Origin of the sequence: Streptomyces sp. NPDC001351, from assembly GCF_042896045.1 — a bacterium.
GTDB lineage: Bacteria > Actinomycetota > Actinomycetes > Streptomycetales > Streptomycetaceae > Streptomyces.
On record NZ_JBIAWS010000018.1, the window covers coordinates 115344 to 171538 of the forward strand.

Below are 56195 nucleotides of genomic sequence, written 5' to 3' on the forward strand. Positions count from 1 at the left end.
ACAACCGCTACGCCGTGCACGCCGTGGGGCGCTTCCTCCGGTTCTACCCGGAGCCCTGGGGGCCGGGCGATGCCCGCCTCACGCAGCTGGTCCTCATCGGCTCCGGCATCGACGCGCCCGCCCTCGGCAAGCAACTCGAGGCATGCAACAGCGACGCCCCGCACACCGCCGACGAGCACGGTATGTGGGGCGTCCTGCGCTACGTACAGGATCCGGAGGAGGATCTCGTGGAGCCGCCGGCCTAGACCGGGCCCGCCACCACCGCCACCGTCTTCGCCAGGGACACGCCCGAGCCGTCGCGGCGCGGGTCGAGCTCCGGGAGGTCGGCCGGGGTGCCGTTCTTCTGCGCCGCCTTGGCCGGGACCGTGCCCGCCCAGGCCAGGGACAGGCAGTCCTCGCCCTTCAGGAACCGCTGGCAGCGCACCCCGCCGGTGGCGCGGCCCTTGCGCGGGTACTGGTCGAACGGGGTCAGCTTGGCCGTCGTCTGGACCGAGTCGTCGAGCGTGCCGCGCGAGCCCGCGACCGTGAACACGACAGCATCCGCCGCCGGGTCCACCGCCGTGAAGGAGATGACCTTCGCGCCCTCGGTGAGCTTGATGCCCGCCATACCGCCTGCCGGACGGCCCTGAGGGCGGACCTGCGAGGCCTGGTAGCGCAGCAGCTGCGCGTCGTCCGTGATGAAGACCAGGTCCTCCTCACCGGTGCGCAGCTCGACCGCGCCGACGATCCGGTCGCCGTCCTTGAGCGTGATGACCTCCAACTCCTCCTTGTTGGACGGGTAGTCGGGGACCACTCGCTTGACGACGCCCTGTTCGGTGCCGAGGGCGAGGCCGGGGGAGGACTCGTCCAGCGTGGTCAGGCAGACCACCGTCTCGTCGTCCTCCAGGGAGAGGAACTCCGACAGGGGCGCACCGCCGGAGAGGTTCGGCGCCGACGCCGTCTCCGGCAGCTGGGGAAGGTCGACGACGTTGATCCGCAGGAGGCGGCCGGAGGAGGTCACCGCGCCGATCTCGCCGCGTGCCGTCGCCGGGACCGCCGACACGATCACGTCGTGCTTGGTGCGCCGGGCGTCGGCGTCCTCCGGGAAGGGCTCGCCGTTCGAGGTGCGGGCCAACAGGCCCGTGGAGGACAGCAGCACCCGGCACGGGTCGTCCGCGACCTGCAGCGGTACGGCGGCCGCCGGGGCGCCCGAGGCCTCCAGCAGGACCGTACGCCGCTCGGTGCCGAACTTCTTGGCCACCGCGGCCAGTTCGGAGGAGACCAGCTTGCGCAGCTCCGCGTCCGACTCCAGGATCCGGGTCAGCTCCGCGATCTCCGCGTTCAGCTTCTCCTTCTCCGACTCCAGCTCGATGCGGTCGTACTTGGTGAGGCGGCGCAGCGGCGTGTCGAGGATGTACTGGGTCTGGATCTCCGAGAGCGAGAAGCGCTCCATCAGGCGTTCCTTCGCCTGCGCGCTGTTCTCGCTGGAGCGGATCAGCCGGATGACCTCGTCGATGTCGACGAGGGCCGTCAGCAGGCCCTCCACCAGGTGCAGCCGGTCGCGGCGCTTGGTGCGGCGGAACTCGCTGCGGCGGCGCACGACCTCGAAGCGGTGGTCGAGGTAGACCTCCAGGAGCTCCTTGAGGCCCAGGGTGAGCGGCTGGCCGTCCACCAGCGCCACGTTGTTGATGCCGAAGGACTCCTCCATCGGCGTCAGCTTGTACAGCTGCTCCAGGACGGCCTCCGGCACGAAGCCGTTCTTGATCTCGATGACCAGGCGCAGGCCGTGCTCGCGGTCGGTGAGGTCCTTGACATCGGCGATGCCCTGGATCTTCTTCGAACCGACCAGGTCCTTGATCTTGGCGATCACCTTCTCCGGGCCGACCGTGAAGGGCAGTTCGGTGACGACCAGGCCCTTGCGGCGGGCGGTGACGGTCTCGATCTCGACCGTGGCACGGATCTTGAAGGTGCCCCGGCCCGTCTCGTACGCGTCCCGGATGCCGGCGAGGCCGACGATGCGGCCGCCGGTGGGCAGGTCCGGGCCGGGGACGTGCTTCATCAGGGTGTCGAGATCCGCACCCGGGTAGCGGATCAGGTGCCGGGCGGCCGCGATGACCTCGGCGAGGTTGTGCGGCGGCATGTTCGTCGCCATGCCGACCGCGATGCCCGACGAGCCGTTCACCAGCAGGTTCGGGAAGGCCGCGGGCAGGGCGACCGGCTCCTGCTCCTGGCCGTCGTAGTTGGGCGCGAAGTCGACCGTGTCCTCGTCGATCGACTCCGTCATCAGGCTCGTCGCCTGGGCCTGGCGGCACTCGGTGTACCGCATGGCGGCCGGCGGGTCGTCGTTGCCCAGCGAGCCGAAGTTGCCGTGGCCGTCGACGAGCGGCACGCGCATGGAGAAGGGCTGGGCCATGCGCACCAGGGCGTCGTAGATCGACGCGTCGCCGTGCGGGTGCAGCTTGCCCATGACCTCGCCGACCACGCGCGCGCACTTCACATAGCCGCGGTCGGGGCGCAGGCCCATCTCGTTCATCTGGTAGACGATGCGGCGGTGGACCGGCTTGAGGCCGTCGCGGGCGTCGGGCAGGGCTCGGGAGTAGATGACCGAGTACGCGTACTCGAGGAAGGAGCCCTGCATCTCGTCGACGACGTCGATGTCGAGGATGCGCTCCTCGAACGAGTCGTCGGGCGGCGGGGTCTTCGTGCTGCGGCGGGCCATCGCTGCCGGCTCCTCTTTTCTGGCTGCTCGCGCTGAAGCGTGAACGGGTTCTGACGCGACCATTGTGGACCGCGGCACTGACAACGCGGACGAGGACCTGGCGTCGAAGTAGGTTCCCGGCGTGGCGGAAGGCTACGCGATCCGCTGTGGGCGTATGTCGTCCGGGAACTTCGCCGACGATCTGCACGCTTGCATACAGTGGCAGGACCGGCAGGAAAACCGCGGTTCGAACCACCGCATCCGCGAGGCGAAGGGACGTACATGCCCATGGGTCACACGGCCACAGACCAGGCAGGCACCGGGGGCCTGACAGCGACCGAGCACCGCCTGGCCAACGGCCTGCGCGTGGTGCTCTCAGAGGATCACCTGACCCCGGTCGCGGCGGTGTGCCTCTGGTACGACGTCGGCTCGCGCCACGAAGTCAAGGGACGTACCGGCCTGGCTCACCTTTTCGAGCACCTGATGTTCCAGGGCTCCGGGCAGGTCAAGGGCAACGGGCACTTCGAGCTGGTGCAGGGCGCCGGAGGCTCGCTGAACGGCACCACCAGCTTCGAGCGCACCAACTACTTCGAGACCATGCCCGCCCACCAGTTGGAGCTCGCCCTCTGGCTGGAGGCCGACCGGATGGGCTCCCTGCTCGCCGCCCTCGACGACGAGTCCATGGAGAACCAGCGGGACGTCGTCAAGAACGAGCGCAGGCAGCGCTACGACAACGTGCCGTACGGCACGGCGTTCGAGAGGCTGACCGCCCTCGCCTACCCGGAGGGCCACCCGTACCACCACACGCCGATCGGCTCGATGGCCGACCTGGACGCGGCGACCCTGGAGGACGCGCGCGCGTTCTTCCGCACGTACTACGCGCCGAACAACGCCGTCCTCTCGGTGGTCGGCGACATCGACCCGGAGCAGACGCTCGCCTGGATCGAGAAGTACTTCGGGTCCATCGCCTCGCACGACGGGAAGCCGGAGCCCCGCGACGGCTCGCTGCCCGAGATCATCGGCGAGCAGCTGCGCGAGGTCATCGAGGAGGAGGTCCCGGCGCGCGCCCTGATGGCGGCCTACCGGCTGCCCGAGGACGGCACGCGCGCGGCGGACGCCGCCGACCTGGCGCTCACCGTCCTCGGCGGCGGCGAGTCCTCCCGCCTCTACAACCGGCTGGTACGCCGCGACCGTACGGCCGTCGCGGCCGGGTTCGGTCTGCTGCGGCTGGCCGGAGCGCCCTCCCTGGGCTGGCTGGACGTGAAGACCTCCGGTGACGTCGAGGTGCCGGTGATCGAGGCCGCCATCGACGAGGAGCTCGCCCGGTTCGCCGCGGAGGGCCCCACGGCCGAGGAAATGGAGCGCGCCCAGGCCCAGTTGGAGCGCGAGTGGCTGGACCGGCTCGGCACGGTCGCGGGCCGCGCCGACGAACTGTGCCGGTTCGCCGTCCTGTTCGGCGACCCGCAGCTCGCCCTCACCGCCGTACAGCGCGTCCTGGAGGTGACGGCCGAGGAGGTCCAGGAGGTCGCCAAGGCCCGCCTGCGCCCGGACAACCGCGCGGTGCTCGTCTACGAGCCGCTCTCGCCCGAGTCCGCGGAGCACACCCAGGACGAGGACTTCCCCGAAGACCCCGAGTCCGAAGCCACGGTGCAAGCCACCGACCAGAACGAGGAGGCGGCCAAGTGACCGAGCTCGCCACGATGCAGTTCCACCCGCAGCCCCGGGCGGGCGAGGCCAAGCCGTGGGCGTTCCCGTCCCCCGAGCGTGGCGCGCTCGACAACGGCCTGACCGTCCTGCGCTGCCACCGTCCCGGCCAGCAGGTCGTCGCCGTGGAGGTGCTCCTGGACGCGCCCCTGGAGGCCGAGCCGGCCGGTTTCGAGGGCGTTGCCACGATCATGGCGCGAGCCTTCTCCGAGGGCACCGACAAGCACTCCGCCGAGGAGTTCGCCGCCGAGCTGGAGCGCTGCGGCGCCACCCTCGACTCGCACGCCGACCACCCGGGCGTACGTCTGAGCCTCGAGGTCCCGGCCTCCCGTCTCACCAAGGCGCTCGGTCTGCTCGCCGACGCCCTCAGGGCGCCCGCGTTCGCCGACAGCGAGGTCGAGCGGCTGGTCCGCAACCGCCTGGACGAGATCCCGCACGAGCTGGCCAACCCCTCGCGGCGTGCCGCCAAGGAGCTCTCCAAGGAGCTCTTCCCGGCGACCTCGCGCATGTCGCGCCCGCGCCAGGGCACCGAGGAGACGGTCGAGAAGATCGACGCGGCGGCCGTACGCGCCTTCTACGACCGCCATGTCCGGCCCGCCACGGCCACCGCCGTCGTCGTCGGCGACCTCACCGGCATCGACCTGGACGCGCTGCTCGGCGACACCCTGGGCGCGTGGACCGGCTCCAAGGCCGAACCCCGCCCCGTGCCGCCGGTGACCGCCGACGACACCGGGCGCGTGATCATCGTCGACCGTCCCGGCGCCGTCCAGACGCAGCTGCTCATCGGCCGCGTCGGCGCCGACCGGCACGACCGCGTGTGGCCCGCCCAGGTGCTCGGCACGTACTGCCTCGGCGGCACCCTCACCTCGCGCCTGGACCGCGTCCTGCGCGAGGAGAAGGGCTACACCTACGGTGTGCGCGCGTTCGGTCAGGTCCTCAGGTCCGCCCCGGACGGCTCCGGCGCCGCGATGCTCGCCATCAGCGGCTCCGTCGACACCCCGAACACCGGCCCGGCGCTCGACGACCTCTGGAAGGTGCTGCGCACGCTCGCCGAGGGCGGTCTCACCGACGCCGAGCGCGACGTCGCCGTACAGAACCTGGTCGGTGTGGCGCCGCTGAAGTACGAGACCGCGGCGGCCGTGGCGAGCACCCTGGCCGACCAGGTCGAGCAGCACCTGCCCGACGACTACCAGGCGACGCTGTACCAGCAGCTCGCCGCGACCGGAACCGTGGAGGCCACCGCGGCGGTCGTGAACGCCTTCCCGGTGGACCGTCTGGTGACGGTTCTCGTCGGGGACGCGGCGCAGATCAAGGAGCCTGTCGAGGCCCTCGGGATCGGTGAAGTCGCGGTGGTGTCGGCCGAGTAGCGGCACGCGCGCGTGGCGTGGCCCTGGTGACGGATGCGTCACCAGGGCCCTCTTATGTCCGAATTGGCGGAGAATCGAAGGAGAGTTGCCTGTCTGCCCTGTGGGATGCGCTACAAACGCCTTGATCCGTTTGGGGATTGAAAGTGCTGCCGCTTAGCGTCTTCCGGGCTGTCCGTCAGGCACCGCGCCGCATCCGCGGCACCGGACAGCCATCGCCGAGTCCCCGTACGGCGCGAGCCAGGGGAGCCGGGGACCCACCGCAGTCCCTGGGGTGAATCGGACGCCCGCGCGTGCAGCGAGGGAGTCCGTAGGAGACCTTCCTGCTCCGAACCCGTCAGCTAACCCGGTAGGCGAGAGGGAAGGAAAGGACCAGCCACCACATGGCGTTCACGCGCGCCACCGGGAAGCACCGTCGCCCCGCACGGATGCACCGCACCAGCACCCGCGCCGCCGGGGTCGCGGCCCTCGCCGCCACCGGCGTCATCGGTACCCTGGCAGCCCCCGCGCTCGCCGCCGACACCTCCGTCGAGCAGACCGGGCTCACCCCCGTCATCACCATCGGCGACACGATCGCCGACAAGATCGACGCCCAGGCCGACGCCCAGAAGCAGGCCGCCGAGGAGGCCGCGCTCAAGAAGGCGGCCCAGGAGGCGGCACGCGAGAAGGCCGCCGCCCAGGCCAAGCAGGAGCGCGAGGCCAAGGAGCGCGCCGCCCGCGAGGCCGAGCGCAAGCGCCTCAACACGTTCGTGGCGCCGATATCGAACTCGTACGTCTCCACCGGCTACCGGGCCAGCAGCTCCCTGTGGTCCTCCGGCAGCCACACCGGCATCGACTTCCACGCCGCGAGCGGTACGCCCGTCCACGCGGTCGGCGCCGGCACCGTCGTCCAGACCGGCTGGGGCGGCGCCTACGGCAACCAGATCGTGATCAAGATGCAGGACGGCACGTACACCCAGTACGGCCATCTGTCGTCCATCGGCGTCTCGGTGGGCCAGACGGTCACCCCGGGCCAGCAGATAGGCCTCTCCGGCGCGACCGGCAACACCACCGGACCGCACCTGCACTTCGAGGCCCGTACGACCCCCGAGTACGGCTCGGACATCGACCCCGTCGCCTATCTGCGCTCGCACGGCGTGAACGTCTGACGACGGATCGCAGGATCTGCTGAAGCCCCGGCTCCCGAGCCGGGGCTTTCGGTGTTTCTGCCGCCCCGCTGTCCAAAAAATATCCATGGATTCCGGCCCGCCGTCGGAAATTCCGGCTCCGTGCAATAGAGTCACCGATACACGTCAATCATCGACGTTTCACGGGGATTAAGTCGGAGGTCGGTCATGCGTATTCCGGCGCACTCGGTGTGCACGGCGATCCGGGACGACATCGTCGCCGGTGTCTACGAGCGCGGCAGCCGCCTCACCGAGGAACTCCTCGCGCGCCGCTACGGCGTCTCGCGCGTCCCCGTGCGCGAGGCCCTGCGCACCCTGGAGGCCGAGGGCTTCGTGGTGACCCGGCGGCACGCGGGCGCGTGCGTCGCGGAACCGACCGAGCAGGAGGCCGCCGACCTGCTGGAGATGCGCATGCTGCTGGAACCGCTCGGCGCCTCCCGGGCCGCCCAGCGGCGCACCGACGCCCATCTCAAGGTCCTGCGCGGCCTGGTCAGACTGGGCCAGGAGCGGGCCAGGAGGGGCAACAGCGAGGATCTGCGCTCCCTGGGGGGCTGGTTCCACGAGACGCTCGCCCAGGCCTCCGGAAGCCCCGCGCTGACCTCGATGCTGACCCAGCTGCGCCACAAGATCGCCTGGATGTACGCCGTGGAGGCACCGGCCAACCCCGTGGAGTCCTGGGCGGAGCACGGCGCGATCGTCGACGCCGTGGCCCGCGGCGACAGCGAGCGCGCGCGGGCGGTCACCGCGCTGCACACCGAGCGCTCGAGCGCCGTGCACCGGCTGCGCTTCGGCGGCCCGGAGCGGGTGAACGGTGTGAGGAACTCGCAACATGCCGTAAACATGTCGGGCCTGCGGCATTAACACGGGCGCCGTATACAAAGAAGGAACAATTCGAGGGGCATTGTTTCTGCTGCCCGTGATCGGAAATTGCAGCGCCCCTGCGCGGGAAATGCGAAGGGCTCGCCCGGCAATTCGGACGAGCCCTTCTGTGGTGCCGTGATCAGACGGTCTCGGGAAGCTCCTCGAGCCCCTCGGAGACCAGCTTCGCCAGCCGGTCGAGGGCGACGTCCGCACCCTCGGCCTCGGAGGCGAGCACGATCTCCTCGCCGCCCTGGGCGCCCAGGCCGAGAACGGCCAGCATGGAGGCCGCGTTGACGGGGTTGCCGTCGGCCTTGGCGATCGTCACCGGGATACCTGCGGCCGTGGCGGCCCGGACGAAGATGGAAGCGGGGCGGGCGTGGAGGCCCTCGGCCCAGCCGACGTTGACGCGGCGCTCAGCCATGTGATGCTGCCCTTCAGTGTCTCAGGGTTGTCTAGACCAGTTTCCCACACGTGAAACGTCTCCGGAGCGGTCCTGTGTCCCGTCCGGGGTGGGCGGTCGGGCCGCGGCCTCGGCCCGACTTCCGTCCTTGTTCTCTTCTCAACGGACTGCCGTGTTCTCCACAGACTGCCTCGCGCCGTTGTCGGACGCGAGCCGTACTCTGGGGCCCATGCAGACCTCGCCGGACCGGCACGAGTACCCAGCCCACTGGGAGGCCGACGTGGTGCTGCGCGACGGCGGCACCGCGCGCATCCGCCCCATCACCGTTGATGACGCCGAGCGCCTGGTCAGCTTCTACGAGCAGGTTTCGGACGAGTCGAAGTACTACCGCTTCTTCGCGCCCTACCCTCGTCTGTCCGCCAAGGACGTCCACCGCTTCACGCACCACGACTTTGTGGACCGGGTGGGACTCGCGGCCACGGTCGGCGGCGAGTTCATCGCCACCGTACGCTATGACCGCATCGGCGCCGACGGCATGCCCGCGTCGGCTCCGGCCGACGAGGCCGAGGTCGCCTTCCTCGTGCAGGACGCCCACCAGGGGCGCGGCGTCGCCTCCGCCCTCCTCGAACACATCGCCGCGGTCGCCCGGGAGCGCGGCATCCGCCGCTTCGCCGCCGAGGTGCTGCCCGCCAACAACAAGATGATCAAGGTGTTCACGGACGCCGGGTACACCCAGAAGCGCAGCTTCGAGGACGGTGTCGTACGCCTGGAGTTCGACCTCGAACCCACCGACCGCTCCCTCGCCGTCCAGCGCGCGCGTGAGCAGCGCGCCGAGGCGCGCTCGGTGCGGCGGCTGCTCGTGCCCGGCTCCGTCGCCGTGGTCGGCGCCGGCCGCAGCCCCTCAGGCGTGGGCCGCAGCATCCTCGACAACATCCGCGACGCCGGCTTCACCGGGGCGCTGTACGCCGTGAACAAGGCGCTCCCCCAAGACGTCAAGGAGCTCGACGGCGTCCCCGCCCACCGCTCCGTCCGCGACATCGACGGCCCCGTCGACCTCGCGGTCGTCGCCGTGCCGGCCGAGCACGTCCCCGAGGCGGTCACCGAGTGCGGCGAGCACGGCGTGCAGGGACTCGTCGTCGTCTCCGCCGGGTACGCCGAGAGCGGGCCCGAGGGGCGCGAGCGCCAGCGCGAACTCGTACGGCACGCGCGCACGTACGGCATGCGGATCATCGGGCCGAACGCCTTCGGGATCATCAACACGTCCTCCGAGGTACGGCTGAACGCCTCACTCGCCCCGGAGATGCCCCGCCCCGGCCGGATCGGTCTGTTCGCCCAGTCCGGCGCCATCGGCATCGCGCTGCTGTCCCGGCTGCAGCGACGAGGAGGCGGCGTCACGGGAGTCACGGGCGTGTCCACCTTCGTGTCGTCCGGCAACCGCGCGGACGTGTCCGGCAACGACGTCATCCAGTACTGGTACGACGACCCCGACACCGATGTCGTCCTCATGTACCTGGAGTCCATCGGCAACCCGCGCAAGTTCACCCGCCTCGCCCGTCGCACGGCCGCCGCGAAGCCCCTGGTCGTGGTCCAGGGCGCCGGATCCGCCCCGCAGGGACATGCCGTACGGGCCACCCGGCTGCCGCATGCGACGGTGTCCGCGCTGCTCAGGCAGGCCGGCCTGATCCGCGTGGACACGATCACCGAGCTGGTCGACGCGGGCCTGCTGCTCGCACGGCAGCCCCTGCCGGCGGGCCCACGGGTGGCGATCCTGGGGAACTCCGAGTCCCTGGGGCTGCTGACGTACGACGCCTGTCTCTCCGAGGGGCTCCGGCCCCTCAGGCCGCTGGACCTGACCACGGGGGCCTCGGCGGAGGACTTCCACCAGGCGCTGCTGCGGGCTCTCGGGGACGACGCGTGCGATGCGGTGGTGGTGACCGCGATCCCGGCGATCGGCGAGGGGTCGCCCGGTGATGCCGAGCTGGCGGAGGCGCTGCGATCGGCCGCCGAGTCCGTTCCGGGCAAGCCCGTACTCGTGGTCCACGTGGAACTCGGCGGCCTCGCGGAGGCCCTGTCGGCCGCGACCAGCACCGCACCGCAGCCGGACACCGCGGCGACCGCCACCCGCCGGCTGCGCCCCTCGCAGCAACTGCCCCCTCCGGCACGCGCACCGGAGCCCGCGGCCCCCGCCACCTGCTCCCGCCTCATCCCCGCCTACCCCGCCGCCGAGCGCGCCGTCCGTGCCCTCGGCGAAGCCGTGAGGTACGCGCAATGGCGCCGCGACAGCGCCGACCCCGGCAAGGTGCCCGAGTACGAGGACATCGACGAGAAGGGAGCCGCCCGGCTCATCGACAGGATGCTCGCGCGCGGGCAGGGGCTCACGCTCGGCACCGAGGACACCTGCGAGCTGCTCGGGCGGTACGGCATCCCCGTGCGCAGGGCGGTGCCCGCCTTCACCCCGGACGACGCCGTCCGGGCCGCCGAGACCCTCGGCTACCCCGTCGCCCTCAAGGCCACCGCCCCGCACCTGCGCCACCGCGCCGACCTGGGCGGCGTACGCCTGGATCTCGCGGACGAGGACCAACTGCGGCGCGCGTACGCCGAGTTGACCGAGCTGTTCGGGAAGCCGGAGGAGCTCAGGCCGGTGGTGCAGGGGATGGCACCACGCGGTGTGGACACGGTGGTACGGGCCGTCATCGACCCGGCGGCCGGGGCCGTCCTGTCCTTCGGGCTCGCCGGAGCCGCCTCCCAGCTGCTCGGCGACATGGCGCACCGGCTGGTCCCGGTCACCGACCGGGAGGCGGCCTCCCTGGTCCGGTCGATCCGGACGGCGCCGCTCCTGTTCGGCTGGCGTGGCTCGACGCCGGTCGACACCCCTGCGCTGGAAGAACTGCTGCTCAGGGTGTCCAGACTGGTCGACGACCACCCCGAGGTCGTCGCGGTGACCCTGGAACCGGTCGTCGTCGCACCCCGCGGTCTGACCGTCCTCGGCGCCTCCGTCCGCCTCGCGCCGCCACCCGCCCGCGACGACCTCGGGCCCCGCACCCTTCCCGTCTACTGAGACGTGCGCCGAGACAGTGCTGACCGGTGCCTCGCAGTCAGTGCACCCCCGTAGGATGGACGTCATGGCCAAGACCAGTACGACGACCCAGGGGCTGCGCGCGGCGATCGAGCGCAGCGGCTACTACCCGGCCCTCGTGGCCGAGGCGGTGGAGGCCGCCGTGGGCGGCGAGCCCATCCGGTCGTTCCTGGTCCACCAGGAGACCACGTTCGACGCGAACGAGGTGCGGCGGCACGTCACGGTGCTCGTCCTCACCGGCAACCGCTTCATCGTCAGCCACACCGACGAGCAGGCCGCGGACACCACCTCCCCGACGCCGTACGCCACGACCTCGACGGAGTCCGTGAAACTCGGCCGGATCTCCTCGGTCGTGGTCAGCCGCGTGGTCGCCAACCCGGAGCAGTACCAGCCGGGCACCCTGCCCCGCGAGGTCGTCCTCACCATCGGCTGGGGCGCCGTCTCGCGCATCGACCTCGAGCCGGCCGCCTGCGGCGACCCCAACTGCGAGGCCGACCACGGGTACACGGGCAACTCGACGGCGGACGACCTCAGCCTGCGCGTCAGCGAGGCCGGTGACGGACCGGAGACCGTCCGTCAGGCGCTCGCCTTCGCCCAGTCGCTCTCCGAGGCCACCGCGGACACCACCCGCTGATGTCGCAGTCCGCTCCCTGGGACACCCACCCGGAACCCCTCGCCGTCGACTCCGCGCCACCGCCCGAGTACGGCAGAGGCTCCCTAGCCGACCTGCTGCCCACACTGGCCGCCGGCATGGCCGTACCGGGCATGACCGCCGCGATCACCGAGCTGACCCCCGCCGACCGCAACTGCGTGTTCCTGATCGACGGGCTCGGCTGGGAGCAGCTGAAGGCGCACCCGGACGAGGCGCCCTTCATGACCTCGCTCCTCGGCACCTCGCGCGGCGGCACCGGCCGCCCCCTGACCGCCGGCTACCCGGCGACCACCGCGACCTCACTCGCCTCCGTCGGCACCGGTCTGCCGCCCGGTGCGCACGGCCTGCCCGGCTACACCGTGCGCAACCCGGAGACCGGCGAGCTGATGAACCAGCTGCGCTGGCGGCCCTGGACGTCGCCGCGCGCCTGGCAGCCGTATCCCACCGTCTTCCAGCTGGCCGAACAGGCCGGGGTGCACGCGGCCCAGGTGACCTCGCCGACCTTCGAGAACACCCCGCTGACCAAGGTCGCCCTGAGCGGCGGAACGTTCCACGGCCGGCTGTCCGGCGAGGACCGCATGGACCTCGCGGCCGGGCAACTGGCCGCCGGCGACCGCTCCTTGGTCTACACGTACTACGCCGAACTGGACGGCGCCGGCCACCGCTACGGCGTCGAGTCCGACACCTGGCGTGGCCAGCTCATGCATGTCGACCGACTCGTCCAGCGCCTCGCCGAGCAACTCCCGCCGCGCACCGCGCTGTACGTCACCGCCGACCACGGCATGGTCGACATCCCCTTCGACGAGCAGCACCGCATCGACTTCGACGAGGACTGGGAACTGCGCGCCGGCGTCGCCCTGCTCGGCGGTGAGGGCCGCGCCCGGCACGTGTACGCGGTCCCGGGCGCCGAGAACGACGTACTCACCGTCTGGCGCGAGGTGCTCGGCGAGCAGTTCTGGGTGGCCTCGCGGGACGAGGCGATCGCGGCGGGCTGGTTCGGACCGCACATCGACGAGCGTGTGTACGCCCGCATCGGCGACGTGGTCGCGGCCGCCCGCGACGACGTACTGATCATCGCCTCCGAGCGCGAGCCCAAGGAGTCGGCGATGGTCGGCAACCACGGCTCGATGACCCCTGCCGAACAGCTGGTCCCCCTCCTCGAAGTACGCTCCTGAGGCCCGCCCTCCGTTCCTCTCCACTCCTCATCCACCGAAAGGTGCTCAACTCGCCATGCCCGAGCTGGTGTTCTTCTCCGGAACCATGGACTGCGGGAAGTCGACTTTGGCGCTACAGATCGAACACAATCGATCGGCGCGTGGTCTGCAGGGGCTGATCTTCACGCGTGACGACCGTGCCGGTGAGGGCAAGCTGTCGTCGCGTCTGGGCCTGGTGACCGACGCGGTGGAGGCCGGTCCGGGGCTGGATCTGTACGGATATGTGGTGGAGCAGTTGTCTCGGGGTGGCCGGGTCGACTACGTGATCGTGGACGAGGCCCAGTTCCTGCTGTCCGGGCAGATCGACCAACTGGCCCGGATCGTGGACGACTTGGAGCTGGATGTCTTCGCGTTCGGCATCACCACCGACTTTCGGACGAGACTCTTCCCTGGTTCCCAGCGTTTGATCGAACTTGCCGATCGCCTGGAGACTTTGCAGGTCGAGGCGATGTGCTGGTGCGGTGCCCGGGCCACGCACAATGCGCGCACCGTGGGTGGGGAGATGGTCGTCGAGGGGGAGCAGGTCGTCGTGGGCGACGTGGCCCAGTCGGCGGCGGAGGTCGGGTACGAGGTGCTCTGCCGACGTCATCACCGCAGGCGGATGACGAGCGCCACGGCACGGGCAGCGGCGCTGTCGCCGGACGTGCTGCCGGTCACGGCCACGTGACCTCTGGCCGGCGCGGCGGCTTGATCTTCGGGCTGTGCCGGCCATGGGGGACGGGGAGGCGCCCGGGAGTGGGCTCGGCAGGTGGCCTTGGCTGCAGGTTCGAGTCCTGAGGAGGAGCCACGCAACATGGCTGGTCGTGCGCGTGGCGCTGACCTGGGCATTTGTTCACGGTGATGGTTGAGGGGCGGTCTCGGCCGGTACCGCTCGCGTCGGGGACGGCCCCGGCGGCCTCCGATCCCCTGAGCGTGGTGGTCTCGCCACCTGGCGCCCGTCGCGCGTCAAAGTCCCCTTCACGGCGGACGAGGAGGAGGGCCGCGGAGCCTGGGTGCCGCCCTTGGTGGGTGCTCTGCGGTGCCATGATCCCCGGTCCGACAAGCCCGGGCCGTCGACTTGATCGCGCGTTTGCCAGACAGTTACCCCTTCTGGGCGGCATACCTGATGGGCTGTCGTGGATGTGACACACGGGGGTCGGGATGGCAATTGAGCTGCCGGAGGAAGTGGTGTCGTTCCTCCAGTTCATCGGGGTGAACTGGCCGAACGTCAACGAGGACAAGGTCCGTGAATTCGCCGCGCATGTACGGGAGTTCGCGCAGAACGTGGACAACACGCACCAGGAATCCACCGCGACGATCAAACGTCTTGGCGCGGTGTACCAAGGGGCGTCGTACGAGGCACTGCTCGCGAAGTGGGCACAGCTGTCCAACAGCCACATGAACGAGCTGATCGAGGCAGAACGACTGGGTCAGGGCCACGACGCCCGAGTGGCAGGGGTCGAAGCATCTCATGGACGAGAACAACCAACCGATCTACTACACCGAGGAGATATACGAGCATCCCAACGGCGAGGACCTCATCGTGTTCCAGGACCATCACTTCGGTCACCAGGAACCCGGAACCCCTGGCCACCAACCCGCGCACGTCCATGTACGACCGATGGACGACACCCGTAATGGGCAAGTCCCCGGAGCCGAAGAGCACTACTACTATGACCGTTCCACTCATCCCAGCCGACCCTGAGCCGCTTCGCCGGCTGTACGGTGACTTCCCCAGCCTGGACGAATTCCGCCTGCGTTCCATCAACCTCAACGCGCGCGGACCCGCGCTCACACTCCGCGTCGACCTTCCGAGCTACCCCGAACATCCACCCGCGGAATGGGCGGCGAGCGGGTGCGATGTGGTGCAGTGTCACCTTGACTTTGCAGCGGTCGAGCACCTCGCCCTGCAGGAGTGGAATCCGTCCGCGACAGTGCAGCTCACCGCAGTGACGACGGAAGAACCGCGGAGAGTGGATGTGTCCGTCCAAGGTCCTGGGGTCACACTCGGCTTTCGCAGCCACGAGTCCGTGATCATCCGTCACATCAGCGGTTTCCGCAGGGCACCCGATGGTTCGGACGAGGTCCCCCACCACTTCCTCAGCAAGCTCGACGCACGCCGCTTCTCGACGATCCCCCGCACCTACGAAAAGACCTTCTATGCGCGCTGACAGCTGGGTTCAACTGCTCATGGAGCCCGCACTCATCGCGAGCCTCTACGATTCCCCGCCAGAGCTGAGCGCATGCGCCCTCTTCTACGTCCATCTCGACGAGCGCGCAGATTCCGTGACACTGGGATTCGATACCTCGCACCTCCCGTCCAACCCTCTCGCGGAATGGCAGGAGAAACCCTTCAATGCCTTTGAGTTTCATTTGCAGTTCGAATCCGTTTCAGAACTTCGCGTCGCAGGATGGGCTGCCCCAGCACAGAAGGACATTCTGATGTCTGCACGCGAGGCCGGAGGCGTGAAGTTTTCGGCGACCGCGCCGGGATCACTGCTCCAATTCGCGGCGGACCGGGTCCGAGTCGTGCGGACGCGTACCTATCTCGCCTCGGCGGCACCTTGATGCGCAGGCCAGGACATCGGTGACGCCGGACCGCACGGCATCGTTGACGCCCTGTCGGCAGCTTTGCGCAGGCTGCGCTGCAGCACCCTCTCGCTGCGCGGCCTGGCTGGTGCAGCGCCCGAGCCACGCACAACGGAGGCCGTCGGCTACGAGGTGCGCGGGCTCTCGATCAGTGAGAAGCGGGCGCCCTCGGGGTCGGCAACCGTGGCCACGCGCCCGTGGGCGCTGTCCCTGGGGGACTTGAGGACGTGGCCGCCCAGGTCCACGAGGCGGACGACGGCTTCGTCCGTGTCGGCGACTTCGAAGTACGTGATCCAGTGCGGGCCCCGGTCGCGCGGCAGGGCGGTGCCCACGCCGTGGATGCCGGCGACCGGGCGGCCCTCGATGTGCAGACTCACGTAGTCGAAGTCGGCGGAGACGACCGGCTCCTCCTCGTAGCCGAAGACCGTCTCGTAGAACTTGGCCACGCTCACCGACTCGAAGGTCAGCAGCTCGTTCCAGGCCGGGGTGCCGGGCACGCCCGTGAGTGCCGTGCCGAGGTGCCCGGCCGCCTGCCAGATGCCGAAGACGGCACCGGCGGGGTCCGAACCGATCGCGAGACGGCCGGCCTCGGCGGCGTCCAGGGGCCCCACCCCGATCGTGCCGCCGCACAGCCGTACCGTCTCGGCGGTCAGGTCCACGTCGTCCGAGGCGAGGTAGGGCGTCCAGGCGATCGGCAGATGGCGGTCCGGCGGCAGCTGGCCGATGCCGGCCACCTCGTAGCCGTCGAGCAGGGCCCGCGCGTACGGGCCGAGCTGCTGGGGGCCCGGCTGGAACTCCCAGCCGAACAGCGCACCGTAGAAGTCCTGGGTCGCGGCCAGACCGTGCACCATCAGACTCACCCAGCAGGGCGTGCCGGGCGCGTGCCGGGCGTACGTCTCGCCGTTCGGGCCGGCCGACCCCCGTGCCTGAGTCATCGTCACTCTCTCCTCGGCCCCTCGCAGTCGCCGTGTCGCTTCCGCACTCCGGATCTCCGTGCAGATGCTCGCACCACAGATGCGACCGCGCGCTCCGGGCGCGCCGCATGCCAGGAGGATGCCCGGTGTGCGGTTTGTCGTCCGTATCTGTGCGATTGCCGACGGATGTCCATCAGCTGTACAGCATGTGCCCGAACCCGTACACCTCGTGATCGGGCCTGTCCGGCCGAGCAGAGTAGCCGGACGTGGGCGATGCGGCCACCCCGTGCGCGAGGATGGAGGCCATGAACGCCATCATCTCCGCTTCTGAACTCGCGAGCGAGCTCGCGGGGCCGCGCCCGCCCGTACTGCTCGATGTCCGCTGGCAGCTCAGTGTGGCCAAGGCGGCCGGCGAGCCGCCCTTCGACGGCCGGGCCGAGTACGCGGCCGGGCACCTCCCCGGTGCCGTCTACATCGACCTGGACTCGGAGCTCGCCTCCGCGCCCGGCGAACGCGGCCGCCACCCGCTGCCGGACCTGGAGGTCTTCGGCGCCGCGATGCGACGGGTGGGCGTCTCGGCCGGGACGCCGGTGATCGTGTACGACGGCGGACAGGGCTGGGCCGCGGCCCGTGCCTGGTGGCTGCTGCGCTGGACGGGTCACCCGGACGTGCGGGTCCTCGACGGCGGGTTGCCGTCGTGGGAGGGGCCGCTTGAGACGTCGGCGCCCGCGCCGGCGGAGGGCGACTTCGAGCCGGCTGCGGGCGGGGCGGGGTTGCTGGACGCCGACGGCGCGGCGGCGCTCGCTCGGGCCGGGGTGCTGTTCGACGCGCGGGCGGGGGAGCGGTACCGCGGGGAGGTGGAGCCGATCGACCGGGTCGGCGGGCACATTCCCGGGGCGGTGTCGGCGCCCACGAACGAGAACGTGGGAGCGGACGGCCGGTTCCTGCCCGCGGAGGAACTCGCCGATCGGTTCAAGGCACTTGGCGCGGCCGACGGTTCGCCGGTCGGCGTGTACTGCGGCTCGGGGGTCTCCGGGGCGCACGAGGTGCTGGCGCTGGCGGTTGCGGGGATCGACGCGGCGCTGTACGTGGGCTCGTGGTCGGAGTGGTCGTCGGATCCGTCCCGGCCGGTTGCTGTGGGCGCTGACCCTCAGTAGACCTGCGCTGCTGTTGGGGCGGTCTCACTCGCCGGCACTGGCCGGGCACCGCCTGCGCCCACCGGTGCCGCCCTGAGCGGTACTCATGCCCGCAGGTTACGCAGATCGGGAGCTGCACCGGGCGGCTACGACTGCCCCGCAGGCTGCGCAGGGCCGGATGCTTTCTTGCGCGGCACGCATGCCCGCAGGCCAGGCGGGTGGGGGCGGGTGCCCGAATAACACGTCTGCCTGGAGACTGCGCGGGCGGCGGCTCGGGTGCCGCCCTTCGTCGGGTGGGAGCCGGGCCATGCGGTACGACTGCTCGCAGGCCGTGCGTGGGTGAGGGCCGCGCCTTGTCGGCGCGGCCCTCACCCACGTACGGCTGACCGTGCGGCCGTACGGTCGGCTACTCCTGCTTCTTGCGGCGTGTGCCGAAGACGATCTCGTCCCAGCTGGGGACTGCCGCGCGGCGGCCCGGGCGGACGCCGTCGGCCTCGGCCTGGCGGTCCGTGGCGCCGACGAGGCGGTCGCGGTGGCTGGTGACCGAGCGGGGCATGAGGACGTCCGCATAGGCGGAACCGGCCGAGGCCGCGGGCGCCGGGGGTTCCTCTTCCTCGGGTTCGGCAGCGGCGGCGGGCTCCTCCGGCGGTGGCGGAGGAGGAGACGCTTCTGCGGGGCGCTCCGGGACCACCAGGTCGCCGCGGAAGCTCGGTACCGCTTCCAGCAGGCTGGTCAGCGAGTCCCGTTCACCCGCGCTCTCCTCGGCGGGCTCGGACGCCTGCGCAGGCAGGCTCGGCCGTTCGAGGGCACGGTCCAGCGGACGGTCGCGCGGCAGCCGTGCGATGCGCGGCACGAACGGAAAGCTGGGCTCCGGCGCGGCGAGGTCCTCGGACTCGCCGATCAGCGAGCGCGCCTCCTCGTCCACGGCCTGCACGAGCCGCCGGGGCGGGTCGTACGTCCAGCTCGCCGAGTGCGGTTCGCCCGCGACCCGGTAGACCAGCAGGACCTCCCAGGTGCCGTCGTCGCGGCGCCACGAGTCCCACTGCACGGTGTCCTTCTCGGCGCCACGGTGCAGCAGACGCTCCTGGACGGCCTCGCCGAGCTGGGGTCCGGCGTTCTCACCGGGCCGGCGGACGGGTGTCTTGCGGGCCCGCTCGGCCATGAACGCGCGCTCCGCCAGCACGGGGCCCTCGAAGCGCCGTACGCGGTCGACGGGGATACCGGCGAGCTGGGCGACTTCTTCCGCGGAGGCACCGGCGCGTATACGCGCCTGGATGTCACGGGGGCGGAGATGGCTCTCCACCTCGATCTCGATCTGGCCGAGGCGGGGCCGGTCGCCGCGGACGGCCGCGCGCAGCCGTTCGTCGATCGGAAGCGTGTACTCCGTTGCGTCGGCAGCCTTCAGCACCAGCCGTGTGCCGTCATTCGAGACGGCCACGACACGCAGTTCGGGCATGGGGACCTCCCGGGTGGTGCCTGCCGACGTCACGTGCGTCGCTGCTTCCGCTAGTCGAGTGTGGCCTGCCCGGGTGCAGCCTGCCACAACCTTGCCGAGTTGCCCGGCGTGTCGGGCCAGGGCCCTGGATCGCCGTTATGGCACGGTTACCTATTCGCAACGCTAAGTGACCAACTCCGTCACCCTGTGCAACTAGCCCCCTCCCGGCGGTCCTTGAAGGTCACGGACGCCCTGGCGGGAGACCGGACCCAGGGCTCGCAACAGTACTCCATTCGGGCCACGTGCGTGGATTGGCGCGCCGCCCAACTTCTGGCAACGAACCGGACCCGGCCGCCCGTTGCGGGGGTTTTGAGATCTTGAACGTGGCGTACTTCACGGAATCGGCAGAAACGGAACCAATGGCTACGGCCCCAACACCCGCCGCAGGTAGTCGTTCTGGAAGCGCCGGTCAGGATCGAGCCGGTCCCGCAGCGCGGTGAACTCGCCGAAGCGCGGATAGACCCCGGAGAAGTACTCGGCGTCCCGTGTGTGCACCTTGCCCCAGTGCGGCCGGCCCTCGTGCGCGGTGAAGATGCGCTCGGCGGCGGTGAAGTACGCCTGATAGGGCGTTCCCCGGAACATATGGACGGCGATGTATGCGCTGTCGCGGCCCGAGGCGGTGGACAGCGTGATGTCGTCGGCGGGTGCCGTACGCACCTCGACGGGGAAGCTGACCCGCAGACCGGAGCGGTCCATCGTGGTCTTCAGTTCGCGCAGCGTCTCGGCGAGGGCCTCGCGCGGGACGGCGTACTCCATCTCCACGAAGCGCACCCGGCGCGGTGAGGTGAAGACCTTGTACGGAATGTCGGTGTAAGTGCGCGCGGAGAGGGCCTTGCTGGAGATCCGGGCGATCGTCGGGACGGTCGCGGGCGCCGCCCGGCCGACCCACTGGGCGACCTGGAAGACGCCGTTGGAGAGGAACTCGTCCTCGAACCAGCCCGCAAGCCGGCTCACCGGTTTCTCCGGGCCCGCGCTGCGGTTGTTGCGCTTGGTGTTGGTGGAGCCGGTGTGCGGGAACCAGTAGAACTCGAAGTGCTCGTTCTCGGCCCACAGTTGGTCGAACTCGGCGAGCACCCTGTCGAAGGGCATCGGTTCCTCGCGTGCGGTGAGCAGGAAGATCGGCTCCACGGCGAAGGTGATCGCGGTGACGATGCCGAGGGCACCGAGGCCGATCCGGGCGGCCGCGAAGACCTCCGGGTTCTCCTTCTCGGTGCAGGTGAGCACCGATCCGTCCGCCGTGACCAGCTCAAGTCCCTTGATCTGGGCGGCTATCGAGGCCGACTCGCGACCTGTGCCGTGGGTGCCCGTGCTGGTGGCGCCGGAGACCGTCTGCTCCATGATGTCGCCCATGTTGGTCAGCGACAGACCCTCGCGGGCCAGAGCCATGTTGAGTCTCTTGAGCGGGGTGCCGGCCTCCACCGTGACCGTCATGGCGTCCCGATCAATCTTGCGGATGCCGGTCAACAGTTGAGGGCGGATCAAGACACCGTCGGTGGCGGCGATGGACGTGAAGGAGTGCCCGGTGCCGACGGCCTTCACCGTCAGCCCGTCCTGAGCGGCCTGCCGTACGGCCGCCGACAGTTCCTCCACGGAGGCCGGCTCGACCTCCCGCGCGGGCCGGGCCGTGACGTTGCCGCCCCAGTTACGCCACGTGCCGTTCTTCCCGCTCGCTGTGCTGCTCAACGGTGCCTCCCCGACGCGGAGCCGGCCTGCTGAGCCGGCGGTACCCCAGGAAACCGACCGTGACCGCGACGGCCCCGGACACCGCCGGAACCCCGTACCCGGCACGTGCGCCGGCCGCGTCGATGACCCAGCCGGCGGCCGAGGAGCCGAGCGCGACGCCGACCGCGAGGCCGGTGCTCACCCAGGTCATGCCCTCGGTCAACTGTGCGCGTGGTACGTGCTCTTCGATGAGGGACATGGTCGTGATCATCGTGGGAGCGATGGACAGACCCGCAACGAACAGCGCCACGGCCAGAAACGGCAAGTTTCCGACCAGTAGGAGGGGGATCATACTCACGGCCATCGCGCATATGCCCAGCAGCCAGCGGCGTGCGGGCGCCCCCTTGAGGTGCAGCAGTCCGAAGACGACGCCCGCCACGCAGGAACCCGCCGCGTACAGCGCGAGCACGACGCTCGCGGCGGCCTTGTGCCCCCGCTCATCGGCGAAGGCCACGGTGACCACGTCGACGGAACCGAAGATCGTCCCGGTCGCCACGAAGGTGGCCACCAGCACTTGCAGGCCACGCGCGCGCAGTGCCGTACCGCCGCCGTGCTTCTCCCGGGGATGCGGCTCGGGCTCGGTGGCACGCTGTGCGGTCAGCCAGAAGACGCCGGTCGCCAGAAAACAGGCGGCGAGCAGCGGCCCCGCCTCCGGGAACCAGGCCGTGGACAGCCCGATGGAGATGATCGGCCCGAAGATGAAGCACACCTCGTCCACCACCGACTCGAAGGAGTACGCGGTGTGCAGCTGCGGAGTGCCCCGGTACAGGGCGGCCCAGCGAGCGCGGATCATCGCGCCGAGGCTCGGCACGGAGCCGATGCCGGCGGCGCACACGAACAGCACCCAGTCCGGCCACCGGAAGTGCGCGGCGAGCAGCAGACCGGCCGCCGAGGCGAGCGCGACGAGCGTCGCGGGCCGCAGCACCCGGCGCTGCCCGTACTGGTCCACCAGCCGTGAGATCTGCGGCCCGATCGCCGCGGCCGCGAGCGCGATGGTCGCCGACAGGCCGCCCGCGAGCCCGTAGCGCCCGGTGAGCTGGGAGATCATCGTGACCACGCCGATGCCCATCATCGACAGCGGCATCCGGCCGAGGAGGCCCGCGGCGGAGAAGCCCCTGGTGCCGGGGGCGGCGAACAGGGCGCGGTAGGGGCTGGGCACGGGGTCTCCGATGGCTACGGCTCAGAAAGGTGCTGACGACGGAAAGGTGCTGGCTGCGGCTCAGTAAGGTGCGAATACAGCTGATACAGCTTACGAGTGGGATCACCCTAATGCACCCGGCAATTCGGCGGGTGAACGCGTCCGGAATGCGGCCCGCCCCCGCTGGTCACCCCGTCGTTTCCCGGCTGTCAGTGCCGGGTGGCAGGATCGACCCATGTCAGACGCGCTCGATGCCACCCCCTACGACGCCCTGCTCCTGCTCTCGTTCGGCGGCCCGGAGGGCCCGGACGACGTGGTCCCGTTCCTGGAGAACGTGACGCGCGGGCGGGGCATCCCCAAGGAACGCCTGAAGGAAGTCGGGCAGCACTACTTCCTGTTCGGCGGGGTCAGCCCCATCAACGACCAGAACCGCGCCCTGCTGGACGCCCTCCGCAAGGACTTCGCGGACCACGGCCTGGACCTGCCGATCCACTGGGGCAACCGCAACTGGGCGCCCTACCTGACGGACACCCTGCGCGAGATGGTCGCCGCCGGCCACCGCCGCATCCTGGTCCTCGCCACCAGCGCCTACGCCTCGTACTCGGGCTGCCGCCAGTACCGGGAGAACCTCGCCGACTCGCTCGCCGAACTGGAGGCCGAGGGCCTGGAGCTGCCGAAGATCGACAAGCTCCGGCACTACTTCAACCACGAGGGCTTCGTGGAGCCCATGATCGAGGGTGTGCTGCAGTCCCTGGCAGACCTCCCCGAGGACGTTCGGGACGGAGCGCACCTCGCGTTCTCGACGCATTCCATCCCCACCGCGTCCGCGGACACCTCCGGCCCCGTAGAGGACCACGGCGAGGGCGGCGCGTACGTCGAGCAGCACCTGGAGGTGGCTCAGCTGATCGCCGACGCGGTCCGCGAGCGCACCGGCGTCGACCACCCCTGGCAGCTCGTCTACCAGTCGCGCTCCGGCGCCCCGCACATCCCGTGGCTCGAGCCCGACATCTGCGACCACCTGGAGGAGCGGCACGCGGCCGGCGCCCCGGCGGTCGTCATCGCCCCCATCGGTTTCGTCTCCGACCACATGGAGGTCCTCTACGACCTCGACACGGAGGCCAAGGCGAAGGCCGAGGAGCTGGGCCTGCCGATGCGCCGCTCGGCCACCGTCGGCGCCGACCCGCGCTTCGCCGCCGCGATCCGCGACCTCGTACTGGAGCGGGCGTCCGTGGAGCGCGGCGAGGAGGTCACGCCCTGCGCCCTGGGCGCCCTCGGCGCGAGCCACAACGTCTGCCCGGTCGGCTGCTGCCCGGCCCGTGCGCCCCGTCCGGCCGCCGCGGGCGTCGACAGCCCCTACGTGTGAGGAGCCCCGTGACCGACCCCCTGCATCAGGAACTGCTCGCACTGGCCCAGGAGGCCGCCCGCCGCGCCGGGGAGCTGCTGCGGGACGGCCGCCCGGCCGACCTCGCGGTCGCCGCGACCAAGTCGAGCCCGATCGACGTGGTCACCGAGATGGACATCGCGGCGGAGAAGCTGATCACGGACCTGATCTCCGTCCGACGCCCGGACGACGGCTTCCTCGGTGAGGAGGGCGCCTCCACCGAGGGCACCAGCGGGATCCGCTGGGTGATCGACCCGCTCGACGGCACGGTCAACTACCTGTACGGGCTGCCCACCTGGGCCGTCTCCATCGCGGCCGAGCAGGACGGCGAGACCGTCGTCGGGGTCGTCGCCGCCCCGATGCGCGGGGAGACGTACCACGCGGTCCGCGGCGGCGGAGCGCGCGCCACGGGCGCCTGGGAGGGCGAGCGCGAGCTGGCCTGCCGCCCCGCGCCGCCCCTCGACCAGGCGCTGGTCTCCACGGGCTTCAACTACGTCACCGAGGTCCGCACCCACCAGGCCGAGGTCGCGCAGAAGCTGATCCCCCTGCTGCGCGACATCCGGCGCAGCGGCTCTGCCGCCGTCGACCTGTGCGATCTCGCGGCCGGCCGGCTCGACGGCTACTACGAGCGCGGGCTGCACCCGTGGGACCTCGCGGCCGGCGACCTCATCGCCCGGGAAGCGGGCGCGCTGACCGGTGGGCGCCCCGGAGAGCGCCCCGCACACGCCCTGACGGTCGCCGCCACCCCAGGCGTCTTCGAGCCCCTCCAGCGCCTGCTGGAGGACTTCGGCGCCTGGCACGACTGACTGCGGCACAGGCCCTCCGACGCCCACTGCACCGCCGGACACCGGCCGGGAGTGAGCCGGAGGGGGCGCGCCGGTGTCGAGACGGTGAACGCGCGGAGGCGCGAAGCGCTGAGCACGATCGCCGTCTCGACACCGGCTGGGGCGCCCCCGCAGGCGAACGACCCAGACAAACAGACCCCCGGCGCTGGATTCGCCGGGGGCCCGCTGTCGTACGTACGCGCTGATCAGACGCAGACGCTAGGCGCCGACCTCCACACCGTGCTCGGCGGCGAGGCGGCGCAGGTCGTCGAGCTCGCCCTGCTCCACCTCGACGAGGAAGTCGTCGCCCTCGTCGCGAGCCCGCGTCAGGTCGGACTCGGTCGTCCTTATGCGCTGCAGAAGTCCTGCGGTGAATGCGTCCATGCTGCGCCCCCTCGTCCTGGGTCGTGGGTCGATGGCACGGGGGTGTGCCGTTCGGAAGGGGCGATCACGTCTCCATCAGGTGCCCGGCACACGGACGCCGGGGGTGGCGACGGTGCCGGACACCCACGCCCACTCTGCGGAAAGCGGATTGCGCCGTGCCGCATGGTGCTGCGGCACTAGCAGAGCGTGATCGCGGGGTATGAACCGTCCTCCCCCCGCTCCCTTCCACGGAAACCTCAACCCGGCGAGAAAATCTCGCATTCCCGGGTCCCACACCTGTCCTTCATCCCGACCTCATCCTGACCTCACGCTCCGCCCACCCGCCTTACCGCCGACTTATGACCGAAAAGGGCAGGATGGAAGCACACAGTCATGAAGACCCCTGCCCGCGTGTGCCCTTGCAGGTGCTACGCGGGTGGACACAGGAAGGACAAGCGACGTGCGCGTACTCGTCGTCGAGGACGAGCAGCTGCTCGCCGATGCGGTGGCCACCGGACTGCGCCGGGAGGCCATGGCCGTCGACGTCGTGTACGACGGTGCGGCCGCCCTGGAGCGCATCGGCGTCAACGACTACGACGTGGTCGTCCTCGACCGCGACCTCCCGCTCGTCCACGGCGACGACGTCTGCCGCAAGATCGTGGAACTGGGCATGCCCACGCGCGTGCTGATGCTCACGGCCTCCGGCGACGTCAGCGACCGCGTCGAGGGCCTGGAGATCGGCGCCGACGACTACCTCCCCAAGCCCTTCGCGTTCAGCGAGCTCATCGCACGCGTGCGTGCCCTCGGCCGGCGCACCAGTGTGCCGCTGCCGCCGGTCCTGGAGCGTGCGGGCATCAAGCTCGACCCGAACCGCCGCGAGGTCTTCCGCGACGGCAAGGAGGTGCAGCTCGCGCCCAAGGAGTTCGCCGTCCTGGAGGTGCTGATGCGCTCCGAGGGCGCCGTCGTCTCCGCCGAGCAGCTCCTGGAGAAGGCCTGGGACGAGAACACCGACCCGTTCACGAACGTCGTGCGCGTGACCGTCATGACCTTGCGCCGCAAGCTGGGCGAGCCGCCCGTGATCGTCACCGTGCCCGGCTCCGGCTACCGGATCTGATGCGCGATGGCCGCAACACCCGCTCTCCCCACGGCACCCCCCAAGCCCACCTGGGACCCCAGGAAGCCCGAGCCGCCGTTCCCCTGGCTGCGCCCGACCATCCGGATACGCCTCACGCTGCTGTACGGCGGCATGTTCCTGATCGCCGGCATCCTGCTGCTGTCGATCATCTACCTGCTGGCGGCACAGGCCCTCCATGAGGGCAGTGGCCAGGCGTTCTCGGTGTCCGGCAACTTCGACATCACCAGCACCACCTGCCCCGCCGTGAACTCGGCACCGCTGAGCGAGGTCAGCTCGATCCTCAAGCAGTGCGACGCCATCCAGCGCCAGCACGCCCTCGACGATCTGCTCAGCCGCTCCCTGCTCGCGCTTCTCGGCCTCGCGATCATCGCCTTCGCCTTCGGTTACGCCATGGCAGGCCGGGTGCTCTCCCCGCTCGGCCGGATTCTCCGCACGGCGCGCGCGGTGGCCGGCTCGGACCTGTCCCGCCGGATCGAGCTGGACGGCCCGGACGACGAGATCAAGGAACTGGCCGACACCTTCGACGACATGCTGGAGCGTCTGCAGCGTGCCTTCACCGCCCAGCAGCGCTTCGTCGGCAACGCCTCGCACGAGCTGCGCACACCCCTCGCGATCAACCGCACGCTCCTCGAGGTGCACCTCTCCGACCCGAACGCGCCGGCGGAGCTGCACCAGCTAGGCAAGACGCTGCTGGCCACCAACGAGCGCAGCGAGCAGCTCGTCGAGGGCCTGCTGCTGCTCGCCCGCAGCGACAACCAGATCGTCGAGCGCAAGCCGGTGGACCTCGCCGAGGTCGCCGAGCAGGCCGTCGACCAGGTGCGCTCGGAGGCGGACGCCAAGGGCGTGGTGATCCGCGGCGAGCAGAAGCCCGCGGTCGTGCAGGGCAACGGCGTGCTCCTGGAGCGGATCGCGCTGAACCTGGTGCAGAACGCCGTGCGGTACAACGTGCCGGAGGACGGCTGGGTCGAGGTCACCACCGAGGTCCAGCACGGCCAGGCGGTCCTGGTCGTGTCGAACACCGGTCCCGTGGTACCTGCGTACGAGATCGACAATCTCTTCGAGCCCTTCCGGCGGCTGCGCACGGAGCGCACGGGCAGCGACAAGGGCGTCGGCCTCGGTCTTTCCATCGTCCGGTCGGTGGCCCGGGCTCACGGCGGGCACATCTCGGCCCAGCCGCGTGAAGGGGGTGGCCTCGTGATGCGCGTCGCGCTGCCGATCTGAGATCATGTCGCCGACACACGGGGATGTTCGCTTTGCGCGGAATTTTCTGGCCGCCGAACGGAGCATCCCATGTGTGATCGATCACAAGGGCGATTTTCCAGCCATCTACTCTCCGTGATCATGAGGACTGCCGTAAAGCCGGGAAAATCCGGGTTTTCGGGTGTCCTGATCACGGGAAGTACAGGGTGAGGCGCCTTTGAAGAGCGGTAGGGGGACCGTGTACGGTCCCGTTCGCCATCCAAGCCGATCACTCTTGAGGAGTCCGGTTGGGTGTCGATTGAGTAACAGACCTTGATGTGAGGCAAAATCTCCGCCTCGGGTCGGGCACAAGTCCGGCCTCTCACGCGTTACGTGCGCTGGAGACACCGCAGACACCCAGAGGGGGAGAGCGACATGGCAACGGATTACGACACCCCACGCAAGACCGACGACGACGTCGACTCGGACAGCCTTGAAGAGCTCAAGGCCAGGCGTAACGACAAGTCGACCTCCGCAGTGGACGTCGACGAGTTCGAGGCCGCCGAAGGCCTGGAGCTGCCCGGCGCGGACCTCTCGAACGAGGAGCTGGCCGTCCGGGTGCTGCCCAAGCAGCAGGACGAGTTCACCTGCATGAGCTGCTTCCTGGTGCACCACCGCAGCCAGCTGGCCCGGGAGAAGAACGGTCAGCCGATCTGCCGCGACTGCGACTGAGGCCGGGTCGGCCGTGACCGGCTCGACCCCTCCTTGGAAGCGCCGCTCCCCTTGGCCGGGAGCGGACGAAGGGCCGCCCGGCGGCCCTCATGGCGCGCGTGACGACGAGCGGGGCCCATCCGGTGCGACACCGGGTACGACAGGGCCCACAGGATCGGCCTCGCTCGAACCGGCGGCCGGCCGGGGTGACCTCCCGGCCCCGCCACAGAAACGTGTGCCCGTCGCCAGACGGGCCGCGGTGATCCGTGACAAGGCCAGGGAAGGTGTCCGCAAGGGCGGCAGCGCCGCCAGGGCGGGCCTGGCGTATGTCGCGGACCGGATCATCGAGATCGCCCCGCGGGTCCCCGTACGGGACCTCGCGGCGCTCCGCAGGCAGTTCCCGGGCCTTGGGCCCGAGCAGCTCGCGGACAAGCTGGTGGCGGGTGCGGCGGCCGCCACCTCGACGGTCGGCGCGGGGATCGGAGCGGCGGCGATGCTGCCCGTACCGCCCGCGATGCCGACGGAACTGGCCGCCGAGATCACCGGGGTCGCCGCGATCGAGCTGAAACTGATCGCCGAACTCCACGAGGTCTACGGTGTACGCCCGCCCGGCAGCCTCAAGCAGCGCAGCACCGCGTATCTCAACTCCTGGTCGGGAGAGCGCGGGATCGTCGTGACCAAGCCGTCGACCGTGAGTTCCGCGCTGAACGGCCCCATGAAGCGCGAACTGCGCCAGCAGATCATGAAACGCATGGTCCGCGACCTGCCGAACCTCATGCCCTTCATGGTGGGAGCCGCCGTGGGGGCGGTCATGAACCGCCGGGACACCAGGAAGCTCGCGGCGCGGATCCGGGGGGACCTGAGAAAGATCCAGGTGCCCTGGGACGCGCTCCCCGAACTCCCGCCCCTGGAGGCCCCGGAGCGGCCGCTGGAGCTGGGGGACGGCTCAGCGGGCTGAGCGGGGTTACGCCACGGCCTCCCTGGCCGTCCTCAGCGCCTGGGCCAGGCGCTCCGGCTCCCGCGTCGACAGATACAGATACGGCGTCGGGTCCTCCGGGTCGGTGACCTCCACGCGCAGGGCCGTGGGGATGTAGGCGCGCAGCAGGAGGAAGGCGCGGGTGTCGGCCTTGTAGGTGCGCCAGGCGCGCGCCTCCTCCGGGTCCAGCACCTCCGCCTCGCCCAGCGCCGTCACCGGGATCTTCGCCTCGCCCGCGATCAGCGACCCGGCCACCACCCGGATGCGGACCGAGCCGTACGCGCTCGCCGCGACCGCCATCGCCGCCGTGCCGCCGACCAGGCCGCCGAGCAGCGGCAGGGTGCCGAAGGGCAGCAGGATCAGGGCGAAGGAGACGCCCACCAGGAAAGAGATCAGCCACCACGAGCGGGGGGCGGTGAGGCGTTCTTCGTAAGGGGTGGCGGAGGGCTGCATGCAGCCAAGCTTGGCATGGTGTCCGGATTCGGTGGACGCGCGGGTAAGGTCTGCGGCTGTGAGTGGTACTTCCCCAGCTCTTCAGCCTCCCGCCGACGCGGTGAAACCGGTGCGGCACCCTGATGCTCCCGCGCCCGGTGAGCTGCTCGGTGCCCACTACGAACAGTGTTTCGGATGCGGCGGCGGGCAGCCTCACGGACTGCACCTGGAGGCACGGGCCGGCGAAGGCGTCACGATCACCGCGGAGTTCACCGTCCAGCCCGCTCACCAGGGGGCGCCCGGACTGGCCCACGGCGGGGTGCTGGCCACCGCCCTGGACGAGACCCTCGGCTCGCTGAACTGGCTGCTCAGGACGATCGCCGTGACCGGACGGCTGGAGACGGACTTCGTGCGGCCCGTACCGGTCGGGACGGTGCTGTATCTGGAGGCCGAGGTCACGGCGGTGGCGGGCCGCAAGATCTACTCCTCCGCCACCGGACGCATCGGCGGCCCGGACGGGCCCGTGGCCGTGCGCGCCGACGCGCTGTTCATCGAGGTGAAGGTCGACCACTTCATCGACAACGGCCGCCCGGAGGAGATCCGGGCCGCCATGGACGACCCGGACCAGAGGCGGCGCGCCCGCGCCTTCGAGGTGAACCCGTGAGCCGTGACCCCGTGAACGTACTGATCCGGCGCGTCGACGCCGACGTACCGCTTCCGTCGTACGCACATCCCGGTGACGCGGGCGCCGATCTGCGGACCACCGAGGCGTGTGAACTGAAGCCGGGCGAGCGGGCCGTGCTGCCCACGGGGGTGTCGATCGCGCTCCCGGACGGGTACGCGGCCTTCGTGCACCCGCGGTCCGGGCTCGCCGCCCGCTGCGGTGTCGCCCTGGTGAATGCCCCGGGGACGGTTGATGCCGGGTACCGTGGGGAGATCAAGGTGATCGTGGTGAATCTCGACCCGCGCGAGGCCGTGCGGTTCGAGCGCTTCGACCGGATTGCCCAACTGGTCGTCCAGCAGGTCGAGAGGGTCTGCTTCCAGGAGGTCGCGGAGCTTCCCGGCTCGGCGCGGGCCGAAGGGGGCTTCGGGTCCACCGGAGGTCATGCGGCGGTGGCCGGGACGAGCAGCACAATCGGTCAGGCCGCCGATGGCGGCACTACGGGTGGGAATCGATACGCTTCGGTCGTATCCGACCGGGAAGGACAGTGACGTGTTCGGACGTCGCAACAAGAAGGGTGCCGCCGAGGACGCGGCCGGCGAGGCCGAGCAGGTCGTCGACTTTGTCGACACTGAGGCGGACGACGAAGAGGGCGAGCGCGAGCGTGTGAGGCTCGAGCCCGAGCCGCGGCCGGACGGGCCCTGGGACGACTCCGAGGTGCGCGACCCCGCAGAGGGCCGCGTGGACCTGGGCGGTCTGTTCGTGCCCGGCGTCGACGGCATGGAGCTGCGGGTCGAGGTCGCGGGCGACGCGATCGTCGCGGCGACCGTCGTGCTGCGCGACAGCGCCATCCAGCTGCAGGCCTTCGCCGCTCCCAAGCGCGAGGGCATCTGGGCCGAGGTGCGCGAGGAGATCGGCTCCGGCATCACCCAGCAGGGTGGCATCGTCGACGAGGTCGAGGGCCCGCTCGGCTGGGAGCTGCGCGCCCAGGTGCCGGTGCAGCTGCCGGACGGCACGGGCGGCTTCCAGGTCGTGCGGTTCGTCGGTGTGGACGGTCCGCGCTGGTTCCTGCGCGGTGTGATCTCCGGCCAGGGCGCGGTGCAGCCGCAGGCGGCCGGTCTGCTCGAGCAGATCTTCCGGGACACGGTCGTGGTCCGCGGCGAGGGCCCGATGGCGCCCCGCGACCCGATCGTCCTGAAGCTGCCGAACGACGCACAGATGGTCCCCGAGGGTGTCCAGCAGGAGGAGGGCTCGCGCTTCTCCGGCGGCATGGGGCAGCTGCAGCGCGGACCGGAGATCACCGAGGTCCGTTAGGCGTTCCGCCGGGCACGACGTCAAAGAGCCGCACCCTTCGGGGCGCGGCTCTTTCGCGTGCGTGACCCCTTGACGGGGCATTGGTCTGTACCTACGGTCTCCGCTCAAAGCGCCTGTTCATAAAGGCGTCTCGCGTTCACATACGAGAATGGATGCCCCTCATGCGTCGCACCGCACCCCTCGCAGCCGCCTCCGTGATTGTCGTGTGCATGATCGCCTGGCCTGCCGCTCGCCCTGCCGATGCCGCCCCCACCACCTTCGTGCACCCCGGAGTCACGGTCTCCAAGGCGCAGTTGGACTTCGCGCGCACCAAGGTCAACGCCGGCGCCCAGCCCTGGAAGGGCGCCTTCGACCAGATGACGGCGAGCAAGTACGCCGACCTGAACCGCACGCCGAAGCCCCGCGCGACCGTCGAATGCGGCTCCTACTCCAACCCCGACCACGGCTGCACGGACGAGCGCCAGGACGCGATCGCCGCGTACACCGACGCACTCGCCTGGTACATCACCCGCGACGACCGGTACGCGAAGAAGTCGATCGAGCTGATGGACGCCTGGTCCGCCGTGATCAAGGAGCACACCAACAGCAACGCGCCCCTGCAGACCGGCTGGGCGGGCTCCTCCTGGCCGAAGGCCGCCGAGATCATCAAGTACATGTACACCGGCGGCTGGGCGAACTCCGGCCGCTTCGCGACCATGCTCCGCGACGTCTACCTCCCCGAGATCATCAACGGCTCCGACTCCAACGGCAATTGGGAGCTGTCGATGATGGAGGCCGCGGTCGGCATCTCCGTCTTCCTCGAGGACAAGGCGTCGTACGACAAGGCCATGGCGAAGTTCCGGACCCGTACCGCCGCGTACGTCTATCTCTCCTCGGACGGCGATCTGCCGAAGACCGTCCCCGGCCAGAACCTCGACACCAAGGCGAAGATCGTCAGCTACTGGCAGGGGCAGTCCACCTTCGTCACCGGGCTCACCCAGGAGACCTGCCGTGACTTCACCCACACGGGATACGGCATCTCGGCGATCTCCCACGTCGCCGAGACCAGCCGGATCCAGGGCCAGGACCTGTACGGCACCGACGTCGGCGAGCGGCTGCGGCAGGCGCTCGGGTTCCAGGCCAAGTACCAGCTGGGCGCCACCGTCCCCGGCTGGCTGTGCGGCGGCTCGCTGAAGCTCGGGCTCGGGCCCGTCACCGAGGTCGGCTACAACGCCCTGCACAACCGCCTCGGCATCGCGATGAGCAACACCCGGACGCTGACCGAGCAGCAGCGCCCGGCCGGCACCAACAGCCTCTTCGTCGCCTGGGAGACCCTCACCCACGGGGACGATCCGAACTGACCGACCGTTGAAGGACCGGGCGCCTGGTGACGATACTGACGCCCGGCCGACGGCTGCACGGGGGAGGGCACATGAGTCAGGTGGTCACCGGGACCATGGTGCGGGTCGAGAACGTCCACAAGTCCTACGGCCATGGAGCGGCCGCCGTGCATGCCCTGCGCGATGTCTCCTTCGACGTGCCGCGCGGCGAACTCGTGGCCCTCAAGGGTCGCTCGGGATCGGGCAAGACGACGCTCCTCAACATCGTCGGCGGACTCGACGTACCGGACGAGGGGCGGGTGTGGGTCGACGGCCTCGACCTGTCACAGCTCGGCGAGGACGGACTTCTGGCCCTGCGGCGCGATCGCGTCGGTTTCGTGTTCCAGTCCTTCGGGCTGATCCCTATCCTCACGGCCGCCGAGAACGTCGGCGTGCCGATGCGGCTGCGCCGGGCCGAGGTGCGCGAGCGCGAGGAGCGCGTCGAACTGCTGCTCGCCCTCGTCGGCCTCACCGACCACGCGGCACAGCGGCCCGGCGAGCTGTCCGGCGGCCAGCAGCAGCGGGTCGCCATCGCCCGCGCCCTCGCCAACAGCCCCGCGCTCCTCGTCGCCGACGAGCCGACCGGCCAGCTGGACGCGGAGACCGGGCACGCCGTCATGGAGCTGCTGCGGGCCGTCGTCGACAGCGAACAGGTCACCGCCCTGGTCGCCACCCATGACGCGACCCTGCTGGACCTCGCCGACCGGGTGCTGGAGCTGCGCGACGGGGAGATCGTCGAGCCCTGAGCGGCACGGCGTCAGAGTTCCGTCAAAGACGGCGCCGCTGCCGCTGCCGAGACCTTTTGTCGCGATTGCTGGCCGTAGGGTCGACGCTGCGTGGGCAGCAGTGACCGGAAGACAATGGGGCCATGGGACGCGGCAAGCTTCGGATCTATCTCGGTGCGGCACCGGGTGTCGGCAAGACGTACGCGATGCTCTCCGAGGCGCACCGGCGGGTGGAGCGGGGCACCGACTGCGTGGTGGCCTTCGTGGAGCACCACGGGCGGCCGCGCACCGAGGTGATGCTGCACGGCCTGGAGCAGGTGGCCCGCAAGGAGCTGGCGTACCGGGACACGGTCTTCACCGAGATGGACGTCGACGCCGTCCTCGCCCGCGGCCCCCAGGTGGCTCTGGTGGACGAGCTCGCCCACACCAATGTCCCCGGCTCCCGCAACGCCAAGCGCTGGCAGGACGTGGAGGAACTGCTCGCGGCGGGCATCGACGTCGTCTCGACCGTCAACATCCAGCACCTGGAGTCGCTCGGCGACGTCGTCGACTCGATCACCGGTGTACGGCAGCGGGAGACCGTGCCGGACGAGGTGGTGCGGCGGGCGGACCAGATAGAGCTCGTCGACATGTCGCCCGAGGCGCTGCGTCGGCGGATGGCGCACGGCAACATCTACCAGCCCGACAAGGTCGACGCGGCCCTGTCGAACTACTTCCGGCCGGGCAATCTGACCGCCCTGCGGGAGCTGGCCCTGCTGTGGGTGGCGGACCGGGTCGACGAGTATCTGAAGCAGTACCGCAGCGACCACCGGGTGTCGAAGATATGGGGCTCGCGGGAGCGGATCGTGGTCGGCCTGACCGGCGGACCCGAGGGCCGCACCCTCATCCGGCGGGCCGCGCGCCTCGCCGAGAAGGGCGCGGGCGGCGAAGTGCTCGCCGTCTACATAGCCAGCAGTGACGGGCTGACGGCCGCCTCGCCGAAGGAACTGGCCGTGCAGCGCACCCTCGTGGAGGACCTCGGCGGCACCTTCCACCACGTGGTCGGCGACGACGTACCGGCGGCGCTGCTCGCCTTCGCACGCGGGGTCAACGCCACCCAGATAGTGCTCGGCGTCTCACGGCGCAAGAGCTGGCAGTACGTCTTCGGCCCGGGCGTCGGCGCGACGGTCGCCCGCGACTCGGGGTCCGACCTCGACGTCCATCTGATCACGCACGACGAGGCGGGCAAGGGGCGCGGGCTGCCGGTGGCCCGGGGGGCACGGCTCGGCCGGTCGCGGATCATCGCGGGCTGGCTGGTCGGCGTGCTCGGCCCCGCGGTCCTCGCGGTGCTCCTGAACACCGTCCATCTCGGCCTCGCCAACGACATGCTGCTGTTCCTGGCGGTGACCGTCGCGGCGGCGCTGCTCGGCGGCCTGCTGCCCGCGCTGGCCTCGGCCGCGCTCGGCTCGCTGCTGCTGAACTACTTCTACACACCGCCCCTGCACCGCTGGACCATCGCCGACCCGAAGAACATCGTCGCCATCGTGATCTTCGTGGGCGTCGGCGTCTCGGTGGCCTCGGTGGTCGACCTCGCCGCCCGGCGCACCCACCAGGCGGCCCGGCTGCGTGCCGAGTCGGAGATCCTGTCGTTCCTCGCGGGCAACGTGCTGCGCGGCGAGACCGGCCTGGAGGAGCTCCTCGAACGGGTCCGCGAGACCTTCGGCATGGAGTCGGCGGCCCTGCTGGAGCGGGCCGGCGACCACGACCCGTGGACCTGCGCGGGCCGCGCCGGCCTGGGCCCCGCGGTGCAGCGGCCGGACGAGGCGGACGTCGACGTACCGGCCGGGGACCACATGGCGCTCGCGCTGACCGGGCGGGTGCTGCCCGCCGAGGACCGCCGGGTGCTGGCCGCGTTCGCCGCCCAGGCCGCCGTCGTACTGGACCGCCGGCGCCTTGAGGAGGAGGCCGAACAGGCCCGGACGCTGGCCGAGGGCAACCGCATCCGGACGGCGCTGCTGGCCGCCGTGAGCCATGACCTCCGTACCCCTCTGGCCGGGATCAAGGCGGCCGTGTCGTCGTTGCGCTCGGACGACGTGGCGTGGTCCGAGGAGGACCAGGCGGAGCTGCTGGAGGGCATCGAGGAGGGCGCCGACCGGCTCGACCACCTGGTGGGCAACCTCCTCGACATGTCCCGTCTGCAGACCGGTACGGTCACCCCGCTGATCCGCGAGGTCGACCTCGACGAGGTCGTACCGATGGCGCTGGTCGGGGTGCCCGAGGACAGCGTCGAACTGGACGTGCCGGAGAGCCTGCCCATGGTCGACGTGGACCCGGGCCTCCTGGAGCGGTCGGTGGCCAACCTGGTCGAGAACGCCGTCAAGTACAGCCCGCAGGGCGAGGCGGTACTGGTCGCCGCCAGCGCCATCGCCGACCGTGTCGAGGTACGCGTGGTCGACCGCGGGCCCGGCGTCCCCGACGACGCCAAGGAGCGCATCTTCGAGCCCTTCCAGCGCTACGGCGACGCCCCGCGCGGGGCCGGTGTGGGCCTCGGCCTCGCCGTGGCGCGCGGTTTCGTCGAGGCCATGGGCGGCACCCTCGACGCCGAGGACACACCCGGCGGCGGCCTCAGCATGGTCCTCACCCTGCGCGCGGCAGGATCGCGCGCGCCCGAGCTTCTCAACCCGGCGGAACCCGAAAGGCAGGCCACATGACCCGTGTGCTGGTCATCGATGACGAGCCGCAGATCGTGCGCGCCCTCGTGATCAATCTCAAGGCGCGCAAGTACGAGGTCGACGCGGCCCACGACGGCGCCACCGCCCTGCAGCTCGCAGCCGCCCGCCACCCCGACGTGGTCGTCCTGGACCTGGGTCTGCCCGACATGGACGGCGTCGAGGTGATCCGCGGACTGCGCGGCTGGACCCGTGTGCCGATCCTGGTGCTGTCCGCCCGGCACACCTCCGACGAGAAGGTCGAGGCCCTCGACGCCGGCGCCGACGACTACGTCACCAAGCCCTTCGGCATGGACGAACTGCTCGCCCGGCTGCGGGCCGCCGTGCGCCGCGCCGAGCCGGTCGGCGTCGGCGAGGACGACGTGACCACCGTGGAGACCGAGGGGTTCACCGTCGACCTCGCCGCGAAGAAGGTCAACAGGCAAGGCAAGGACGTACGGCTCACGCCCACCGAGTGGCATCTGCTGGAGGTGCTGGTGCGCAACACGGGCCGGCTGGTGAGCCAGAAGCAGCTCCTGCAGGAAGTGTGGGGTCCGTCATACGGGACCGAGACGAACTACCTGAGGGTGTACATGGCCCAGCTGCGCAGGAAGCTGGAGGCGGACCCCTCGCACCCTGAGCACTTCATCACGGAGCCTGGGATGGGGTACCGGTTCGAGAGGTGAGGGGCGTCGGTTCGGGCGCCGGGGCCGCGGGTACGTAGCTGTCAGTGCGCCCCGGTACGCTTCAGATATGAGTGCTGTTCCTCGTTCCGAAAAGCCGGTGGGCCGGATCCGGCGCATGCTCGACCGGCTCTCCTCTTCGCAGGAGGACCTGGAGTCCGAGGAGCTGCGGGAGGACACCGCGACCGCCGGATGCACCCGGATCGGTGACTGTCACGACCGACAGATCGTCACGGTTACTGGTACCTTGCGCACGGTCACCCTGCGGCCGCGTGCGGGCGTCCCGGCCCTGGAGGCCGAGCTGTTCGACGGCTCCGCCGCCCTGGACGTGGTGTGGCTCGGCAGGCGCTCCATCGTGGGCATAGAACCGGGGCGCAGGCTGATCGCATCGGGTCGCGTCTCGCTCAGCCGGGGCCGCCGGGTGCTGTTCAATCCGAAGTACGAACTGAGACCCCTCGGACGGGAGTAGCCGGTGACGTCGCTCGACAAGCCGACCGAAGACACGTCTGCCGACGACGCCCGGGCGGTGACCGAGGCCGCCCTGTTCGAAGCGTTCGGCGGAGTGCGGGGCATGGTCGAGACGGTGCTGCCCGGCCTCCTCTTCGTCACCATCTTCACGATCAACAAGGACCTGCACTGGTCGGCCATCGCCGCCCTCGCCGTGTCCCTGCTGCTCGTGGTGGTCCGTCTGGTCATGCGGGACACCGTCAAGCACGCGTTCAGCGGTGTCTTCGGCGTGGCCTTCGGTGTCGTCTTCGCGATGATGACGGGCAACGCCAAGGACTTCTACCTCCCCGGCATGCTCTACACGCTGGGCCTGGCGCTGGCGTACATCGTCACGACCCTGTGCGGGGTGCCGCTGCTCGGGCTGATCCTCGGACCGGTGTTCAAGGAGAACCTCTCCTGGCGGACGCGTAATCCGGGGCGCAAGAAGGCGTATGCGAAGGCCAGTTGGGCCTGGGGGCTGATTCTGCTCGCCAAGTGCGCGATTCTCTTCCCGCTGTACTGGTGGGCGAACACGGCGCAGTTGGGCTGGGTGCTGGTCGCGCTGAAGATCCCGCCGTTCCTGCTGGCCGTCTGGCTCACCTGGGTGTTCCTGGCGAAGGCGCCCGCGCCGATCGACGTGTTCGCGGAGATGGAGGCGGAGGAGCAGGCCGAGAAGGAGCGGGCCGCTGCGGATTCCGCTGCCGCGGGGGCTGAGGCGAGTGGCGGGCGGCACCGGCGGGAGGCGTAGTCCCTGGGGGCTGCGCCCCCAGACCCCCGCTTTCGGCCTGGCGGCCTCGTCCTCAAACGCCGGACGGGCTGAAAGACTCGAACGCCAGACGGGCTGAAGACTCGATCGCCGGACGGGCTGAAAACAACAAAACAAAGGGCGCCCCTGGGTTCAGGGGCGCCCTTCGTCGTACCGGACGAGCGATCAGCTCGCCGTGTCCTCGCGCCGCACCGAGAGCAGGTCCTCCAGCTGTTCCTCTCGGGCCTGGGCGGCGACGAACAGGAGTTCGTCGCCCGGTTCCAGGGAGTCTTCGCGGGACGGGGTGAGGACCCGGGTGCCGCGGATGATGGTGACCAGGGACGTGTCCTCGGGCCATTCGACGTCGCCGACCTGGGTGCCGGCCAGGGCCGACTCCTCCGGCAGCGTCAGCTCCACCAGGTTCGCGTCGCCGTGGCTGAAGCGGAGCAGGCGCACCAGGTCGCCGACCGAGACCGCTTCCTCGACCAGGGCCGACATCAGACGGGGGGTCGAGACCGCCACGTCGACGCCCCAGGACTCGTTGAAGAGCCACTCGTTCTTGGGGTTGTTGACGCGGGCCACGACGCGCGGGACGCCGTACTCCGTCTTCGCGAGGAGCGAGACGACCAGGTTCACCTTGTCGTCGCCCGTGGCGGCGATCACCACGTTGCAGCGCTGCAGCGCCGCCTCGTCCAGCGAGGTGATCTCGCAGGCGTCGGCCAGCAGCCACTCCGCCTGCGGGACGCGCTCGACCGAGATGGCCGTCGGCGCCTTGTCGACGAGCAGGACCTCGTGGCCGTTCTCCAGCAGCTCGCCCGCGATCGAGCGGCCGACCGCGCCGGCACCGGCAATGGCGACCCTCATCAGTGACCGCCCTCCTCTTCGGGACCCTTGGCGAAGGACGCCTCGACCTTGTCGACCTCGTCGGTGCGCATCATCACGTGCACCAGGTCGCCTTCCTGCAGCACCGTCTGCGAGCTGGGCAGGATCGCCTCGCCGAGCCGGGTGAGGAACGCCACGCGGACGCCCGTCTCCTCCTGCAACTTGCTGATCTTGTGGCCGACCCAGGCGGGGGAGGCGTGGACCTCGGCGAGCTGGACACCGCCGGTGGGATCGCGCCAGAGCGGCTCGGCGCCCGAGGGGAGCAGCCGGCGCAGCATCTGGTCGGCCGTCCAGCGGACCGTCGCGACGGTGGGGATGCCGAGGCGCTGGTAGACCTCGGCACGACGCGGGTCGTAGATACGGGCTGCGACGTTCTCCACGCCGAACATCTCGCGGGCCACCCGCGCGGAGATGATGTTCGAGTTGTCGCCGCTGGACACGGCGGCGAAGGCGCCGGCCTCCTCGATGCCGGCCTCGCGCAGGGTGTCCTGGTCGAAGCCGATCCCGGTGACCCGGCGGCCGCCGAATCCCGGGCCGAGTCGGCGGAAGGCCGTGGGGTCCTGGTCGATCACTGCGACCGTGTGCCCCTGTTGCTCCAGGGTCTGGGCAAGCGCGGAACCCACTCTTCCGCAGCCCATGATGACGATGTGCACGACCGTCCTTCCGGTGTCAAGTGTTACTGCTCAGCCACATCAGGGTCTCAGACAGACGCCCAAGCTACACACGCGCGGTAGGACGACGGCACCCCTGTGCACGGTTGCCGCGCGGCATGGGACCTCAGCGACGGCTGATGCTGCGGACGCTGGCAAGAGTCAGGATTCCGAGGCCGACGAGCGCCGCCGCGGCGCCGATGAGCTCTGCGGTGGCATGCATGGAACCTCCAAGGGGCGGCAACTGGGGCGGTGATTGTCATATAGGCATGAGGACGCGGCGGCCTGCGGAATCCGTCGCCGGAGCCCCCTTTGTTTTCACCCGGAGGGCAGATGGGTGGGGGAGGGTGGTTGGGCGCCCGTTCGAACGCCTACGATTACCTGTTGTGTCCAAACTGACCGACGTGCCCAAACGGATCCTGATCGGGCGCGCACTGCGCAGTGACCGGCTGGGCGAAACGCTCCTGCCGAAGCGCATCGCCCTCCCCGTCTTCGCCTCCGACCCGCTGTCCTCCGTGGCCTACGCACCAGGAGAGGTGCTGCTGGTCCTGTCCATCGCGGGCGTGTCGGCGTACCACTTCAGCCCCTGGATCGCCCTCGCGGTCGTCGTGCTGATGTTCACCGTGGTCGCTTCCTACCGGCAGAACGTGCATGCCTACCCCAGCGGCGGCGGCGACTACGAGGTCGCGACCACCAACCTGGGCGCCAAGGCGGGCCTGACCGTGGCCAGCGCCCTGCTCGTCGACTACGTCCTCACCGTCGCCGTGTCGATCGCGTCCGGCATCGAGAACCTCGGCTCCGCGATCCCGTTCGTGGTCGAGCACAAGGTGCTGTGCGCCGTCTCGGTGATCGTGCTGCTGACGCTGATGAACCTGCGCGGCGTGAAGGAGTCCGGCAAGCTCTTCGCGATCCCGACGTATGTGTTCGTCGGCGGCGTGTTCATCATGATCGCCTGGGGCGCGTTCCGCGGGCTGGTGCTGGGCGACACCATGCGGGCGCCGACGGCGGGGTACACGATCAAGGCCGAGCACCAGGGGCTGGCCGGTTTCGCGCTGGTCTTCCTGATGCTGCGTGCCTTCTCCTCCGGCTGTGCCGCGCTCACCGGTGTCGAGGCGATCTCCAACGGTGTGCCGGCCTTCCGCAAGCCCAAGTCGAAGAACGCGGCGACCACGCTCGCCGCGATGGGTCTTCTCGCCGTCACCATGTTCTGCGGGATCATCGCCCTCGCGCTGACGACCAAGGTCCGTATGGCCGAGAACCCGGCCACCGACCTGCTCGAGCACGGCGTCGCGATCGGCTCCGGCTATGTGCAGAACCCGGTGATCACCCAGGTGGCGGAGGCCGTCTTCGGCAAGGGCAGCTTCCTGTTCGTGGTGCTCGCCGCGGCCACCGCCCTGGTGCTGTTCCTGGCCGCCAACACCGCGTACAACGGCTTTCCGGTGCTCGGCTCGATCCTCGCCCAGGACCGCTATCTGCCCCGCCAGCTGCACACCCGCGGCGACCGCCTGGCGTTCTCGAACGGCATCGTGCTCCTCGCGGGTGCGGCCACCCTGCTGACCGTGATCTACGGCGCCGACTCGACGCGGCTGATCCAGCTGTACATCGTCGGCGTGTTCGTGTCCTTCACGCTCAGCCAGACCGGCATGGTCCGGCACTGGAACCGCCACCTGGCCGTCGAGAAGGACGTCGCCAAGCGCCGCCACATGGTGCGCTCCCGCGCGATCAACGCCTTCGGTGCCTTCTTCACCGGCCTGGTGCTGGTCGTCGTCCTGGTCACCAAGTTCACGCACGGCGCCTGGGTCGCCCTGCTCGGCATGGTGATCTTCTACGCGACGATGACCGCGATCCGTAAGCACTACGACGGCGTGGCCGCGGAGATCGCGGCCCCCGAGGGCCCGAGCGACGACAGCGTACGGCCCTCCCGCGTCCACTCGGTGGTCCTGATCTCGAAGATCCACCGCCCGACGCTGCGCGCCCTCGCCTACGCCAAGCTGATGCGCTCCGACAGCCTGGAGGCGCTCACCGTCAACGTCGACGCGGCGGAGACGAAGGCGCTGAAGGAGGAGTGGGAGCGGCGCGGCATCGACGTACCGCTGAAGGTGCTCGACTCGCCGTACCGCGAGATCACGCGGCCGATCATCGAGTACGTCAGAAGCCTGCGCAAGGAGTCGCCGCGCGACGCGGTGTCCGTGATCATCCCCGAGTACGTGGTCGGCCACTGGTACGAGCATCTGCTGCACAACCAGAGCGCGCTCCGGCTCAAGGGCCGGCTGCTGTTCACGCCGGGCATCATGGTGACGTCCGTGCCCTACCAGCTGCAGTCCTCGGAGGCGGCGAAGAGCAGGGCCCGCAAGCGGCAGGAGTGGAACGCGCCGGGTTCGGTGCGGCGCGGTCCGGCCGAGGAGGGCCGGCCGAAGCAGCCCTCGGGCTCCCAGAGCTGACACACGTCGGTCAACGGCCGGACGCCGCCCACGTAGACTGGTGGGCTGTTGTCCGGCTGTTTCCTTTCGCCAATTCCCTTTCGATGTTGTGGAGTCACCCCGCCATGCAGGCAGAACCGAAGAAGTCGCTGGTCGGGGAGGAGTACGAGGTCGAGATCGGCCCCGTCGCCCACGGCGGGCACTGCATCGCCCGTACCGCCGAGGGACAGGTGCTGTTCGTCCGGCACACCCTGCCCGGTGAGCGGGTCGTGGCGCGGGTCACCGAGGGCGAGGAGGGGGCCCGTTTCCTGCGCGCGGACGCGGTCCAGATCCTTACGGCCTCCAAGGACCGCATCGAGGCGCCCTGCCCCTACGCCGGTCCCGGCCGCTGCGGCGGCTGCGACTGGCAGCACGCCAAGCCTGGGGCGCAGCGGCGGCTGAAGGGCGAGGTGCTCGCCGAACAGCTGCAGCGGCTCGCGGGCCTGACGCCCGAGGAGGCCGGCTGGGACGGCACGGTGATGCCGGCCGAGGGCGACAAGCTGCCCGCGGGTGAGGTGCCCGCCTGGCGGACGCGTGTGCAGTACGCGGTGGACGCCGACGGCCGGGCCGGTCTGCGCCGGCACCGCTCGCACGAGGTCGAGGCGATCGACCACTGCATGATCGCGGCCGAGGGTGTCAGCGAGCTGGGCATCGAGAAGCGCGACTGGGCGGGCATGGCGTCGATCGACGCCATCGCCGCGACGGGCTCGCAGGACCGCCAGGTGATCCTCACGCCGAAGCCCGGCGCCCGCCTGCCGATCGTCGAGTTGGACAAGCCGGTGTCCGTGATGCGGGTGGAGGAGAAGGACGGCGGGGTGCACCGCGTCCACGGCCGCCCCTTCGTGCGCGAGCGCGCCGACGGGCGGACGTACCGGGTCGGCAGCGGCGGCTTCTGGCAGGTCCACCCGAAGGCCGCCGACACCCTGGTGACCGCGGTCATGCAGGGCCTGCTGCCACGCAAGGGCGAGATGGCGCTCGACCTGTACTGCGGTGTGGGCCTGTTCGCGGGCGCCCTGGCCGACCGGCTCGGCGACAAGGGCGCGGTGCTCGGCATCGAGTCGGGCAAGCGGGCCGTCGAGGACGCCCGGCACAACCTCGCCGACTTCGAGCGGGTGCGGATCGAACAGGGCAAGGTCGAAGCGGTACTGCCCCGCACCGGAATCACCGAGGTCGACCTCATCGTCCTCGACCCCCCGCGCTCGGGCGCCGGCCGCCGGACGGTGGCCCACCTGTCGTCACTGGGCGCCCGCCGGATCGCGTATGTGGCGTGCGACCCGGCGGCGCTGGCGCGGGATCTGGGGTACTTCCGGGACGGGGGGTATCGGGTGCGGACGTTGCGGGCGTTCGATCTGTTTCCGATGACGAATCACTTGGAGTGCGTTGCCATCCTTGAGCCGGTGGCTAAGGGCTCCTGACCTGCGGTTTTGCGCGTGCGCTTTATGTGCGGTGCGGGCGTTACGGGCGATATCTTGACGCTGAAATGACGCTCGTGACGCTCATTTGGCGCTCGTTGTGATGGAGTGTCAGGTGACCGGAAGCGCAGGTGATGAGTGCTGCCTCAGTCGCCTGTACGTTGACCGGCCGGAGGCTTCATCATCCAGCGCGGGCTGCCACGGGGGAGCGGAGCGGGCAGCTGACCCGCTCCTGAGTGCGGCGTTCCCGGCTGGGAGTTGCCCCGTCGGGGATTGTGGGATGTGAATCCCCAACCTCTTTGTCCTGGACGAAGGGCACGCAGGTGCCGGAGCTGCCGTGGTCCGGCCACTCACTACGACAAGACCGCAACTGTCTTCCGCGCCGGGCTCCACATCGCCGACATCTTCATTCGGTCGGGCCGCTGGTCCCACAACAGAGCCTAGTAGCTGTCGTAGCTGGGCTTGCCGTTCGGCCGGTAGACGCCGACGACGGTGCCGCCCTTCGTCGTCGAGACGCTGACCGGCTCCAGCGCGGTGGGGATCGCTCCGTCGGCGAACAGCCGCTTGCCGGTGCCGATGATGACCGGGTGGATGGTCAGCCGGTACTCGTCGACGAGGCCGTGCTGCATGAGGGTCTGGGCGAGGTCGCCACTGCCCACGACGTTGATGTTGCCGCCGTCGGAAGCTTTCAGCTTGCGCACGGCGTCGACGATGTCGCCCTCCAGCAGTGTGGAGTTCTGCCACTCGACGGAGGCCAGGGTCCGAGACGCCACGTACTTGTGCATGCTGTTCATCCGATGGGTGAACGGGTTGTCGGGGTCGGCGGTCGGCCAGTACGACGCGAAGATCTCGTACGTCTTGCGGCCGAGCAGCATCGCGTCGGAGGACTCGTACCACCCGGCGATGGCCGCGCCGACCTCGTCGTCGGTCGCCGGCTTCTGCCAGCCGCCGTGCTCGAAGCCGCTCTCAGCATCCTCGTCCGGACCGCCCGGCGCCTGCATCACGCCGTCCAGCGTCAGGAACGTGCAAACGATGATCTTGCGCATGGTGCGCTCCCTTCGTCGACGGGTAGACCGCACAGCCAACGGAAATTCATCGGCGGAACCTCTGCGGCGTACCACCAGGGCCGTCGCATGGAGGCGCAGTCAGCTCCGGGGACGTACAGCAGCCATTACGACCAGGCGCCGACGGCCTGGAGCAGGAGGTGGAGGTCGTGTGCGGCCTCGGCGGTGGTGAATGTCGCGGCGGTCAGGACGGCCGCGGTTGCCGCGGTGAGGGCCGGGTGGCGTCCCAGTGGCGGGGCGAGGAGCGCGGCGACCCGGCGGGGTATGGGGCCGGCGCCCGCGAGGCGGCCGCGGCGGCCCAGGATGCCGAGGGCGGCGCCGGTGGCGCGGGTGAGGGCCGGGGCGCGGTGGACGGCGAGGGCGGCCTTGCCGACGGTGCGGGCGACTCGGGTGCGGTCGCCGGTGGCGGTGGCCGCGTTCTCGTCGGCCCAGCGTTCGATGGTGTACGTGACGGCGGTGGCGAGCGGGCGCAGGACCGGGTTGGCGGCGGCGCCGAGCTGGGCCAGGGCGACGAAGGCGTAGTGGTGGGCCGTCAGATGGGCGCGCTCGTGGGCGAGCAGGATGTCGTGCTCGGTCTCGTGCAGCGTGTGCAGCATGCCGGTGGACACGACGATCCGGCCGGGCAGTCCGGGGAGTGCGTAGGCGTCGGGGGCCTCATCCTCCATGACGACCAGGCCGTCGTGCGCGGGCATGCACGCCGCGTCCATCGCCGCGGCGGCCAGCGTGCGGGCGCGACGCCAGAGCATGCGGACAGCCGCGAGCACCGCACCGCCCAGCAGTAGTCCTGCGACGAGAGCGATGGAGAGCTCGGTCGGGCTGTCGCGCTGCGCGTTGTGGGACGACCAGTGACCGAGGTCGGCGAGCTGCGGGACGCGGATCAGGCCGGTGACGGCGAGCAGGCCCAGGGAGATCATGCTCGCGGCCCCCAGCACCAGGGACGAGGCGGTGAGCAGCCAGGTGGCCAGGCGGGGCTCGCACCGCTCGGACAGCGGCCGCGCTCCGAGCGGGGCGAGGAGGGAGAGCAGCAGCGGCACGTAGACGGCGATGCGCATCCGGCGGGCCCCCTGTCAGTCGGCGTCGGCTTCGGGGCCGAGCAGTTGGCGCAGCAGGTCGGCGTCGCGGTCGGAGAGTTCGTCGGCGAAGCGGGCGAGCACGGCGTCGCGGTCGGGGCGTTCCTCCAGGACGGTGCGCATGCGCCGGGCGGCGAAGCCGGCGTCGTCGGTGACCGGGGCGTAGGCGTACGCCCTGCCGCGGGCACTGCGGGCGAGCAGTCCCTTGGTGTGCATGCGGGTGAGGATCGTGACGACGCTGCTGTATGTCAGCTCGCCGCCCAGGCGCTCGGTCACCTCCCCCGGCGTGAGCGGTCCGTCGGCTTGCTGGAGGAGGGCGAGGATCTCGTTCTCCCGGACGCCGTTGGCCCTCTTCGGGCCGCGTGCATGCGTGTTGTCGCTCACAGCGTCGTCGTTCCTTTCGCTCCTCGCCGGCCGTGTATCTTCTACACGCGTGTGGAACATCTATACGGGTGTAAAAGTTCCGCCCTCCGAGTGTGCCATGCCGCCCGCCCCGCCCTCCAGAAGATCCCACCCGTCAGAAGATTGGGACCCCGTATGAGTGCCATCAGCATCGGCCAGGCCGCCATCCTGGGAGTCGTGGAGGGGGTGACCGAGTTCCTGCCGGTCTCCTCCACCGGCCACCTGAAGATCACCGAGGGGCTCATGAACATCCCGGTCGACGACACCTCCGTGGTCGGCTTCACCGCCGTGATCCAGGTCGGCGCGATCGCCGCCGTGCTCCTGTACTTCTTCAAGGACATCGTGCGGATCGTCTCCGCCTGGGGCCGGGGCCTGCGCAACAAGGAGGAGCGCCACCACCACGACTACAAGTTCGCCTGGTGGGTCATCTACGCGACCCTCCCCATCGTCGTGGTGGGCCTGGCCGCCAAGAAGCTCGTCGAGGGGCCGCTGGGCTCGCTGTGGGTGGTGGCCGGCTCCCTGATCGTCGGGTCCGGTGTGATGTGGGCGGCGGACCAGATGGGCCGGCACAAGCGCGGTGAGGACGACACCACGTTCAAGGACGCGATGTTGGTGGGCTGCTCGCAGATCCTCGCGCTGCTCTTCCCGGGCTTCTCCCGCTCCGGTGCCACCATGTCCACGGCCCTCATCCTGGACCTGGACCGTGTCGCCGCCACCCGTCTGTCGTTCTTCCTCGGTATTCCGGCACTGACGGGCGCCGGCCTGTACGAGCTGAAGGACGCCGTGGGCGCAGGGGTCGGTGTCGCGCCGCTGGCCGTCGGCACCGCCGTCTCCTTCGTGGTCGCCTATGCCTCCATCGCCTGGCTGCTGAAGTTCGTGGCGAAGCACTCCTTCAACGCGTTCGTGGTCTACCGGATCGTCGTCGGGGCGGCGCTGCTGGGCTTGCTGGCCACCGGAGTGCTGGGTGCGTGACGGCGGGGGTGCCATTCACTCGCCCGTACGAGGCAGGGTGTAACGCCTGCCACATTCCCGACCGGGCAACAGCACCACTGGAGGCTGAGAGCCCCTGCTTCGGTTCGGTCGATCACGTACACACTCCACGGTGGGGGCCCGAAGCACGCGGGCCCTCCGCCAGCGGGAGGTTCGCCACCCGGAGCCATCAATCATCGGCGGCCGTGAGCAGTCCAGCGTGTGTTCCGGTTCCACCCGCATTCGTCATTCGCCGCTGAGTTCCTCCAGTACTTCGGCGGCAGTGCTGTTTCCCCGGTCCGCCAGGCGTCGCAGCTCGCCGAGGTCTTCCTGTTCGACGGCGAGTTCGATGAGCTGGTCGGTTGCGGTGGCGTTTCCGGTCTCCGCCAGGCGTCGCAGCTCGTTCATGTCGCCCAGTTCGGCGGCCAGTTCGATCAACTCGTCGACGGCATCCGCGTCACCCTGATCGGCGCGCCCGCGCAGAGCGGTCAGATCGGACTCGTAGCACTGGTCGTGTTCGGTCGTCATGGAACCTCTCCGTGGCCTTCGGGTCCAGGGCGGTGCACCGGGCCGGTGTGGTGTCCTTCAGCGTTGTGCGTCGGGTTGTGGCAGCTTTCCGGAGGCGCGCAGTCTCTCGCGGTGCGCGTGCCATTCGTCCCGCCGTGCGGGCAGGCGCTCGGCGAGGAAGTCCACCAGAGCGACCATATCTTCGAGTGGGGCTCGGCGCGTCGGTGCCGCGTCGGCGAGCAGGTCCAGTCCCTCCCGGAACAGTGTCGCGTGGTCCAGGTGGAGGGTGGCGTCGAAGTTCTGCGGCTGTCGGCCGGTCGGATTCGGGCTGGCTGCCTCAGGGACAGGTGAGGCTGCTCTCTGGGTCAGGAAAGCCCCGAGGCCCGAAGCACTGCCTGGACTGTCTCGTCGTCGATGTGCTGCCCCAGTCGCGCCATGACATCCGCTCCTAGGAGGAGGGTTCCGCCTTCCAGGGAGCGGCGGACGCCTGTGTCGAGTTCGTGCCAGAGCAGAGGGTTCGCCGCGAGGACCCGCGGGTCGAGTTCCAGGCGGTGACCGTGGACGTCCCGCAGGACCAGGTGGGAGGAGACGCCGTCGTACTGCCGTACGGTCGTCAGGGCGTCCGTGTGGATCACTCGTCGGCGCCAAGGGGCGCGTACCGCCAGCCAGCCGGGGCCCGCACTCACCCGCCCCGGAAGCAGGATGGCGCATACGGCGGCCGACAGTGTGCCCCAGAGCAGGGCGCGGAGAGGCGTCAGGCTTCCCGCGTCCCAGTCGACCAGGACGCTCATGGCGCAGAACACGAGCGCGCAGCCGACCGCGAGCCGGGCGCTGCCACGCCAGTGGCGGTCGCCGGACGAGCCCGCCGGTCCGCTCTGTCGCATGGCGTCGACGCTAGGCGCCGGGGCCGGGTCCGGCGAGCATTGCTAACGGGGCCTTAGCGCGTAGGGGCGAATCTTGACGGGATCCTGACGCGGTCGCCCACGCGGTAGTCAGCCGGTGTGGACGCGTGGCCGGCGGGCACGGTCCGGTTCCGCCTCGCGCAGGACCTCTCGGGTGACGGGGGCGACCTCGCCCTGGCCGAAGAGGAAGAAGCGCAGGAAGTTGGCGAAGGGGCCGCCCTCGGTCCACTCGAAGTAGATGTGCGGGATGCAGCCGGTGGTGTCCCGGGCGTGGAGGGCGAGCGCGGCCAGGGCGTTGGGGATTGAGGAGGACTCCAAGGTCAGGACGCGGTAGCGGTCGTGCAGGACCTCGCCGCGGACCGTCAGACCAGCCTCGAACTCGGACGGGTCGGTGACCGTGACCTCGACGAAGACGAAGTCGTCCTGCTCGGGCATGTCGTTGTCGGCCCGGATCTGCTCGATCTTGTCGCGGTACTCGGCCTTGTCGCGTCGTCCGGGCTCGTTGGCGATGAATCGGATCTTCCGGCTGGCGATGTCCCGGATGAATCGTTCCGCCATGTCGTCCAGCTCAACGTGCGTCACACGCAGCTCGAAGGCGCGGGCCAGCCGGGACAGCAGGGAGACCAGGATGATACCGACGATGAAGCAGGCGCCGATCTTGACGCCGTCGGGGCGTTCGAAGACGTTGGCGACGGTCACGTAGAGCAGGACCGCCGAGACGGCTGCGAAGCCGATGGTCCAGTTGCGCTGGCCCGCGCGGCGGGCAGCGATGGTCACCGCGATCGCCGCGGACGACATGAGGACCAGCACGCCGGTCGCGTAGGCGCCGCCCTGCGCGTCGACGTTGGCGTCGAAGATCCAGGTGACCAGGAACGCGATCAGGGTGAAGACGATCACCATCGGGCGCACGGCGCGGGCCCAGTGCGGTGCCATGCCGTAGCGGGGGAGGTAGCGCGGCATCAGGTTGAGCAGGCCGGCCATGGCCGAGGCGCCGGCGAACCAGAGGATGGCGATCGTGGAGACGTCGTACACCGTGCCGAACGCGCCGCCCAGGTACTGGTGCGCCAGGTAGGCGAGTGCGCGTCCGTTGGCCTGTCCACCTGTCTTGAACTCGTTCTCCGGGATGAGCACCGTGGTGATGAAGCTGGTGGCGATCAGGAAGACGCTCATGATCAGGGCGGCTGCCGTGAGGAGCTTCTTCGTGTCGCGGATGCGGCCCTTGGGGTTGTCCTCCGTGTCGCCCGGGTCGCCTTGGACGTGCGGCATGACCGCGACGCCGGTCTCGAAGCCGGACAGGCCCAGGGCCAGCTTCGGGAAGACCAGCAGGGAGACGCCGATCATGGCGAAGACGTTGCCGTGCTGGGTGGTCAGGGCGCTGGTCCAGTCGGTGACGACGTGCCCGGCGGTGACGACGTGCCAGAAGCCGACGGCCACGACGACGGCGTTCAGACCGAGGTAGGCCACCACCAGCGCGACCGCGACGCCGATGGCCTCCAGGAACCCCTTGAGGAAGACCGCGCCGAGCAGGGCGACCAGGATGAGCGTGATCAGCATCTGCTGACCGTGCAGGGCGCTGGTCAGGTGCGGGTTCTCGATGAGGTGGGTGGAGGCGTCGGCGGCCGAGAGGGTGATGGTGATCAGGAAGTCGGTGGCGGCGAAGCCGAGCAGGGTCAGGACGAACAGCTTGCCCTGCCAGAACGACAGCAGCCGCTCCAGCATCGCGATCGAGCCTTCTCCGTGCGGGCTCTCCTCGGCCACGCGGCGGTAGACAGGAAGCGCGCCGGCCAGGGTGACGACGACGAGCACCAGGGTGGCGATCGGGGAGAGCAGGCCGGCCGCGAGGGCTGCGATGCCGGGCTGGTAGCCGAGGGTGGAGAAGTAGTCGACGCCGGTCAGGCACATCACCCGGTACCAGCGCTGGCCCTTGTGCGGGGGCTCGGGCACGGCATGCGGCCCGGTGTGGCCGCCCTGCTTGCCCATGTCGGACAGGCCCTGCAGCATCCATGTCCGCAAGCGGCTTTGCGGCGGGTGTTCGGTGGCGACCATCGACGTGCTCTCCTGATGTGCTGCTCAGCGTGGGGTTCCGGCCATCACACGGACGGCGGCACCAGCGTAAGCAGAGAGTGACGTGTGGGCCCACGGGGGCGTGGTCCGGATGCGTCAAGATGGCGTTAAGAGCGACCGGGCGGCGCCCCGACAAGAGGGGGCCGCCAGGCCGCCGGAGTGCGTGCGGGCTCAGCGGCGCGTGGCGATGGCCTGCCGGGCCGCGCGTATGCAGGTGTCGAGGATGCCGATCGTCGTGTCGAGGTCGTCGTTCGTGTGGTCCGCCATGGCCTGCAGGCGGAAGCGGGCCGCGTCGGAGGCGACGGTCGGCTGCTCGACGAGGTGGGTGATGAGGCCGGAGCGGGCGATCCTTCGTCGTTCGGCGTGGCACGCGTCAGGGCATGCCGACGGACTGGTCGGTGGACGGGAAGAAGCGCGCGGGCCCGTGCGGTGCCGGAAGCCGGCACCGCACGGGGTGCGCGGACGTCGACGCGGGAAGACGACGGGACGCCACACGCTGGTGCTTGTCTTCGGGACATGCACCTGGCCGCCGCGACCAGCGTTCGGATTGGGGACTCCGGAGCCGGTGAGGCCGTTGACGCCCCGGCCTCGGCGGACGACAAGAACCTATCCACGACAGACGCCCGAACAACCGTGTTCAACACGGAATTTGCGGCCTTCATACGGGTCCGGCACCAGCGGCGTCAAAGGCGCGTCAAACAAACCTGGCGCGCCGTCAGAGGGGCGTCAACGCCGCCCGCCCGTGGCCTGAACCGGTCGCAGACTGATCGCAACGGGGGGACGGGCGACCGTCCGTGGCATGACGCGGGAGGGACCGTGACCCTTACGGCCGGTACATCGCACAGACCTCAGCCGGAGGCCGGTTCGCAGCCGACGCTCACCCCGCCGGGCGGCAGCCCGGGACCGCGGCCACTCGGGGCGCCGCGTTCGGGCAGCCCAGGGCTGCAGACCGTGGCCGCGTGGGCCGCTCTGCGCCGCCGCTACTGGGCCACCGTGCCCGCGCGGCTGCGCCTCCTGCGCGCGGCCACGGTCCTGCTCGCCACCGCGCTGGGCCTGCTGCTGATCCTGGCAGGACTGTCGGCCCTGGGCACCTGGAGCAGCGTCGCCGACCGCGACGCGCCCCGCACCACCAGCGCGGCCGACCTCAACCTCGCCCTGAACGACATGGACGCCCAGGCCGCCAACATCCTGCTGTCCAGCGGCGACGGCGGCAAGGGGCGATCGTCAACCCCGTACGACAAGGCGCTCGGCTTCTACGGGAACGCCCGGCGCGAGATCGGACATGAACTGCGCACCCTCGCGGTCGCGGCGCAGGGCAACCGCGGCGACGAGAAGACCGTGGAGTCGCTCACCGACGACTTCGCCGAATACCAGGAACTCATCGGCCGGGCCCTGGAGAACGACGGGCACCGCGGCGGCAAGGCGGCCGCACTCGTCGACTACCGCCGGGCCACCGACCTTCTTCAGCAGCAACTCCTGCCAGCGGCACGCTCGTTGGTCTCCTCCAACGACAGCTCGTTCGACGAGGAGTACAGCACGGCGCGCTCCACTCTCTCCGGCCAGCTCCTCGCCGTCGTCGCGCTCGCCGTGCTGCTGCTGGCCGTGCTCGGCTTCCTGCAGTGGTACCTGGCCCGCAGCTTCCGGCGCATCCTCAACCCCGGCGTGCTGGCCGCCACGGTCTTCACCCTGCTTGCGGCGATCCTCGGTTCCCAGATGCTGTCGGCCACCTCCGCCCATCTGCGCGGCGCTCGCCGCGACGCCTTCGACTCCGTCGTCGCCCTCTCCCGAGCTCGCGCCATCGCCTACGACGCCAACGCCGACGAGAGCCGCTACCTCCTCGATCCGCAACGACGCGATCAGTACGCCACGTCTTTCCTCGCCAAGTCGCAGGCGCTGTACGGCCTCAAGGACGCGACCTTGCCGACGTACGACTCCCAACTCGCCACCACCTGGCAGGCGTACGAGTCCGACCACCGCGACCTGCGCTTCACCGGCGAGTTCCGCCGCGAGCTGGACAACATCACCTTCCCCGGCGAGCGGGCTGCGGCCGAGGAGACGGTCCAGACGTACGCCGTCTACCAGCGCGACGACCGGAGGATCCGCGCCCTGCTGGCCGACGGCAAGGAAAGCGAGGCGGTCGCCTTCTGCATCAACTGGCAGCCGGGGATGTCCAACGCGCACTTCGGGTCGTGGATGGCGGCGCTGGGCAAGGTGACCGACATCAACCGCGCCCATTTCACGGGCTCGGTCGACGCGGGCCGTTCGACCATCAACGGCCTGTTGCCCTGGATGGTCGGGTTGCTGCTCGCCGCCGCCACTCTCACGGCCCTCGGATTGCGGCCCAGGCTGGCCGAGTTCCGCTAGGAGTCCGCCAGCCGGGCCTCCTCCAGATCCAGGGAGCGCTGCAGTCGGCGGCGGGTGGCGTCGCTGATGGTGTGGGAGTCGTACAGGCGCTGGAGTTCGACCGTCTCGACGGCGATCAGGTCGCGGCGCAGCTGGCGGTAGACCAAGTCGGCCGACTCGGTCGCGACCGCGGTGCCGTTCTGTTCCGTGAGGCGGTCGCGGGCATCGTCGAGGCGGGCGGTGAGGCCGCGGCGCAGCCGGTCGAGGACGATGTCCGACACGACCTCCAGCTCCGCGAGTTCCTCCAGCCGGGCCAGGCCGGCGTGGGCGAGGCGGGAGCGGGCCTCGGCCTCCTCGCGCGCGGTGTGGGCGGGTTCCAGGGCGATGCCCGAGCGGCGCACGACGGGCGCGAGGGTGAAGCCCTGCACGACGAGGGTGACCACCACCACCGAGGTGGTCAGGACGAGGACGAGCGGGCGGTCTGCGAGCGCGGTGCCGTCCTTTGCGATCTCCGGGATGGACAGGGCGGCCGCCAGCGGCATCACGCCCCGGGTGCCCGCCCACGTCAGCACCACCGGCACCCGCCAGTTCATGCGGTTGATGCCGCCCTTGCGCTGCACCACCGCCGACAGCGGCGCCAGCCACAGCATGCGGACGGCGATGAGCGTGCCGGCGACGGCGAGCGCGTAGAGCGGCCAGGACCGGTCGCCGTCGGCCAGCGCCCGCACCTGTGCGGGCAGCGCCAACCCGATGAGGGAGAACACCACGCTCTCCAGCAGGAACACGACCGTGCCGTACACGGCGTGCAGCTGGAGGCGGATGCGGGCGTTGGTGAGGCGGTCGCCCCGGCCGCCGAGGACCACACCGGCGACCACGCACGAGGTCACGCCGGAGGTGTGCGCGGCCTCCGCGAGCAGGTAGGCGGCATACGGGGTGACCAGGGCGATCACCGTCTCCAGAACCGGGTCCTCGGTGCGTCGCCGGATCAGGGTGATCACACCGGCCACTGCGGCACCGATGAGTGTGCCGCCGCCCGCCAGCAGTAGGAACTCACCGCCTGCCGCACCCCAGTTGGCGGCTGCGGAGGCCACGGCGATTCCGGCCGCCACCCGGACCAGCACCAGTGAGGTCGCGTCGTTGAAGAGGCTCTCCGCCTGGACGAGGACCTGGACCTTGGGCGGCAGGGCGAGCCGTCTGCCCAGGGCGGTGACCGCGACCGGGTCGGTGCTGGCCAGGATCGCGCCCAGCACGAACGCCATCTGCCAGGACAAGGGTGTCACCAGCGCAGCCACCACACCCACGGCCGCCGCGGAGGCGAGGACCAGGCCGATGGCGAGTATGCCGACCGGCTTCCACACCGCGTGCAGCTCGCGCCAGGGCATCTCCTCGGCGGAGGCGTACAGCAGCGGCGGCAGCACCACCAGGCCGATGATCTCGGGGCTGATCTCGATCTGCGGGGTGCCCGGCAGCAGCGCCACGCCGAGGCCGGCGAGCACGAGGAGGGAAGGGGCGGGAATGCGCCACCTTCGTGCGAAGGTCGCCACCACCGTGGCGAGGACCACGAGGGCGAGAACCGTCCCTACTGCGCGCATGCCGTCCCCCTGGGGCCCTCCACGGAAACCGCCCCGGCTCCCGGCCGACCAGACTTCCCGGCACACCGCCTTCACCCTATCGGGCCAGGTCACGTCAAGGCAGTGTCAAGGTCCCGGGTTCCGGCGCCAAGGAAGCGCTAACACGCACCCCCGTCGGGCTGCGAAAGGGCTTCCTTAGGAGGAGCCCCCGTCGTGGGCGGGGGAGTTGATCCAGTGAGCGGAGCGCGTCGACGGCGATGAGTGACGTACGGCCCGGACGACTGAAGGTCTACCTCGGGGCGGCCCCCGGAGTGGGCAAGACCTACCGCATGCTCGACGAGGGCCGGCGCCGTGCCGCCCGCGGGGCGGACGTGGTGGTGGGGTTCGCGGAGTGCCACGGGCGCCCGCGCACGGAGGCGATGCTCGACGGCCTGGAGGTCGTCCCGCGTGCCCGCTGCTCCTACCGCGGCGGACACTTCCAGGAGATGGACCTGGCCGCTGTCCTCGCGCGGCGCCCGCAGGTCGCGATCGTCGACGAGTTCGCCCGCAGCAACGTCCCCGGCGAGGGCCGCAATCCCAAGCGCTGGCAGGACATCGAGGCCCTGCTCGACGCCGGTGTCGACGTCATCACCGCGGTCAACGTCCAGCACCTGGCCTCTCTCAACGACGTGGTCGAGAAGATCACCGGGGTGCCGCAGCACGAGACGGTGCCCGACGAGGTCGTACGGCGCGCCGACCAGGTCGAGCTGGTGGACATCCCGCCGGAGGGGCTGCGCCGTCGGATGGCGCACGGCAACATCTATGCCCCGGAGAAGATCGACGCCGCTCTCGCGAACTATTTCAGGCCCGGCAACCTGACCGCACTGCGGCAGCTGGCGCTGCTGTGGGTGGCCGACCGGGTGGACGAGGCGCTGACCAGCTATCGGGCCGAGCACGCCATCGGGAGCGTGTGGGAGACCCGGGAGCGGGTCGTGGTGGCCCTGACCGGCGGCCCGGAGGGGGACACGCTGATCCGGCGGGCCGCCCGGATCGCCGCCCGGTCGGCCGGCGGCGACCTGCTCGCCGTGCACGTGACCCGCAGCGACGGCCTCGCGGCCGGTGTCTCGCATGCCTCGCTGGCCCGGCAGCGCAGGCTCGTCGAAGACCTGGGCGGCAGCTACCACTCGGTGGTCGGCGACGACATCGCGCACACGCTGGTGGACTTCGCCCGCGCCGAGAACGCCACTCAGCTCGTCCTCGGCACCAGCCGTCGCGGCCGCCTCGAACGGTTCCTGACCGGCCCGGGCACCGGGGAGACCGTGACCGAGCTGTCCGGCGACATCGACGTCCACCGGGTCACGCACGAGCGGGCCGGGCGCGGGGCCCTCCTGCCGTCGCGGCGGCGCACCCTGTCACCGGCCCGGCTGATCGCGGGCCCGGTGGCCGGGCTGGTACTGCCGGTGCTGCTCACCGCAGCCCTGGCACAGGTGCGCGGGGCCCTGAACCTGACCAGTGAGGCCCTGCTGTTCCTGCTCACCGTGGTGGGCGTGGCCTGCATCGGCGGGGTCGCCTCGGCGGTGATCGCGTCGCTGACGGCGTCGGTGCTGCTCAACTACTGGTTCGTTCCGCCCATCGGCTCCTTCACCCTGGACGACCCCAACGCCCTGCTGGCGCTGACCGTGTTCGCGGTCGTGGCGGCGACCGTGGCCGCCGTCGTCGACCGCTCCCTGCGGCTGTCCCGGCGCTCGGCGCGGGCCGCCGCCGAGGCCGAGACCATGTCGTCCCTGGCGGGCAGCATCGTGCGCGGTGGTGCGACCATCCCGGCGCTGCTGGAGCGCACCCGGGAGACCTTCGGCATGGAGTCGGCCGAGCTGGTGGACGAACCGCCCGACACCGACGGCGCCACGGCCGTACCGGCCGGTCCCGGCGCGTATCTCGTCCTGCGCGGCCGCACCCTTTCGTCCTCCGAGCGCCGGGTGCTGGCCGCGTTCGCCGCGCACGTCGGCTCGGCCGTGGAGCGGGCCCGGCTCGCCGAGGCAGCCGCCGAGGTGGAGCCGGTCAAGGCCGCCGACCGGCTGCGTACGGCCCTGCTGCGGGCGGTCGGCCACGACCTGCGTACCCCGCTCGCTGCCGGCTGGGCCGCGGTCACCTCGCTGCGCAGCCATGACGTCGAG

At 70.5% G+C, this 56195-nt stretch carries 51 protein-coding genes, 1 pseudogene and 1 riboswitch (2 of these 53 cut by a window edge); of the genes and pseudogenes, 34 read left to right on the plus strand and 18 right to left on the minus strand.

Annotated elements, in window-relative coordinates; genetic code table 11:
* Nucleotides 1-245, plus strand: the final stretch of a protein-coding gene (locus tag ACFY1U_RS43650) for a CobW family GTP-binding protein (protein WP_390699648.1). 838 nt of this gene lie to the left of the window's left edge; the window shows 245 of its 1083 coding nt (coding positions 839-1083); the start codon falls outside the window, past its left edge; its stop codon occupies nucleotides 243-245.
* On the opposite strand, the gene ACFY1U_RS43655 is transcribed toward ACFY1U_RS43650, so the two are convergent.
* Nucleotides 242-2698 (minus strand): DNA topoisomerase (ATP-hydrolyzing) subunit A, encoded by a 2457-nt coding sequence (locus ACFY1U_RS43655; protein WP_390699649.1) that lies wholly within the window; start codon nucleotides 2696-2698, stop codon nucleotides 242-244. The two genes, ACFY1U_RS43650 and ACFY1U_RS43655, sit on opposite strands and share 4 nt — an antisense overlap.
* Nucleotides 2699-2965: 267 nt before the next feature.
* Between ACFY1U_RS43655 and ACFY1U_RS43660 the strand changes: the two genes are divergently transcribed.
* The 4 genes from ACFY1U_RS43660 (at nucleotide 2966) to ACFY1U_RS43675 (ending at nucleotide 7772) form a co-directional block, all read left to right on the plus strand.
* The gene (locus ACFY1U_RS43660) at nucleotides 2966-4363 is read left to right on the plus strand and encodes a M16 family metallopeptidase (RefSeq protein ID WP_390699650.1); all 1398 of its coding nucleotides are present in this window, start codon (nucleotides 2966-2968) and stop codon (nucleotides 4361-4363) included.
* Entirely contained in the window at nucleotides 4360-5748 is a 1389-nt protein-coding gene (locus tag ACFY1U_RS43665; protein WP_390699651.1) for a M16 family metallopeptidase, read from the plus strand. The genes ACFY1U_RS43660 and ACFY1U_RS43665 overlap by 4 nt, the downstream gene beginning before the upstream one ends.
* 203 nt (nucleotides 5749-5951) lie before the next feature.
* Nucleotides 5952-6116: riboswitch (cyclic di-AMP (ydaO/yuaA leader) on the plus strand.
* Nucleotides 6117-6128: 12 nt separating this feature from the next.
* A complete protein-coding gene (locus ACFY1U_RS43670; protein WP_390699652.1) occupies nucleotides 6129-6893 on the plus strand; it encodes a M23 family metallopeptidase in 765 nt (254 codons plus the stop codon).
* A 186-nt stretch (nucleotides 6894-7079) separates the two neighbouring features.
* A complete protein-coding gene (locus ACFY1U_RS43675; RefSeq protein WP_390699653.1) occupies nucleotides 7080-7772 on the plus strand; it encodes a GntR family transcriptional regulator in 693 nt (230 codons plus the stop codon).
* 139 nt (nucleotides 7773-7911) lie between these two features.
* Here the strand turns inward: ACFY1U_RS43675 and ACFY1U_RS43680 are convergent, their stop codons facing one another.
* Nucleotides 7912-8193: an HPr family phosphocarrier protein gene (locus ACFY1U_RS43680; RefSeq protein ID WP_030605519.1), complete on the minus strand. Its 282-nt coding sequence runs from the start codon at nucleotides 8191-8193 to the stop codon at nucleotides 7912-7914.
* A gap of 208 nt (nucleotides 8194-8401) precedes the next feature.
* Here ACFY1U_RS43680 and ACFY1U_RS43685 point away from each other — a divergent pair, with 208 nt between their 5' ends.
* The 8 genes and pseudogenes from ACFY1U_RS43685 to ACFY1U_RS43720 all read left to right on the plus strand — a co-directional run bounded on the left by ACFY1U_RS43685 (nucleotide 8402) and on the right by ACFY1U_RS43720 (nucleotide 15661).
* Complete coding sequence (locus ACFY1U_RS43685) at nucleotides 8402-11230, plus strand: GNAT family N-acetyltransferase (RefSeq protein ID WP_390699654.1); 2829 nt, start codon at nucleotides 8402-8404, stop codon at nucleotides 11228-11230.
* A 55-nt stretch (nucleotides 11231-11285) separates the two neighbouring features.
* On the plus strand, nucleotides 11286-11882 hold the full coding sequence (locus ACFY1U_RS43690) for a DUF5998 family protein (protein WP_390699655.1): 597 nt from the start codon (nucleotides 11286-11288) through the stop codon (nucleotides 11880-11882).
* On the plus strand, nucleotides 11882-13075 hold the full coding sequence (locus ACFY1U_RS43695; protein WP_390699656.1) for an alkaline phosphatase family protein: 1194 nt from the start codon (nucleotides 11882-11884) through the stop codon (nucleotides 13073-13075). The genes ACFY1U_RS43690 and ACFY1U_RS43695 overlap by 1 nt, the downstream gene beginning before the upstream one ends.
* Before the next feature lie 55 nt (nucleotides 13076-13130).
* Nucleotides 13131-13781, plus strand: coding sequence for a thymidine kinase (locus ACFY1U_RS43700; protein WP_390699657.1), 651 nt, complete (start codon nucleotides 13131-13133; stop codon nucleotides 13779-13781).
* Between the two features lie 473 nt (nucleotides 13782-14254).
* Nucleotides 14255-14494, plus strand: a pseudogene (locus ACFY1U_RS43705) (WXG100 family type VII secretion target); the annotation flags it as partial.
* Nucleotides 14495-14564: 70 nt separating this feature from the next.
* Nucleotides 14565-14798 carry an HNH/endonuclease VII fold putative polymorphic toxin gene (locus tag ACFY1U_RS43710; RefSeq protein ID WP_390699658.1) on the plus strand — a complete coding sequence of 78 codons (234 nt, stop codon included), beginning with the start codon at nucleotides 14565-14567 and terminating at the stop codon, nucleotides 14796-14798.
* Nucleotides 14767-15264, plus strand: a complete 498-nt coding sequence (locus ACFY1U_RS43715) for an Imm50 family immunity protein (protein WP_390699659.1) — start codon at nucleotides 14767-14769, stop codon at nucleotides 15262-15264. Before ACFY1U_RS43710 ends, ACFY1U_RS43715 begins: the two co-directional genes overlap by 32 nt.
* Nucleotides 15254-15661, plus strand: coding sequence for an Imm50 family immunity protein (locus tag ACFY1U_RS43720; protein WP_390699660.1), 408 nt, complete (start codon nucleotides 15254-15256; stop codon nucleotides 15659-15661). The genes ACFY1U_RS43715 and ACFY1U_RS43720 overlap by 11 nt, the downstream gene beginning before the upstream one ends.
* A 146-nt stretch (nucleotides 15662-15807) precedes the next feature.
* Here ACFY1U_RS43720 and ACFY1U_RS43725 read toward each other — a convergent pair whose 3' ends face one another.
* Nucleotides 15808-16617: a VOC family protein gene (locus ACFY1U_RS43725; RefSeq protein WP_390699661.1), complete on the minus strand. Its 810-nt coding sequence runs from the start codon at nucleotides 16615-16617 to the stop codon at nucleotides 15808-15810.
* A gap of 284 nt (nucleotides 16618-16901) precedes the next feature.
* On the opposite strand from ACFY1U_RS43725, the gene ACFY1U_RS43730 reads away from it, so the two are divergent.
* A complete protein-coding gene (locus ACFY1U_RS43730) occupies nucleotides 16902-17753 on the plus strand; it encodes a sulfurtransferase (protein WP_390699662.1) in 852 nt (283 codons plus the stop codon).
* A gap of 385 nt (nucleotides 17754-18138) precedes the next feature.
* Here ACFY1U_RS43730 and sepH read toward each other — a convergent pair whose 3' ends face one another.
* The 3 genes from sepH to ACFY1U_RS43745 form a co-directional block, all read right to left on the minus strand.
* A complete protein-coding gene (gene sepH, locus ACFY1U_RS43735) occupies nucleotides 18139-19188 on the minus strand; it encodes a septation protein SepH (protein ID WP_390699663.1) in 1050 nt (349 codons plus the stop codon).
* Nucleotides 19189-19590: 402 nt separating this feature from the next.
* The gene (locus ACFY1U_RS43740; RefSeq protein ID WP_390699664.1) at nucleotides 19591-20910 is read right to left on the minus strand and encodes a D-arabinono-1,4-lactone oxidase; all 1320 of its coding nucleotides are present in this window, start codon (nucleotides 20908-20910) and stop codon (nucleotides 19591-19593) included.
* Nucleotides 20870-22108 (minus strand): MFS transporter, encoded by a 1239-nt coding sequence (locus ACFY1U_RS43745; RefSeq protein ID WP_390699665.1) that lies wholly within the window; start codon nucleotides 22106-22108, stop codon nucleotides 20870-20872. Before ACFY1U_RS43745 ends, ACFY1U_RS43740 begins: the two co-directional genes overlap by 41 nt.
* 214 nt (nucleotides 22109-22322) lie before the next feature.
* Between ACFY1U_RS43745 and ACFY1U_RS43750 the strand changes: the two genes are divergently transcribed.
* Both ACFY1U_RS43750 and ACFY1U_RS43755 read left to right on the plus strand, forming a co-directional pair.
* Nucleotides 22323-23450, plus strand: a complete 1128-nt coding sequence (locus tag ACFY1U_RS43750) for a ferrochelatase (RefSeq protein ID WP_390699666.1) — start codon at nucleotides 22323-22325, stop codon at nucleotides 23448-23450.
* 8 nt (nucleotides 23451-23458) lie between these two features.
* Nucleotides 23459-24274: an inositol monophosphatase family protein gene (locus tag ACFY1U_RS43755; RefSeq protein ID WP_390699667.1), complete on the plus strand. Its 816-nt coding sequence runs from the start codon at nucleotides 23459-23461 to the stop codon at nucleotides 24272-24274.
* A gap of 237 nt (nucleotides 24275-24511) precedes the next feature.
* Here ACFY1U_RS43755 and ACFY1U_RS43760 read toward each other — a convergent pair whose 3' ends face one another.
* Entirely contained in the window at nucleotides 24512-24676 is a 165-nt protein-coding gene (locus tag ACFY1U_RS43760) for a hypothetical protein (protein WP_016432180.1), read from the minus strand.
* A 439-nt stretch (nucleotides 24677-25115) separates the two neighbouring features.
* Here ACFY1U_RS43760 and ACFY1U_RS43765 point away from each other — a divergent pair, with 439 nt between their 5' ends.
* From ACFY1U_RS43765 to ACFY1U_RS43780, 4 genes are all read left to right on the plus strand, one after another.
* Nucleotides 25116-25769 (plus strand): response regulator transcription factor, encoded by a 654-nt coding sequence (locus ACFY1U_RS43765; protein ID WP_003993508.1) that lies wholly within the window; start codon nucleotides 25116-25118, stop codon nucleotides 25767-25769.
* A gap of 6 nt (nucleotides 25770-25775) precedes the next feature.
* Entirely contained in the window at nucleotides 25776-27011 is a 1236-nt protein-coding gene (locus tag ACFY1U_RS43770; protein ID WP_390699668.1) for a sensor histidine kinase, read from the plus strand.
* Nucleotides 27012-27404: 393 nt separating this feature from the next.
* Nucleotides 27405-27701 carry a DUF4193 domain-containing protein gene (locus ACFY1U_RS43775; protein ID WP_005481602.1) on the plus strand — a complete coding sequence of 99 codons (297 nt, stop codon included), beginning with the start codon at nucleotides 27405-27407 and terminating at the stop codon, nucleotides 27699-27701.
* Nucleotides 27702-27714: 13 nt separating this feature from the next.
* Nucleotides 27715-28638, plus strand: coding sequence for a hypothetical protein (locus ACFY1U_RS43780; RefSeq protein WP_390699669.1), 924 nt, complete (start codon nucleotides 27715-27717; stop codon nucleotides 28636-28638).
* A gap of 6 nt (nucleotides 28639-28644) precedes the next feature.
* Here ACFY1U_RS43780 and ACFY1U_RS43785 read toward each other — a convergent pair whose 3' ends face one another.
* Complete coding sequence (locus ACFY1U_RS43785; protein WP_390699670.1) at nucleotides 28645-29109, minus strand: DUF3093 domain-containing protein; 465 nt, start codon at nucleotides 29107-29109, stop codon at nucleotides 28645-28647.
* 58 nt (nucleotides 29110-29167) lie between these two features.
* Here ACFY1U_RS43785 and ACFY1U_RS43790 point away from each other — a divergent pair, with 58 nt between their 5' ends.
* The 9 genes from ACFY1U_RS43790 to ACFY1U_RS43830 all read left to right on the plus strand — a co-directional run bounded on the left by ACFY1U_RS43790 (nucleotide 29168) and on the right by ACFY1U_RS43830 (nucleotide 37750).
* On the plus strand, nucleotides 29168-29752 hold the full coding sequence (locus ACFY1U_RS43790) for a PaaI family thioesterase (protein ID WP_351483080.1): 585 nt from the start codon (nucleotides 29168-29170) through the stop codon (nucleotides 29750-29752).
* The gene (gene dut / locus ACFY1U_RS43795; RefSeq protein ID WP_390699671.1) at nucleotides 29749-30300 is read left to right on the plus strand and encodes a dUTP diphosphatase; all 552 of its coding nucleotides are present in this window, start codon (nucleotides 29749-29751) and stop codon (nucleotides 30298-30300) included. The genes ACFY1U_RS43790 and dut overlap by 4 nt, the downstream gene beginning before the upstream one ends.
* Nucleotide 30301: 1 nt before the next feature.
* A complete protein-coding gene (locus tag ACFY1U_RS43800) occupies nucleotides 30302-31063 on the plus strand; it encodes a DUF3710 domain-containing protein (protein ID WP_390699672.1) in 762 nt (253 codons plus the stop codon).
* Between the two features lie 161 nt (nucleotides 31064-31224).
* On the plus strand, nucleotides 31225-32403 hold the full coding sequence (locus ACFY1U_RS43805) for an alginate lyase family protein (RefSeq protein ID WP_390699673.1): 1179 nt from the start codon (nucleotides 31225-31227) through the stop codon (nucleotides 32401-32403).
* 71 nt (nucleotides 32404-32474) lie between these two features.
* Nucleotides 32475-33167: an ABC transporter ATP-binding protein gene (locus ACFY1U_RS43810; RefSeq protein WP_390699674.1), complete on the plus strand. Its 693-nt coding sequence runs from the start codon at nucleotides 32475-32477 to the stop codon at nucleotides 33165-33167.
* 122 nt (nucleotides 33168-33289) lie between these two features.
* Nucleotides 33290-35836: an ATP-binding protein gene (locus tag ACFY1U_RS43815; RefSeq protein ID WP_390699675.1), complete on the plus strand. Its 2547-nt coding sequence runs from the start codon at nucleotides 33290-33292 to the stop codon at nucleotides 35834-35836.
* Complete coding sequence (locus ACFY1U_RS43820; protein ID WP_390699676.1) at nucleotides 35833-36519, plus strand: response regulator; 687 nt, start codon at nucleotides 35833-35835, stop codon at nucleotides 36517-36519. Before ACFY1U_RS43815 ends, ACFY1U_RS43820 begins: the two co-directional genes overlap by 4 nt.
* Nucleotides 36520-36586: 67 nt before the next feature.
* Nucleotides 36587-36985: an OB-fold nucleic acid binding domain-containing protein gene (locus tag ACFY1U_RS43825; protein WP_390699677.1), complete on the plus strand. Its 399-nt coding sequence runs from the start codon at nucleotides 36587-36589 to the stop codon at nucleotides 36983-36985.
* A 3-nt stretch (nucleotides 36986-36988) separates the two neighbouring features.
* Nucleotides 36989-37750 (plus strand): DUF3159 domain-containing protein, encoded by a 762-nt coding sequence (locus ACFY1U_RS43830; protein ID WP_390699678.1) that lies wholly within the window; start codon nucleotides 36989-36991, stop codon nucleotides 37748-37750.
* 183 nt (nucleotides 37751-37933) lie between these two features.
* Here ACFY1U_RS43830 and ACFY1U_RS43835 read toward each other — a convergent pair whose 3' ends face one another.
* On the minus strand, nucleotides 37934-38611 hold the full coding sequence (locus ACFY1U_RS43835) for a TrkA family potassium uptake protein (protein ID WP_232646856.1): 678 nt from the start codon (nucleotides 38609-38611) through the stop codon (nucleotides 37934-37936).
* Entirely contained in the window at nucleotides 38611-39282 is a 672-nt protein-coding gene (locus ACFY1U_RS43840) for a potassium channel family protein (RefSeq protein WP_390699679.1), read from the minus strand. The genes ACFY1U_RS43835 and ACFY1U_RS43840 overlap by 1 nt, the downstream gene beginning before the upstream one ends.
* A 383-nt stretch (nucleotides 39283-39665) precedes the next feature.
* Here ACFY1U_RS43840 and ACFY1U_RS43845 point away from each other — a divergent pair, with 383 nt between their 5' ends.
* Both ACFY1U_RS43845 and ACFY1U_RS43850 read left to right on the plus strand, forming a co-directional pair.
* Entirely contained in the window at nucleotides 39666-41720 is a 2055-nt protein-coding gene (locus ACFY1U_RS43845) for an APC family permease (RefSeq protein WP_390699680.1), read from the plus strand.
* Nucleotides 41721-41824: 104 nt separating this feature from the next.
* On the plus strand, nucleotides 41825-43153 hold the full coding sequence (locus ACFY1U_RS43850) for a class I SAM-dependent RNA methyltransferase (protein ID WP_390699681.1): 1329 nt from the start codon (nucleotides 41825-41827) through the stop codon (nucleotides 43151-43153).
* A 437-nt stretch (nucleotides 43154-43590) separates the two neighbouring features.
* Here the strand turns inward: ACFY1U_RS43850 and ACFY1U_RS43855 are convergent, their stop codons facing one another.
* The 3 genes from ACFY1U_RS43855 to ACFY1U_RS43865 form a co-directional block, all read right to left on the minus strand.
* Nucleotides 43591-44196, minus strand: coding sequence for a dihydrofolate reductase family protein (locus ACFY1U_RS43855; protein ID WP_390699682.1), 606 nt, complete (start codon nucleotides 44194-44196; stop codon nucleotides 43591-43593).
* 125 nt (nucleotides 44197-44321) lie between these two features.
* The gene (locus ACFY1U_RS43860) at nucleotides 44322-45266 is read right to left on the minus strand and encodes a M56 family metallopeptidase (RefSeq protein WP_390699683.1); all 945 of its coding nucleotides are present in this window, start codon (nucleotides 45264-45266) and stop codon (nucleotides 44322-44324) included.
* A gap of 15 nt (nucleotides 45267-45281) precedes the next feature.
* Nucleotides 45282-45668 (minus strand): BlaI/MecI/CopY family transcriptional regulator, encoded by a 387-nt coding sequence (locus tag ACFY1U_RS43865; RefSeq protein WP_390699684.1) that lies wholly within the window; start codon nucleotides 45666-45668, stop codon nucleotides 45282-45284.
* Nucleotides 45669-45821: 153 nt separating this feature from the next.
* Between ACFY1U_RS43865 and ACFY1U_RS43870 the strand changes: the two genes are divergently transcribed.
* On the plus strand, nucleotides 45822-46658 hold the full coding sequence (locus ACFY1U_RS43870) for an undecaprenyl-diphosphate phosphatase (RefSeq protein ID WP_390699685.1): 837 nt from the start codon (nucleotides 45822-45824) through the stop codon (nucleotides 46656-46658).
* 243 nt (nucleotides 46659-46901) lie between these two features.
* Here the strand turns inward: ACFY1U_RS43870 and ACFY1U_RS43875 are convergent, their stop codons facing one another.
* The 4 genes from ACFY1U_RS43875 to ACFY1U_RS43890 form a co-directional block, all read right to left on the minus strand.
* The gene (locus ACFY1U_RS43875) at nucleotides 46902-47183 is read right to left on the minus strand and encodes a hypothetical protein (protein ID WP_390699686.1); all 282 of its coding nucleotides are present in this window, start codon (nucleotides 47181-47183) and stop codon (nucleotides 46902-46904) included.
* Nucleotides 47184-47527: 344 nt separating this feature from the next.
* On the minus strand, nucleotides 47528-48046 hold the full coding sequence (locus ACFY1U_RS43880; RefSeq protein WP_390699687.1) for a hypothetical protein: 519 nt from the start codon (nucleotides 48044-48046) through the stop codon (nucleotides 47528-47530).
* 108 nt (nucleotides 48047-48154) lie between these two features.
* Complete coding sequence (locus ACFY1U_RS43885; RefSeq protein ID WP_390699688.1) at nucleotides 48155-50110, minus strand: APC family permease; 1956 nt, start codon at nucleotides 50108-50110, stop codon at nucleotides 48155-48157.
* A gap of 189 nt (nucleotides 50111-50299) precedes the next feature.
* Nucleotides 50300-50623 carry a hypothetical protein gene (locus ACFY1U_RS43890; protein WP_390699689.1) on the minus strand — a complete coding sequence of 108 codons (324 nt, stop codon included), beginning with the start codon at nucleotides 50621-50623 and terminating at the stop codon, nucleotides 50300-50302.
* Between the two features lie 321 nt (nucleotides 50624-50944).
* Here ACFY1U_RS43890 and ACFY1U_RS43895 point away from each other — a divergent pair, with 321 nt between their 5' ends.
* Nucleotides 50945-52492 (plus strand): hypothetical protein, encoded by a 1548-nt coding sequence (locus tag ACFY1U_RS43895; RefSeq protein WP_390699690.1) that lies wholly within the window; start codon nucleotides 50945-50947, stop codon nucleotides 52490-52492.
* Here ACFY1U_RS43895 and ACFY1U_RS43900 read toward each other — a convergent pair.
* The gene (locus ACFY1U_RS43900) at nucleotides 52489-54063 is read right to left on the minus strand and encodes a Na+/H+ antiporter (protein ID WP_390699691.1); all 1575 of its coding nucleotides are present in this window, start codon (nucleotides 54061-54063) and stop codon (nucleotides 52489-52491) included. The two genes, ACFY1U_RS43895 and ACFY1U_RS43900, sit on opposite strands and share 4 nt — an antisense overlap.
* 236 nt (nucleotides 54064-54299) lie before the next feature.
* Here ACFY1U_RS43900 and ACFY1U_RS43905 point away from each other — a divergent pair, with 236 nt between their 5' ends.
* Nucleotides 54300-56195, plus strand: partial view of an ATP-binding protein gene (locus tag ACFY1U_RS43905; RefSeq protein ID WP_390699692.1) — the 5' portion only. 615 nt of this gene lie beyond the right edge of the window; the window shows 1896 of its 2511 coding nt (coding positions 1-1896); its start codon is at nucleotides 54300-54302; its stop codon lies off the right edge, out of view.

Excerpts from the sequence above, each read along its gene's own strand:
- ACFY1U_RS43720 (WP_390699660.1), top strand. The coding sequence starts at position 15,254 with ATGCGCGCTGACAGCTGGGTTCAACTGCTCATGGAGCCCGCACTCATC.
- ACFY1U_RS43880 (WP_390699687.1), bottom strand. The coding sequence starts at position 48,046 with ATGCGACAGAGCGGACCGGCGGGCTCGTCCGGCGACCGCCACTGGCGT.
- ACFY1U_RS43835 (WP_232646856.1), bottom strand. The coding sequence starts at position 38,611 with ATGAGGGTCGCCATTGCCGGTGCCGGCGCGGTCGGCCGCTCGATCGCG.
- sepH (WP_390699663.1), bottom strand. The coding sequence starts at position 19,188 with ATGCCCGAACTGCGTGTCGTGGCCGTCTCGAATGACGGCACACGGCTG.
- ACFY1U_RS43660 (WP_390699650.1), top strand. The coding sequence starts at position 2,966 with ATGGGTCACACGGCCACAGACCAGGCAGGCACCGGGGGCCTGACAGCG.
- ACFY1U_RS43785 (WP_390699670.1), bottom strand. The coding sequence starts at position 29,109 with ATGCAGCCCTCCGCCACCCCTTACGAAGAACGCCTCACCGCCCCCCGC.
- ACFY1U_RS43770 (WP_390699668.1), top strand. The coding sequence starts at position 25,776 with ATGGCCGCAACACCCGCTCTCCCCACGGCACCCCCCAAGCCCACCTGG.
- ACFY1U_RS43695 (WP_390699656.1), top strand. The coding sequence starts at position 11,882 with ATGTCGCAGTCCGCTCCCTGGGACACCCACCCGGAACCCCTCGCCGTC.
- ACFY1U_RS43655 (WP_390699649.1), bottom strand. The coding sequence starts at position 2,698 with ATGGCCCGCCGCAGCACGAAGACCCCGCCGCCCGACGACTCGTTCGAG.
- ACFY1U_RS43875 (WP_390699686.1), bottom strand. The coding sequence starts at position 47,183 with ATGACGACCGAACACGACCAGTGCTACGAGTCCGATCTGACCGCTCTG.
- ACFY1U_RS43815 (WP_390699675.1), top strand. The coding sequence starts at position 33,290 with ATGGGACGCGGCAAGCTTCGGATCTATCTCGGTGCGGCACCGGGTGTC.
- ACFY1U_RS43850 (WP_390699681.1), top strand. The coding sequence starts at position 41,825 with ATGCAGGCAGAACCGAAGAAGTCGCTGGTCGGGGAGGAGTACGAGGTC.
- ACFY1U_RS43690 (WP_390699655.1), top strand. The coding sequence starts at position 11,286 with ATGGACGTCATGGCCAAGACCAGTACGACGACCCAGGGGCTGCGCGCG.
- ACFY1U_RS43885 (WP_390699688.1), bottom strand. The coding sequence starts at position 50,110 with ATGGTCGCCACCGAACACCCGCCGCAAAGCCGCTTGCGGACATGGATG.
- ACFY1U_RS43670 (WP_390699652.1), top strand. The coding sequence starts at position 6,129 with ATGGCGTTCACGCGCGCCACCGGGAAGCACCGTCGCCCCGCACGGATG.
- ACFY1U_RS43730 (WP_390699662.1), top strand. The coding sequence starts at position 16,902 with ATGAACGCCATCATCTCCGCTTCTGAACTCGCGAGCGAGCTCGCGGGG.
- ACFY1U_RS43680 (WP_030605519.1), bottom strand. The coding sequence starts at position 8,193 with ATGGCTGAGCGCCGCGTCAACGTCGGCTGGGCCGAGGGCCTCCACGCC.
- ACFY1U_RS43825 (WP_390699677.1), top strand. The coding sequence starts at position 36,587 with ATGAGTGCTGTTCCTCGTTCCGAAAAGCCGGTGGGCCGGATCCGGCGC.
- ACFY1U_RS43855 (WP_390699682.1), bottom strand. The coding sequence starts at position 44,196 with ATGCGCAAGATCATCGTTTGCACGTTCCTGACGCTGGACGGCGTGATG.
- ACFY1U_RS43710 (WP_390699658.1), top strand. The coding sequence starts at position 14,565 with ATGGACGAGAACAACCAACCGATCTACTACACCGAGGAGATATACGAG.
- ACFY1U_RS43775 (WP_005481602.1), top strand. The coding sequence starts at position 27,405 with ATGGCAACGGATTACGACACCCCACGCAAGACCGACGACGACGTCGAC.
- ACFY1U_RS43750 (WP_390699666.1), top strand. The coding sequence starts at position 22,323 with ATGTCAGACGCGCTCGATGCCACCCCCTACGACGCCCTGCTCCTGCTC.
- ACFY1U_RS43675 (WP_390699653.1), top strand. The coding sequence starts at position 7,080 with ATGCGTATTCCGGCGCACTCGGTGTGCACGGCGATCCGGGACGACATC.
- ACFY1U_RS43715 (WP_390699659.1), top strand. The coding sequence starts at position 14,767 with ATGACCGTTCCACTCATCCCAGCCGACCCTGAGCCGCTTCGCCGGCTG.
- ACFY1U_RS43870 (WP_390699685.1), top strand. The coding sequence starts at position 45,822 with ATGAGTGCCATCAGCATCGGCCAGGCCGCCATCCTGGGAGTCGTGGAG.
- ACFY1U_RS43760 (WP_016432180.1), bottom strand. The coding sequence starts at position 24,676 with ATGGACGCATTCACCGCAGGACTTCTGCAGCGCATAAGGACGACCGAG.
- ACFY1U_RS43805 (WP_390699673.1), top strand. The coding sequence starts at position 31,225 with ATGCGTCGCACCGCACCCCTCGCAGCCGCCTCCGTGATTGTCGTGTGC.
- ACFY1U_RS43700 (WP_390699657.1), top strand. The coding sequence starts at position 13,131 with ATGCCCGAGCTGGTGTTCTTCTCCGGAACCATGGACTGCGGGAAGTCG.
- ACFY1U_RS43810 (WP_390699674.1), top strand. The coding sequence starts at position 32,475 with ATGAGTCAGGTGGTCACCGGGACCATGGTGCGGGTCGAGAACGTCCAC.
- ACFY1U_RS43685 (WP_390699654.1), top strand. The coding sequence starts at position 8,402 with ATGCAGACCTCGCCGGACCGGCACGAGTACCCAGCCCACTGGGAGGCC.
- ACFY1U_RS43725 (WP_390699661.1), bottom strand. The coding sequence starts at position 16,617 with ATGACTCAGGCACGGGGGTCGGCCGGCCCGAACGGCGAGACGTACGCC.
- ACFY1U_RS43820 (WP_390699676.1), top strand. The coding sequence starts at position 35,833 with ATGACCCGTGTGCTGGTCATCGATGACGAGCCGCAGATCGTGCGCGCC.
- ACFY1U_RS43900 (WP_390699691.1), bottom strand. The coding sequence starts at position 54,063 with ATGCGCGCAGTAGGGACGGTTCTCGCCCTCGTGGTCCTCGCCACGGTG.
- ACFY1U_RS43860 (WP_390699683.1), bottom strand. The coding sequence starts at position 45,266 with ATGCGCATCGCCGTCTACGTGCCGCTGCTGCTCTCCCTCCTCGCCCCG.